This window comes from Mucilaginibacter mallensis, assembly GCF_900105165.1.
GTDB lineage: Bacteria > Bacteroidota > Bacteroidia > Sphingobacteriales > Sphingobacteriaceae > Mucilaginibacter > Mucilaginibacter mallensis.
In genome coordinates this window covers 4902077-4959747 of record NZ_LT629740.1, presented here as the reverse complement: position 1 = coordinate 4959747, position 57671 = coordinate 4902077, and the positions used below count along the sequence as shown (strand labels likewise).

The 57671-nt window shown below is 41.6% G+C and carries 44 protein-coding genes (2 of these 44 running past the window's edge); 21 read left to right on the top strand and 23 right to left on the bottom strand.

All coding sequences use genetic code 11. The features are described from left to right. From BLU33_RS20250 to BLU33_RS20235, 4 genes are all read left to right on the top strand, one after another. A protein-coding gene (locus tag BLU33_RS20250; protein WP_091377468.1) for a TonB-dependent receptor crosses the window boundary here: on the top strand, positions 1-579 show its 3' end. The gene continues 2142 nt to the left of window position 1, outside the view; only the last 579 of its 2721 coding nucleotides appear in the window; the start codon falls outside the window, past its left edge; its stop codon occupies positions 577-579. A gap of 21 nt (positions 580-600) precedes the next feature. Next, positions 601-1794: a right-handed parallel beta-helix repeat-containing protein gene (locus BLU33_RS20245; RefSeq protein WP_091377466.1), complete on the top strand. Its 1194-nt coding sequence runs from the start codon at positions 601-603 to the stop codon at positions 1792-1794. Positions 1795-1863: 69 nt separating this feature from the next. Further along, entirely contained in the window at positions 1864-2865 is a 1002-nt protein-coding gene (locus BLU33_RS20240; RefSeq protein ID WP_091377463.1) for a YncE family protein, read from the top strand. 5 nt (positions 2866-2870) lie between these two features. Next, positions 2871-3884: a metallophosphoesterase gene (locus tag BLU33_RS20235; protein ID WP_091377460.1), complete on the top strand. Its 1014-nt coding sequence runs from the start codon at positions 2871-2873 to the stop codon at positions 3882-3884. A 76-nt stretch (positions 3885-3960) separates the two neighbouring features. On the opposite strand, the gene BLU33_RS20230 is transcribed toward BLU33_RS20235, so the two are convergent. After that, positions 3961-4737, bottom strand: coding sequence for an alpha/beta fold hydrolase (locus BLU33_RS20230; protein WP_091377457.1), 777 nt, complete (start codon positions 4735-4737; stop codon positions 3961-3963). Positions 4738-4874: 137 nt separating this feature from the next. Between BLU33_RS20230 and BLU33_RS20225 the strand changes: the two genes are divergently transcribed. The 7 genes from BLU33_RS20225 (at position 4875) to BLU33_RS20195 (ending at position 15236) form a co-directional block, all read left to right on the top strand. Beyond that, the gene (locus BLU33_RS20225; RefSeq protein ID WP_091377454.1) at positions 4875-5798 is read left to right on the top strand and encodes an NADP-dependent oxidoreductase; all 924 of its coding nucleotides are present in this window, start codon (positions 4875-4877) and stop codon (positions 5796-5798) included. 220 nt (positions 5799-6018) lie between these two features. After that, positions 6019-6618: an RNA polymerase sigma factor gene (locus tag BLU33_RS20220; protein ID WP_091377450.1), complete on the top strand. Its 600-nt coding sequence runs from the start codon at positions 6019-6021 to the stop codon at positions 6616-6618. Positions 6619-6705: 87 nt separating this feature from the next. Next, a complete protein-coding gene (locus BLU33_RS20215; protein ID WP_091377447.1) occupies positions 6706-7671 on the top strand; it encodes a FecR family protein in 966 nt (321 codons plus the stop codon). Positions 7672-7779: 108 nt separating this feature from the next. Continuing rightward, complete coding sequence (locus tag BLU33_RS20210) at positions 7780-11442, top strand: SusC/RagA family TonB-linked outer membrane protein (RefSeq protein ID WP_091377444.1); 3663 nt, start codon at positions 7780-7782, stop codon at positions 11440-11442. 22 nt (positions 11443-11464) lie between these two features. Beyond that, positions 11465-12997 carry a RagB/SusD family nutrient uptake outer membrane protein gene (locus BLU33_RS20205; protein WP_091377441.1) on the top strand — a complete coding sequence of 511 codons (1533 nt, stop codon included), beginning with the start codon at positions 11465-11467 and terminating at the stop codon, positions 12995-12997. 60 nt (positions 12998-13057) lie between these two features. Next, entirely contained in the window at positions 13058-14320 is a 1263-nt protein-coding gene (locus tag BLU33_RS20200) for a YdcF family protein (protein WP_091377438.1), read from the top strand. 46 nt (positions 14321-14366) lie between these two features. After that, complete coding sequence (locus tag BLU33_RS20195; protein WP_091377435.1) at positions 14367-15236, top strand: hypothetical protein; 870 nt, start codon at positions 14367-14369, stop codon at positions 15234-15236. 108 nt (positions 15237-15344) lie between these two features. On the opposite strand, the gene BLU33_RS20190 is transcribed toward BLU33_RS20195, so the two are convergent. Continuing rightward, positions 15345-17813 carry an outer membrane beta-barrel family protein gene (locus tag BLU33_RS20190; RefSeq protein WP_091377431.1) on the bottom strand — a complete coding sequence of 823 codons (2469 nt, stop codon included), beginning with the start codon at positions 17811-17813 and terminating at the stop codon, positions 15345-15347. A gap of 299 nt (positions 17814-18112) precedes the next feature. Between BLU33_RS20190 and BLU33_RS20185 the strand changes: the two genes are divergently transcribed. The 3 genes from BLU33_RS20185 to BLU33_RS20175 are packed head-to-tail and all read left to right on the top strand — an operon-like array spanning position 18113 to position 21342. Continuing rightward, positions 18113-19129, top strand: coding sequence for a sensor histidine kinase (locus BLU33_RS20185; protein WP_091377428.1), 1017 nt, complete (start codon positions 18113-18115; stop codon positions 19127-19129). Beyond that, positions 19129-19839 carry a LytR/AlgR family response regulator transcription factor gene (locus BLU33_RS20180; protein ID WP_091377425.1) on the top strand — a complete coding sequence of 237 codons (711 nt, stop codon included), beginning with the start codon at positions 19129-19131 and terminating at the stop codon, positions 19837-19839. The genes BLU33_RS20185 and BLU33_RS20180 overlap by 1 nt, the downstream gene beginning before the upstream one ends. Before the next feature lie 60 nt (positions 19840-19899). Beyond that, the gene (locus BLU33_RS20175) at positions 19900-21342 is read left to right on the top strand and encodes an aminotransferase-like domain-containing protein (RefSeq protein ID WP_091377422.1); all 1443 of its coding nucleotides are present in this window, start codon (positions 19900-19902) and stop codon (positions 21340-21342) included. A 146-nt stretch (positions 21343-21488) separates the two neighbouring features. On the opposite strand, the gene BLU33_RS20170 is transcribed toward BLU33_RS20175, so the two are convergent. Further along, complete coding sequence (locus tag BLU33_RS20170) at positions 21489-22403, bottom strand: alpha/beta fold hydrolase (protein WP_091377419.1); 915 nt, start codon at positions 22401-22403, stop codon at positions 21489-21491. Between the two features lie 52 nt (positions 22404-22455). Further along, positions 22456-23016: a TetR/AcrR family transcriptional regulator gene (locus BLU33_RS20165; RefSeq protein WP_091377416.1), complete on the bottom strand. Its 561-nt coding sequence runs from the start codon at positions 23014-23016 to the stop codon at positions 22456-22458. Between the two features lie 201 nt (positions 23017-23217). On the opposite strand from BLU33_RS20165, the gene BLU33_RS20160 reads away from it, so the two are divergent. Then, positions 23218-24084, top strand: coding sequence for a Rid family detoxifying hydrolase (locus BLU33_RS20160; protein ID WP_091377414.1), 867 nt, complete (start codon positions 23218-23220; stop codon positions 24082-24084). Between the two features lie 258 nt (positions 24085-24342). On the opposite strand, the gene BLU33_RS20155 is transcribed toward BLU33_RS20160, so the two are convergent. The 7 genes from BLU33_RS20155 to BLU33_RS20125 all read right to left on the bottom strand — a co-directional run bounded on the left by BLU33_RS20155 (position 24343) and on the right by BLU33_RS20125 (position 38303). Further along, positions 24343-26997: an alpha-L-rhamnosidase gene (locus tag BLU33_RS20155; protein WP_091377411.1), complete on the bottom strand. Its 2655-nt coding sequence runs from the start codon at positions 26995-26997 to the stop codon at positions 24343-24345. Between the two features lie 3 nt (positions 26998-27000). Then, positions 27001-28698, bottom strand: coding sequence for a hypothetical protein (locus tag BLU33_RS20150; protein ID WP_091377408.1), 1698 nt, complete (start codon positions 28696-28698; stop codon positions 27001-27003). 129 nt (positions 28699-28827) lie between these two features. After that, positions 28828-29682, bottom strand: coding sequence for a helix-turn-helix domain-containing protein (locus BLU33_RS20145; protein WP_091377405.1), 855 nt, complete (start codon positions 29680-29682; stop codon positions 28828-28830). 16 nt (positions 29683-29698) lie between these two features. After that, positions 29699-30685: an amidohydrolase family protein gene (locus tag BLU33_RS20140; RefSeq protein ID WP_091377402.1), complete on the bottom strand. Its 987-nt coding sequence runs from the start codon at positions 30683-30685 to the stop codon at positions 29699-29701. A 262-nt stretch (positions 30686-30947) separates the two neighbouring features. Continuing rightward, positions 30948-33476 (bottom strand): glycoside hydrolase family 2 protein, encoded by a 2529-nt coding sequence (locus tag BLU33_RS20135; RefSeq protein WP_091377400.1) that lies wholly within the window; start codon positions 33474-33476, stop codon positions 30948-30950. Between the two features lie 118 nt (positions 33477-33594). Then, positions 33595-35241, bottom strand: coding sequence for a RagB/SusD family nutrient uptake outer membrane protein (locus BLU33_RS20130; protein ID WP_091377397.1), 1647 nt, complete (start codon positions 35239-35241; stop codon positions 33595-33597). Positions 35242-35261: 20 nt separating this feature from the next. Further along, a complete protein-coding gene (locus tag BLU33_RS20125; protein ID WP_091377394.1) occupies positions 35262-38303 on the bottom strand; it encodes a SusC/RagA family TonB-linked outer membrane protein in 3042 nt (1013 codons plus the stop codon). 474 nt (positions 38304-38777) lie between these two features. Between BLU33_RS20125 and BLU33_RS20120 the strand changes: the two genes are divergently transcribed. Beyond that, positions 38778-40649, top strand: coding sequence for a beta-galactosidase (locus tag BLU33_RS20120; RefSeq protein WP_091377392.1), 1872 nt, complete (start codon positions 38778-38780; stop codon positions 40647-40649). A 283-nt stretch (positions 40650-40932) separates the two neighbouring features. Here the strand turns inward: BLU33_RS20120 and BLU33_RS20115 are convergent, their stop codons facing one another. The 8 genes from BLU33_RS20115 to BLU33_RS20080 form a co-directional block, all read right to left on the bottom strand. Beyond that, positions 40933-41175 (bottom strand): hypothetical protein, encoded by a 243-nt coding sequence (locus tag BLU33_RS20115; RefSeq protein WP_157682272.1) that lies wholly within the window; start codon positions 41173-41175, stop codon positions 40933-40935. Between the two features lie 164 nt (positions 41176-41339). Then, the gene (locus tag BLU33_RS20110) at positions 41340-42890 is read right to left on the bottom strand and encodes an FAD-dependent monooxygenase (RefSeq protein WP_091377386.1); all 1551 of its coding nucleotides are present in this window, start codon (positions 42888-42890) and stop codon (positions 41340-41342) included. Positions 42891-42931: 41 nt separating this feature from the next. After that, positions 42932-43750, bottom strand: coding sequence for an AraC family transcriptional regulator (locus tag BLU33_RS20105; RefSeq protein ID WP_091377382.1), 819 nt, complete (start codon positions 43748-43750; stop codon positions 42932-42934). 207 nt (positions 43751-43957) lie between these two features. Then, positions 43958-44860, bottom strand: a complete 903-nt coding sequence (locus BLU33_RS20100; protein WP_091377379.1) for a helix-turn-helix domain-containing protein — start codon at positions 44858-44860, stop codon at positions 43958-43960. Between the two features lie 63 nt (positions 44861-44923). Further along, positions 44924-45736 (bottom strand): SDR family oxidoreductase, encoded by an 813-nt coding sequence (locus BLU33_RS20095; protein WP_091377376.1) that lies wholly within the window; start codon positions 45734-45736, stop codon positions 44924-44926. A gap of 244 nt (positions 45737-45980) precedes the next feature. Next, on the bottom strand, positions 45981-46547 hold the full coding sequence (locus BLU33_RS20090; RefSeq protein WP_091380826.1) for a dihydrofolate reductase family protein: 567 nt from the start codon (positions 46545-46547) through the stop codon (positions 45981-45983). Between the two features lie 197 nt (positions 46548-46744). After that, a complete protein-coding gene (locus tag BLU33_RS20085; protein ID WP_091377373.1) occupies positions 46745-48172 on the bottom strand; it encodes a BT_3987 domain-containing protein in 1428 nt (475 codons plus the stop codon). Continuing rightward, positions 48153-48482, bottom strand: a complete 330-nt coding sequence (locus tag BLU33_RS20080) for an RNA polymerase sigma factor (RefSeq protein ID WP_091377370.1) — start codon at positions 48480-48482, stop codon at positions 48153-48155. Before BLU33_RS20080 ends, BLU33_RS20085 begins: the two co-directional genes overlap by 20 nt. A gap of 158 nt (positions 48483-48640) precedes the next feature. On the opposite strand from BLU33_RS20080, the gene BLU33_RS20075 reads away from it, so the two are divergent. Next, a complete protein-coding gene (locus BLU33_RS20075) occupies positions 48641-48799 on the top strand; it encodes a hypothetical protein (protein WP_232009336.1) in 159 nt (52 codons plus the stop codon). Positions 48800-48998: 199 nt separating this feature from the next. Then, positions 48999-49292 (top strand): acyl carrier protein, encoded by a 294-nt coding sequence (acpP, locus tag BLU33_RS20070; RefSeq protein ID WP_091377363.1) that lies wholly within the window; start codon positions 48999-49001, stop codon positions 49290-49292. An 884-nt stretch (positions 49293-50176) separates the two neighbouring features. Here acpP and BLU33_RS20065 read toward each other — a convergent pair. From BLU33_RS20065 to cobA, 3 genes are all read right to left on the bottom strand, one after another. Continuing rightward, entirely contained in the window at positions 50177-51235 is a 1059-nt protein-coding gene (locus tag BLU33_RS20065; protein WP_091377360.1) for an IS110 family RNA-guided transposase, read from the bottom strand. 72 nt (positions 51236-51307) lie between these two features. Beyond that, positions 51308-51661, bottom strand: a complete 354-nt coding sequence (locus BLU33_RS20060; RefSeq protein WP_091377357.1) for a DUF7009 family protein — start codon at positions 51659-51661, stop codon at positions 51308-51310. Next, complete coding sequence (gene cobA, locus BLU33_RS20055; protein WP_091377354.1) at positions 51658-52404, bottom strand: uroporphyrinogen-III C-methyltransferase; 747 nt, start codon at positions 52402-52404, stop codon at positions 51658-51660. Before cobA ends, BLU33_RS20060 begins: the two co-directional genes overlap by 4 nt. Positions 52405-52716: 312 nt before the next feature. Between cobA and nirB the strand changes: the two genes are divergently transcribed. Both nirB and nirD read left to right on the top strand, forming a co-directional pair. Next, a complete protein-coding gene (gene nirB, locus BLU33_RS20050) occupies positions 52717-55206 on the top strand; it encodes a nitrite reductase large subunit NirB (protein ID WP_091377351.1) in 2490 nt (829 codons plus the stop codon). Between the two features lie 41 nt (positions 55207-55247). Further along, entirely contained in the window at positions 55248-55598 is a 351-nt protein-coding gene (gene nirD / locus BLU33_RS20045; RefSeq protein ID WP_091380823.1) for a nitrite reductase small subunit NirD, read from the top strand. 4 nt (positions 55599-55602) lie between these two features. Here the strand turns inward: nirD and BLU33_RS20040 are convergent, their stop codons facing one another. Beyond that, entirely contained in the window at positions 55603-56295 is a 693-nt protein-coding gene (locus BLU33_RS20040; protein WP_091377346.1) for a Crp/Fnr family transcriptional regulator, read from the bottom strand. A 452-nt stretch (positions 56296-56747) separates the two neighbouring features. Here BLU33_RS20040 and BLU33_RS20035 point away from each other — a divergent pair, with 452 nt between their 5' ends. After that, on the top strand, positions 56748-57671 hold the 5' portion of the coding sequence (locus BLU33_RS20035) for a hypothetical protein (protein ID WP_091377343.1). The gene runs 516 nt beyond the window's last position; the window shows 924 of its 1440 coding nt (coding positions 1-924); its start codon is at positions 56748-56750; the stop codon falls past the right edge of the window.

Here is a 57671-nt window from a genome sequence, read left to right as displayed (position 1 = left end):
GCATTTTACAAAAAACTATATAACCCCATTGAGCTTGCATTAACAGGTTTTGGCAGTGGCGATATTACCTACACGCCCGAAAACGTTGCGCCCCAGGCTACCATTGAGGGTATTGAATTGGTCTACACTAAATACTTCGGGCATTTCGGGGTGTCGGCAAATTATGCCTACATCTATTCAAATGTAAAATCATTAAAAGTGGTTCCTGATTCTGTAGGGCCCAATAATACTACAATAACCAAATTACAGAGCAGGCCATTGCAGGGGCAAACCAATAATTCATTAAATGCATCATTAATGTACCGCGATAAGCACCATGGCATATATGTTCAATTAGCTTACCAGTACCTGGGCAAAACGCTTTCGCAGGTTTATGCTAATTACGGGTACGATTATTACACGCAGCCCCAGTCATTCCTGGCACTATCGGGCGAAAAAGCATTGGACAGGCACTTCACCATATTCGGAAAGTTCAATAACCTTTTAAACACACCAACAACTATAAAGATCAACGATATAACGGTAGGTCAGAATATTTATAAGGCTAACTATAACATCGGTTTACGGTACACACACTAAAACAATTTTAATTAAATTAACATGAAAAACAGATTTTCCTTATTAGTAACCGGCCTGGCCTTTGTGGCGGCTTTGGCCTCATGCTCCAAAAATGAGAGCACAAAAAACGTTACCCCGGTTTTACCGCCTTCACATCCTATTACGGCGGGTAACATCAGCGGTTTTGTAAAAGGTACTTTGCTGGCTGGCAGTACTTATACTGTTACCTCAGATCTTACCGTTAAAAAAGGCGATACACTGGCCGCACAACCAGGTGCAATAGTTATTGTAAAAGGCGATGCTCAGATCACTGTTGATGGTGTTTTGCAGGTACTGGGTACACAAACAAAACCGGTATATTTTAACTCCGATGTACAAACACCGGGCTCATGGGGCGGCTTAGCCTGCGATAGCGCACAAGCGGTTACTATTAAATGGGCCCATATTGATAATGCAGGTGGCCCTGATCCAACCGGTAGCCCAAGAAAAACAGTATCTGTAGTATCACAGATTGCTGTTGATATAGAGGATTCATGGATCACGAACGGACAGGACGATGAGATTAGCATCAGGGGTGCTGCCAAAATCACCATTCTGCGCAATACTATTGTTTCATCCGGTAGCACAGATGGAGAAGCAATTAACATAAAAGATGGTGCAACTGGTGATATAGCTTATAATGTTGTATTTAGCCAGGCTGGTACAGGTGTTAAACTGGAAACAAATGCTACGGTACCTTTTCCGCAAACTATTGTAAATGTTTACAACAACACACTCGTATCCAATGGATGGAGAAGAGGTGCTGCTGAACCCGGCAGAGGTGTATCTATTGGCGTAAATGCAATTGGCCACGTGTATAACAACATTATGGTAAATGATTACCAGGGTTTTGAATTGTTTACGGATGGCGATGCCAAAAACACCACTTATGGTAATAACCTTTTCTTTGCTACAGCAGCTACATTTGTTGATAAAACAGTTACGCCAACAGTTACAGTTAACCTGGCAGCCAATTTTTACCCAAGCGATGGTGTTGGTAAAGCACAAGGAACTGACCTGATCAGTGTTGATCCGCAGTTCACATCATTCACTGGCTCATTTGTGTTGCCTAACGGGGCTGCAAATCCTAATGATTTTCACCTTAAAACAGGTTCACCTGCAATTGGCAAGGGTAATACAACTTACAATGCTGATTTAGGTGCTTACACATCTGATGGTAAAGGAAACAAACACTAATTATAAACTTATTTAAATTTTCACCGAAGTATTTGCCCCGGCAAATACTTCGGTATTTATACTATTTACATGAAAAGGATCTTATTATTTTTTTGCTGCTCTGCTGCATTATTTTTAAACACATTAACCTCATCGGCACAAAGCTATGTGCTTGATAAAACAATTGCCCTGCCCGGTAATGGTGGTTATGATTATGCTTTTATTGACCAGGTAAATCATCGTTTATATGCCTCACACGGTACTGCTGTAAACGTGGTTGACCTGCAAACAGAAAAAGTTATAGGCACCATAAGCGGCATGAAGGGCGTACACGGCATAGCTGTAGCTAACGACTTGAACAGGGGCTTTATAACTGATGGCAAGGCAAATGCTGTTGTTGCCTTTGACATCAATACCCTTAAAATTATTAAAACCATACCCTTAACAGGCAATGGTCCCGATGGTATTATTTATGACCCGTCATCAAAAAAAATATTTGCTTTTGAGGGCGATAGTAACAGCGCCGCAGTGATTGACCCTAAAGAATTAAAACAAACAGGCTCAGTAGCTTTAGGCGGAGGCCCTGAGTTTGCTGTGGCGGATGGCAAGGGCTTAATCTATAACAATCTTGAAGATAAAAACAGCCTGAACGTTATTGATACCAAAACCCTTAAAGTGATCCATAACTACCCGCTTGAACCTTGCGGCGGCCCTACAGGGATAGCTATGGATAAGGATAACCAGCGTTTATTTACCGTATGCCGCAAAAATACCGGCATGAGTGTTATTGATACAAAAACCGGTAAAGTGATACAAACCTTACCTATTGGCGCCGGTGTTGATGCCGTGGTTTATGATGCTGCCACCAAACTGATCATCGCATCAAATGGTGATGGAACGGCTACTGTATTCAAACAGAACTCAGCTGATAGCTATGAATTGGTGCAGACCTTAAAAACACAGTATCGTGCCAAAACAATGGCTTTAGATACTGCCACACATAAGTTATATTTACCCGTGGCCGATTATCAGCCTGGAACAAAAACCCAGATAGCCGACACATTTAAGTTGTTGGTGTTCACCTTAAAATAATTAATATGGAACGCAGAGATTTCGTAAAGAATACAGCCCTGGCAGCAATTGGAGCGTCTTTGATCGGAGGTCCGCTAAGTGCTTTGGCTGAAGCTAAAATAACCCATCTGGAAAGCGAAGACCTGTCGCCTTCGGCATTGAAAGATGATTACGCGCTGCACTTTATGGCTTTGGGCGATTGGGGCCGCAATGGTGAATATGACCAAACGCAGGTCGCCACGCAAATGGGATTGTGGGGTGCATCACACCCTAACAACTTTGTTATTTCTGTTGGCGATAACTTTTATCCGAAAGGGGTTATCAGCGAGGAAGATCCCTTATGGCATTATTCTTTTGAAAACATATACACCGCTCATTCACTGCAATGCGATTGGTACCCGGTTTTGGGTAACCACGACTGGCATTCGGATGTAGATGCGCAGATACGTTACAGCAAAGTAAGCCGCCGTTGGGATATGCCTGCGCGCTATTACTCAAAAGAAGTTGGTTTAAATAAGGATGCTGATAAGGAAATAAAAACTCCGGGAGCGCCTAAAAGCAAGGATAAAGTGCTTTTTGTAATGATGGATACCGATCCGTTTTTGCATGAGGATAAGGCTGATTATGTTGAAAAGCAAGTCGCCTGGTTAAAGGATACATTGGCAAATGCGTCAGCGGATGTCAAGTGGAAGATAGTTATAGGCCACCACCCATGCTATACCGTTGGCCCGCGTATCAATAACTATGATACGATAACGATGCGGAAAACCTTGCCGCAGATATTTGCAGATAACAAGGTGGATGTGTATTTATCGGGCCACGAGCATTCATTACAGCACCTTAAACCAGAGGGCTTTTGTCACCAGTTTATTTCGGGTGCAGGGTCGGAGTTAACACCGGTAACCACCGGTATCCCTTACAGCCGCTTTCAGGCTTCGGATCATGGCTTTATGTATTTTTCTGCAGATGCCAACAGGCTAAATGTTAAAGCGGTAAACTATAGCGGAAACATTTTATACGAAACAACCTTAACCAAATAACAATAAAGCCGCGCAAGCGGCTTTATTGTTATAAAACCGTTTATTATTGGACGGTTGGTTATAGCGTTCATTAGGACTATCCAATTAAAAACTCTTTAACAAATGCGGCCGTAAGCTCATATAACTTGTTGTCTTTTTCAATAGCGCCCGCCTCGCCAATAATTGAGCTGTGGAAGGCAGGTAATATGGCCAGGCGTGCACCGGGTATTAGTCGTGCCATTTTTAACGTGTGCTCAGCGGTTATTACATCCTGATCGGCTACCATAATCAATGCCGCTGCTTTTATCGATCGCAGATCATCATCATTCCAGTCTTTAAAGGTTAGCATCCGTTCCCTGTCCTTATTAAACATTACTTCCAGGTTATTCTGCGACGCCACTTTTAAATAAGCTGTTTTCAGGAATTCCGGCATATCATTTATTGTGGCATTTTGCAATCCATCAAAAAGACCGGGGATAAATCCGTCCCGTCTATAAGCGCCTGAAATAACAACTATTTTATTGACCATATGCTGATGCCTTATGGCAATTTGCATAACAGTGCTGCCGCCATTACTAAAGCCTAAGAAATTGGCTTTATCCACCTTCAGGTAATTAAGCAACCCGGCTACATCATCGGCATCCTGCATAAAAGATTCCGGGGCATCCCTGTCGCTTGTGCGGCCATGGGCCTGCAGCTCAACGGCGATTATTTTGTTATAAGTTGAGAATATCGGCAAAAGGTTACCAAAAGTAGTTTCGATAGTTGAACCACCACCATGTACGAGTACCAAAGGTATATCTCCATTGCCATGTATTTCATAATACATATTTAGCCCGTTTACCGGGGCATAGCCTGCTTTTGAATTTTCCATAATATTATTGCTATATGCAGTGTTTAATTGGTATTTTAAAGCGATGCTAATCTACCAAAATTAATAAAAAGGAAAAAGACGGGGCTTAACAAACAAAGTCGGCTTTTCAGCATTGTAACAAATATAAATCGATAAAAATGAATGTAATAGAATATACGGCATATGGAAATTCCGATGTTATAAAATCAGGGCAGGTTGATAAGCCGGAGCCAAAGGAAAACGAGATTTTAATAAAGGTAGATGCCACCACGGTAAACCCAATGGATATGAAGCTGCGGACCGGTGTGCTGCAAGAACAAATACCGCTAACTTTTCCTTACATCCCAGGGCTGGATGTTGCCGGTACAATAGAGGCTGTTGGCGATAAGGTTAACCGTTTAAAAGTTGGTGATGTAGTATTTGCAACCACTTTTGGCGGTACTTATGCAGATTATGTGGTGATAAAAGAGGAGCAGGCTACCAAAATACCAAACAATGTAAGTACAGATGAAGCCGCCTCTCTGGCTGTGCCTTTGGTTACCGCTTACACTTTTTTGGTTGAGAACGGCAAGGTGAAAGCCGGGGAAAAAGTATTGATACATGGCGCTGCCGGTGGGGTAGGTGTGGTAATGGTGCAACTGGCCAAAGCCCTTGGCGCTTATATAATAGGCACCGCATCGGGTAAAGGTTTGGAGCTCGCGAAATCATACGGGGCCGATGAAGTTATTGATTATAAAGAGCAGGATTTTACCACACTGGTAAAAGATGTTGACCTGGTTATTGACCTTGCAGGCGGTGAAACGCAGCTCAAATCATTCGGTGTAATTAAATCAGGCGGCCTGTTGCTAAGCGCTGTAATGCCGCCATCAGAAGATCTAGCCAAACAGCACAATATTACCGCTAAGTTTATTTCGTCGGGCCCCGGTTATCATAAACTGGAGTTCGGTACAAAGCTGGTTGAAGAGGGAAAAATAAAACCACAGATAGCTCAAATCCTGGATTTAAAAGATGCAGCCCGTGCGCAGGATATGGTTTCGGTAGGTGGGTTAAATGGCAAGGTTGTGCTGAAGGTTGGTGCTTGAATTGTTTTAGATATTGGTTTGATACTATTCATTTTTAAGCTTTTTTCAAAGTTTACCAACGCTACTTTCGAAACATAATGCTGCAATTCTGCAGTAGAAAAAAATCCTGTTGATGTGTTTGTGAATTTATAGGATTCATTATCCGTTTGTTAACCTAAATTTAAAACACCAGCAATAAGATATCTTTAGGTTTGCATCAAACTTTGATTGAAGCAACACCATGGTTTATCAGGATCTGACGGAGCAAGTATTGTTGAATAAGTGCAGCACTAATGATACGGCAGCGTTCCAGGTGATTTATGATGATTTTAAAACATTCGTATTTGGTATTGTGAATGCCAGGATCGACGACCGGGACGATGCGCTGGATGTAACACAGGATATTTTTATCAGTCTGTGGGAAAACAGGAAGCAACTGGCGGGTATAAGGGACTTCAAAACCTACCTATATGTTTATAGCCGTAACAAGGTAATATCGGCCTACCGGAAAAAGAATATCCGGCTTAAGGGCGAAACTTATTTATTGGAAAAGCTTGATCGGGTAGAGCATTCGTCAGAGCAGAATCTGTTTGCCAGGGAGCTCACTACCTCCATTGATAACGCTGTTGGGTTGCTGCCCGAGACCATGCGCAACTGCTATACTTTAAGTAAAAGTGAGGGCAAAACCAATAACGAGATCGCCGATATCTTACAAATTTCAGAAAAAACGGTCAGGAATAATGTTTCAGAAGCCTTAAAGCGCCTGCGTTTCTATCTTCAACGCAACAATCCTGAAATCTTTATGCTGTTGCTCTCACTATCTCTTTTATTCCGTTATTAATTAGCGGTGCGAATTAGTAACAAATTCTTAACATATTCTTAAAGGACAAAATCGCTTTTCGTTCGAGCTATATACAAAGCATAATAAATGTATAGCAAGATTAAGCAACTCTTTCAGCGGTATCAATCAGGAAAAGCCAGCCCTGCGGAACATAAAATAGTAGAGGATTGGTTCGAGGAGTTTAATGACAGGCAGCAAGAGCCAATAGATGAAGAGCAAAAAACCATGCTTTTCGGCCCGATGGACAGGAAGATACAGGCTATGCTGTATCCCCGTAAATCATATGTATGGTTAAAAGCCGCCGCCGCTGTATTACTTGCTTTAAGTGCAACCTTAGTTATTCACCATATCAATTCAGCAAGTTCGCCGCTTATTGCTTACCAGGTTATAAAGGTACCGAATGGCATAAAAGAGGAAATAACATTACCCGATAGCAGTGTCATCTATTTAAATTCAGGATCCAGCGTTAGTATACCATCAGATTTTGGCAACAAAAAAAGGGAAATATCTTTTACGGGTGAGGCTTTTTTTATTATCAAGCATAACCCTAATAAGCCATTTACCCTGCATGCCGGCAAATTACTGATAGCTGATATAGGAACTTCATTTGATGTTAAGGCTTATCCTGAAGACAGGCAGATCAGCGTAGCTGTTGAAACCGGGAGCGTAGCTGTTGAAAAGAAGACAGCGGCAGGAAAATCGACAGTTTTAACCGGTTCAATGACTCAGAACCAGCAACTCATCTATAATAAAGCTAACGATACCCATACACTTGGCAAAATACCATCGGCAAATATTGCCTCGTGGCACAATAATCAGCTTCGTTTTGATAATGCTTCGTTTGCGGAAATAGCCAGTCAGCTGGAGCGATGGTATAATGTTTCTGTAAAATTAAGTGATCCTGAAGTGCAGGGCAGGCGCTATACCATCAGCTTTGATGATGAACCTGTAGACCATGTGTTGGATGTGCTGGCCAGACTAAGCGGAGCTACCTATCAAATTAATCATCAAAATATAGTTATCCATCTTAAAAACGCTAAAAACATGAAGTAACTATCAAGGGGAATAAAGCAGGAGATGTACGACCATCCCCTGCCTGGCCGGGCGCTATAGTAGTGCCGGTAATTATAACGATCATCTCATCATTAAAATTCATCAAAAATGCAAAAATTTTATCGAACAAAGCTTTATAAGTATTTGAAATATAGCTTTCGGCCGTCAATAATCTGTTACATACTTGCCTTTATTTTTTTAACATACAGCAGTATAACAGCTTCAGCAGCCGAAGGGCAAAGTATTAACACGGTTCACATTTCATTAAACGTTACCAATACCCGTATTAAAGAGGTGTTTAACCTTATAGAACAGAAAACCAATTTTTCTATCGGATATGACAATGCCCTTGATATTAACCAGCGGGTATCGGTACATATTGATAACCTAACCGTTAACCAAACCCTGCAGGCGGTACTGAAAAATTATAACGGTACCATAAGCCAGGTGGATAACTACCATATCTTAATAAAAGTTGAAAAGAAGGCGTCGCCAAATCCTTCATCAAAGCAAAAAAGAAAAGTTATCGGAAAAATACTGGATGAGACTAACAGCCCGCTTCCGGGTGTGAGTGTTCGCGAAAAAGGAACCGGCAATGGTGTATTAACAGACGTGGGGGGTAATTATTCCATCGCGGTTGACGAGGGTGCTACATTAGTTTTTTCGTTTGTAGGTTACACTTCGCAAGAAGTAATTACAGGTACCAGGGAACAAATCAATATTGCACTAAAACCTAACAGCAATATTTTGAATGAGGTGGTAGCTGTTGGTTACCAAACTGTGCGCAAAAGCGATTTTACAGGATCAATATCGAGTGTAAAGGCGTCTGAAATTAATACCTCAGCGCCAACATTGGGCCAGGGCCTGGTAGGTAAGATAGCTGGTGTGCAGGTATTGCAGGTATCAGGTGCACCATATGAAACGCCTAAGATAACCGTAAGGGGCGTTGGCTCATTATACGCCAGTTCTGATCCATTATATGTAATTGATGGTTACCCTGCCGGGAATGATTTGTTCATCAACCCACAGGATGTTGAATCAGTAGATATATTAAAGGATGCGGCATCAGCGGCCATATATGGCTCAAGAGCAGCGGGCGGTGTGGTTTTAATTACCACCAAACATGGCCCTAAAAAGGATTCACCGGGGAAATTTGAATATGATCTGGATATCGGTATGGATCAATTAGCTAAAAAAGTTAAACTTTTGGATGCCGACCAGTTTGCACAACTGGCTATCGACGGTCGTAATAATACTTACAGGGATTTATGGGTAGCCAAGGGTAATACCTGGAACAACTCCATGTATTCCGACGATAATGCTACCCGTATAGCTAATGTGGGTAACGCGGCATCGGTAAGTATCCAGCCCAGTACCTATGATTTTGCCACCCAAACATTAATTCACCAAACCACCAATACCGATTGGCAGAATGAGTTGTACCGGAACGCGTTAACGACTAATAATAATCTTTCGTTTTCAGGCAATTCAGGTGATACACGTTATTATTTCAGCACCGGTTATCAAAATCAGAACGGCATCATGCTGGGTACTGGTCAGCAAAAAATAAATCTGCGTGCGAATGTTGACGGAAAGATCGGCAAAAAATTAACCATAATGGCTAACATAGCCTTTACACAAAATACCAACCAGGAAACCCAGGATGGTCGTTGGGATCATAGTCCGGCGCTTGGTGCCTTAATTTATCTGCCTAACTTCCCGGCTTATAATCCTGATGGTAGCATAGCAACAAACCTTGTTGCGGCACTTTCGCCGTTATATGGTTATCAATCAATAGAGAATCCGATCGCGACAGCAACAGAAATAAAAATAACAAGGGTAGGTAACAGGGCTACATACAATACACAGGCTACTTATGAAATCTTAAAAGACTTTACTTTTAAAGCTAACCTGGGCATGCAAACTTATGGTGAAAACTATAATTATTACCTGCCAACCAGTCTGAGTAATGGTTCATTCGCGCCTTATTCGGCTGCTTCGATAGCCGCTGCAAAAGCTGTACAGCAAACTATTGACTACCGCGATGAATTAGGCGAGTTTACACTGAATTACAGTAAACAGATCAAAAAAAATCATTTTGATGCGCTTGCAGGTTATTCGGCCCAAAAAACCATCAACAATGTTTTAGAGGTTCAGGGTACAGGTTTTCAGAACGATAACATCCCCAACATAACAGGTGCAGCGCCAAGCAGCATCACATTAATTACCCCAACCAGTGGCAGTATCCCTGAGGGTACGCAACCTACAGGTAATGCTGTGTATACCCTGGTATCTTATTTTAGCAGGATAAACTATAATTACGATGGTAAGTATTTCTTATCAGGCTCTATACGTACAGATGGATCTTCCCGTTTTGGCCCGGATAACCGTTACGCGGTGTTCCCGTCGGTATCGGCTGGTTATAATCTATCTGATGAATCCTTTTACCACAACTGGCTTGGTGAACAATCCAGTATTAAACTGCGTGCCAGTTGGGGGTTAAGCGGTAATAACAACATTGGTAATTATAACACACAGCAAACTGTAAACTCACCAATAAGTACTGTTTTTGGCAATGGTACAGCTTTAACCACTGCCATTACACCGGGTTCTATAAAAGATCAGAAATTGGGCTGGGAAACTACTTCGCAGTATAATTTTGGGGTCGATGTAGGTTTGCTAAAAGGCCGGTTATTTATCATCGGAAATTATTACCTGAGCGATTCTTATAACCTGTTGTTCAACCAGCCGGTATCGGCGCTTTCAGGTAGCCAGAGTATCTTAACCAACTTAAATAACTCAAAAGTAAGTAACAAAGGTTTTGATCTGCAATTGGATGGAAAACCGGTTGTGGGTAAGGATTTCAACCTTGATATCAGCGGCAACATCTCCTTCAACCGTAATAAGGTATTGGCGCTTGGTAATGGCAATACCATTATCACTAACGGTGCTGAGCGTTCTTATTTAACCAACATAACTGAAACCGGTGAGCCTATAGGTATGTTTTACGGTTATAAAGTTGGCGGTATTGTTCAGCAATCAGATATGGCTAATATAGCTGCCGATCAGGCGGTATACAAGGCAAACGGAAATAAATACCCTGCCGGTTATGTATTAAAGGGCCATGCACAATCATCGTTTTCAACTACACCGTTGGAGCCGGGCGATCTTTGGTTTGTTGATACCAATCATGATGGTATTATCAACAGTAAGGATGCCGGCGTTATTGGTAACCCTTACCCTAAATTTACTTATGGGTTTGCAGTAAATGCCACGTATAAAAATTTCTACTTCAGCACTTCATTTAATGGTTCATACGGTAATCAGGTATTGGATGGGCAGGATTATTACCTGTATAATATGGAAGGGTCAGGCAATCAGTATGAAGATGTTGCCAACCGTTACATCAATGCAGCCAATCCGGGTGCAGGTACGGTATACCGTGCATCACGCGGTGGCGACCAAAGTAACAGCACCCGTTTATCTACCTTTTATCTGCAAAGCGGTTCTTATTTAAGATGTACCAATGCAACAATAGGGTACGATATTAAGTCTCCATTTGTGCTGAAAAACTTAGGGCTTAGCAGTCTGAAGGTATTTGGCTCAACAAACAACCTGTTTACTATCACCAAATACAAAGGTTATAACCCCGATGTTGACTATGACTATTCATTTAGCGGATCGCAGGGTACCAATATCACGCCTGGTGTAGATTACGGTGTTTATCCGCTGGTTCGGTCATATAACTTAGGTATAAAAGCAATTTTTTAATAAAGCGATAAATTCTGAAAAGATGAAGAATATAAAAATCAAATCATTTAGCCTGTTGCTTTTATTAGCATTGGGCTCATGCAAAAAAGACTTTTTGCAGCAAAGTGATCCTAACTCAGTAGCTATAACTAGTTACTTTAAAACGGAGAACGATGTTCTGTTGGCCGTTAACGGTTGCTATTCAGCGCTACGCAATACCAATACAATTGGTGAAACCAGTGATCTGTGGACCGACCAACGTTCAGACGATACTGGTACTAACGACAGTCAGTCTAACTCCGGCGAACCATTTCAGTTCAATAACTTTTCATTGGTTCCGGGCAATAGTTATTTGTATGCGCATTGGCTGGCTATGTACAATGTAATTTCGGATTGTAATATCATACTTGGGAATATTGATAAGGCAACATTCACCAATGCGAACAATAAACTGATCTATAAAGCCGAAACAGAAACCATCCGAGCGCTTATCTATTTTCATATGGTACGGGAGTTTGGTGCCATTCCATTGGTAACTGTTCAGCCTACAACAACAGATCAGATTACCGCGCTTACTTTCCGTGCTTCCGAAGCCGCAGTTTACGCTCAGATAGTTAGTGATTTGAAGGATGCCGTAAACAGCCCACTGCCAACTACACAAGCAACAGGCACTATAGGCAGGTTATCACTAGCGGCGGTTAATACTTTGCTGGGGCAGGTGTATTTAACCATGGCCACCACAGAGGATCAGACAAACCGCACCGCTAATTTAAACAATGCCCTAACCTATCTTACAGCGGCTTATAACTACAAAACCTTTAGCAGCTTGTCGTCAATTCCTTATACGGATGTTTTTGATGTTACCAAGAAATCAACCTGTCCGGAGCTGATCTGGCAAATTGTATATAAACAGGGCGATCCTATTTACAGTTCCGTTATTGCGGCAAACAGCCAGGCCAGCGGCGAAACCATCGACTCGCAGAAGCCATCCTCGTCAGTAGGGGATAACGTTACCCATGACCTGGTGAATGAATACGAAACCGGTGACCCGCGTATGGCGTTTTCTATCGCCTATGCTAATGCGCCCAGCGTTAAAGACTGGTATGTTACTAAATTCAGGGACGTGAGCAGTGCCGCAGGTGTAAACGGCTATGGTGGTAACGACTGGATATTAATGCGCTACGCCGACGTAATATTAATGCTTGCCGAAGTAAATAATTATTTGGGCAATACCGCTACGGCTATACAATACGTGGATATGATACGTGCAAGGGCCGGTATGCCATCTTACGAAGTATCATCACAAACAGCGCCATACAGTACTAATTTCCCAACCCTTAAACTGGCTATTTTACATGAAAGGCGTGTAGAGCTGGCGTTTGAACACCATCGCTGGTTTGACCTGCTGCGTACTTTTAGTACGACAGAGCTGGTAAGTTATTTCCAGGCAAAAAGCCAGGCTAACTTTGGGTCGGCAGTATTGGCTAACTTTTCAACCAAAGACCGGTATTACCCTATACCGTTTAAAGAATACAACCTTGATCCGGTAAAAATGTACCAAAATCCGGGGTATTAACAGGTAATATTAACAACATAAAGGGATGAAATATTCCCTTTATGCTTTAATCAAAAAATTATGAAGAGAATTATTTTAACGCTCATCCTGGGCGTACTTATAAGGGTTGCTTTGGGGCAGGCGCCCGGCTATAACCCATCTTATCATTTTCTCCATTCAGGTAATTTAGTGGCCGATAAAGACTTCTATTTACTTACCGTTATAGAACATGATCCGGCTACTTCTGCTCTTTTGCGTAAGAATGAGGTATTATCATCCATATTAACCAGCAGGGTAACCTTACTAAAACAGCACGTAACAGATACCTGCAGTTATCCTGTAACTCTGTTAACCGATTTTAAATATACTTCAGACGATTCGATCAAGATTAATGCAGCGGTTAAAGCCATATATGCAGCTAACACAGCTGTTTTTAACCGTGTTATAGACAGTGATCTAAGGGCGAGCGGGTACTATCAACGCTTTGCACCTCTAAGTAACGAGGAGCTATTGCTTAAAGCCTGGGGACAATACATTTATGGTATCAATTATATCATAGATCAGTTCGGCATGGGCAAAAAAATGCGTTACCCGCGGATTGATAGCGCCAGCTATGTGGTTACCAGCCGTTATTACCGCATGGTGCTAAAAGATATTTTCGGCCAGTTGGATGAGCAGACAGATCAGATGCAATTGTTTTATCAACCGTCTTTAGCTATAGCGATGCAACTAATGCAGGCGAATGACCGCGATGAGCCTGCACGTTTTGAGCCCATGGAACAAAAGGAAAATAAAAAGGCTTTTGATAGGGTAAAACAAGTGCAATGGGCTAAATATGCTTATGCGGCCATAGTTATACCGGGCAATGGTCCTGAGTTGTATACCACGCCGATCAGTCCGGATAATAAGATCCATTGCGATGCTGCTGCTGCACGTTATCTAAAAGGATTGGCACCATATATTATTACCAGTGGTGGTTATTGCTATCCTTTCAGGGGCCCATACTGCGAAGCCATTGAAATGAAAAAATACCTGATGGGTAAATACAACATTCCTGAAGATGCGATCATTATTGATCCGCACGCGCGCCACACCACCACAAATATCAGGAACGCTAACCGCCTGATGATCCGTTATGGTATACCAATAAGCAAACCATCGTTATTTGTTACCAGTAAAAGTCAGCACGATTATGCCATGAATGCCGCCTTCGACAGGCGTAACCAGCATGAATTAGGTTATGTGCCGTATCGCGATAAAAAGAGCATTTCAAATCAGGATATAGTATACTACCCGGTATTTGAATCCCTGCACATGGACCCGCTTGATCCGCTTGACCCATAGGCAATGCGAAATTCAACTTTATCATAACTCATTAATAATAAATTAAATGAAGACGATAGCTATTTTATTATTTACAGGTCTGCTTTCTTTTCTGTTTACGGGCGATGTTAGCATGAGCCTGGTAAAGGAAACAACTATTGATTCACTGGGTGCCTGCCAGGGCGTATCCATTCAGCATGGAAAAGCTTTATTATATGGCGATAGGGAAGTAGGCATGATCAGGCAATTCTCATTTGATCATGATACTTTAACTTACGACCATAAAGAATGCAAGCTTACCGTTGATGGCAAAAATGTGATCAATCATCCTACCGGGGTCGCCTATCACGGTAACCTGCCTGTGTTTATGGGGAACTCTGTTAAACCTGCCCCGGGAGAAAAAGCATGGAAAGCGATGATCTATTGTATTAACTGGGCCGGCCTCTGGAAAACAGGAACGCTGGACGGTGGCAATCTGCTGAAAACCATTAGCGATGATGCCTGTATACAAGGCACCCGCCCGGAATATGTTGAATATCAACATAAATGGTATGTGGCAACGGCTGATTATGGCAATCATGGCAATGAAGTCCGTTTGTACGATCCTGAACGTTTAAGCCAGTGCTCAAAAACAAGCGAACCGGGTGTGCTCTACAAAAAATTCACGTGTACACCATGGGTACAAAACCTTTACTGGATTGCAGATAAAGGAATAATTGTATTGATACAAAACCAAATAGAGGGCCGCAAATGGCGCTTTACTTATGTTGATCTGGAGAAGTCTATTGAAAAAGGCGAGCAACAGGTAATTAAAGTAGTTGATATAGACCAACGTGCTGATGAACTGGAAGGTTTTGCTTTTAACGGTAAGGATAAGGGCGTAGCTGTCACCTCATCACGTAAAAGGAACGTTAATTTTATGGATATTAGCTGGTAACAGCCCGTCCCATTTGATAGCAAATACAATAAATCAGGCCTTCCTTCCGAGGCCTGATTTATAATTAACTGATCTTAAGAACGATTGAAGATTCTTGTGCTTGTTAATCTATGAAGCATCGTCGATCCGTTTATCCGGCCTCACTTCCTTTTTTCTGGGCTGTTTTGAGGAGCCGGCACCAGTGCCAAAGCGATAGGAAAAAGTTAATGTAGCCCTTGAGCCCACTGTGCGTCGTTCAAAATCGAGTAACAGATCATCGCTACTTCTTAAAAATGCCCACTTCCTGCTGTTAAAAATATCATTAGCGTTGAAAGTCAGCGAAGCCCTGTTCCCCGGCAAATCATACTTTGCAGCGGCATCCATGCCAAAAGCCGCCCGGTTTTTGTCCTGTACAATCATGTCCGGTGCCCGGTAATCCGCGCGGATTTGCAGCGATATTCTTTCCGGAAGAGATACATTACTGGTCACGTTTGCATTCCAGCTAACGCCTGTGTTACGGGCAATGCCAAATTGAGGAGCCGCGTCATTATCCCGCTCGTAAATATTGGTATTGGCGGTAAAGTCCCATCCTTTAACCACATCAAAATGACCAATCAGTTCAAGCCCGGTAGTAGTTGAGCGCTTTAAATTTTGAGCAGTTGTTATCACCACGCCGTCAACCGGGTCGCTCTCTATATGCTTAATTACATTATTAATCTGGTTGTAATAGATGCCGGATGTAAATGATATGTTTTCCCAGCTTTTGTTGTAATCCAGTTCTAAGGCATTGATGCTTTCGGGCCTTAAAGCCGGATTGCCCCTTTCGTAATTTACCGGATCGGAGAAATCGGTGGCGGAGTTCAGCTCCCTTGCAGTCGGCCGTGAAACCCGGTTCGTAAATGTGAACTGCAACTGGCTATTGTTCTCAAGTTTTTCCGTTAGCAGTACACTCGGGTATAACCCCTTACTTGGAACTTTTACAGGATCAGCAAATAATGAGTTGTTTGCGTCATAACTCCTGAAGGTAGCATTCAGGTGGCTATCTTCGGCTCTTAAACCTAACTGGTAGCTGAAATCAGCGATCTGATCCTTATAGTTCAAATAAACAGCATGCACCTGGTTATTACTGCTGAAAAAGCTGGTAAAATCATAAACCGGAACCACGCCGGTACCGGTAACACCATAGGCATACTGGTTGTTATTACCCAGCGTGATCTGACTGCGATAACCGGCTGCGAATTGGCCGGTTTTGCCCACCGGCAAAACGTAATCTGCCTGTATGTTATAATTAGTAGCATTATTTCTTATATCGCTTATTAATGGCGTATCCAGGGGAAGTGATTTTTGCCCGTTAACGTTTATAAGATGCGTTTGATATTCCTGGAAATTACGAAAATTGCCATAGGCATAAGAAAAGTTGAAAGTAAGTTCCTCCTTAGGCTTTTTGAAATGCTGGCTGTAATCCACATCCAGCTCATAACTATTGCCATTGTTATTTGTGGTGTTATTGCGTGTACTTGACTGTACAGGGAGGCTGTTGGCAGCCAGGTTATCAATACTTAAAACCTCATCACGATGAGTATTGCGTAAGTTGAGGCTGCCCGAAATACCCAATATGCTTTTCGGTGTTAATGAATAATCAATCCCGGCTTTTAAAAACTGGATCTTGTTCCTGGTAACAGAGGGAAATGTTTCATTGGAATAACGAACGGAGTCGGTAGGTTTCAGGAATGTCATGTATTGAAAGCCATTGCTATAGGTATTCCCATTTTTAACACTATAGTTTCCGTACAGGTTTCCCTTGCCGCTTTGGTAGCTCAGATTTGCACTGCCGTTATAGTTATCGCGGGTGCCGCCACCAAGTTCCACTGAGCCGTTAAATCCGGGTTTGCTGTTCTTTTTAAGGATGATATTGATAATGCCCTCGCCATTGGCATCATATTTAGCTGATGGGTTGGCAATTACCTCTATGCTTTCAATTGAGCTGGCCGGTATGGATTGAAGAATCTGGGTAATATCGCCATTTGCAATAACTGAAGGTTTGCCATCAACCAGTACTTTAACGCCGGTCGACCCGCGCAGGCTTACATTGCCATTGCCATCAATTTGCAGGGTGGGGACGTTTTGTAACAGATCTGCCGCGCTGCCCCCTTTGCTCACCAGGCTTTGATTAACTGAGAATATCTTTTTGCCATCGATATTTTGCAGTGCTGCTCTTTTGCCCGTAACCATTACTTCCTTTAGCGAGGTGTTTTTTGAGGGTTCCATCAGCAGGTTGCCTAAATTAAAATTACCGGTTGCCGGGCCTATGATAATGTTCTCTTTCAACAGGTACTCGTAGCCAACATAAACTATCCGCAGCGTAAATGTCCCGGCAGGTAAATTTTCAAGTACGAAATTGCCGTTTATGTCAGTTTGAACCCCTTTAATTGTGGTTTTTGTATGCTGATCGACTAAAGAAGCGGTTGCGAACGGGATGTTTTCATGGGTGAATGAATCCTTGACAGTCCCGGTTATTTTTGTGCTATTCTGACCATATGCAGCGACAGTTATCATTAGTATTAGCGCCGCTGTAATTTTCATTTTAAGTAATTTCATGAATTGACTTTTGATACTCAAAGCTGTCTTTTACAAACAGGTTTCAATAATCAATTCGATACTGTTCGTTCTATTTTCAACCAGGAGAGCGATTTATCCGGTAACTTGAGTTTCCCCATCGTTTTGGTGTTTATCTGAATTTTGCAGGTAATTACAGGGAATAATGGGCTAACTGTATAAACGAGTGCCTGAAAATAGAAAAGGTTGGTATTTTTGAAGATTAACAGCTGATAAACAGTAATGAATAAATAATTCGTGCCATAGCGGACTGATTCTTTATCTTAAAACAAAAAACTCTGATGGAAATATCGAGGTACAGACCGGGTATCATTCAGCTCCAGGTGCTGATTTGGGCGGCTGTGCTATTGTTAATCTTTTTTTCGCTGTTGCCGATGGATGGCCTGCTGAAATCAGTCATATATACGATAGTCAACACAGCATCGTACGCCATCATTATTTATGGGAATATTCTGGTCTTATATCCGGTGTTTTATCAAAAAAGAAGGTTTGTTTGGTACGGCATAACGGTAACGCTTTTTTTGATCGCCACTGGTGTTTTAAGGGGATATGCATCTATAATACTTTATCAGCATTTTTTATTGATAAAAGCAAACCCTGTAAATTTGCTTGCACTGCTCGGTTATGTCCCGGGCGGCGTGCTGATCTATATCCTGAGCCTGGTTTTTCGTATTGCTATCGCCTACTTCACCTTAAAGCAGCAAACCGAGGAAATCCTTTTGCAGAAAAGCCAGGCTGAGCTCAACTTACTCAAATCACAGGTACAGCCACACTTCCTCTTTAATGTGCTGAATAACATTTACTACCGGGTTTATAAAGTTGATCCGCTATCGGCCGGTTTAATAGAGCGCCTGTCGGACATTATGCGTTATTTTGTTGATGAAAGCCCAAAAGAAGAAGTACCGGTAGCCATCGAAGTGGCATTCATTGAAAACTATATGGAGCTTGAAAAAATCCGCATCAGGCATGGTGCCACTATTAATTTTGAGAAGGTATATAACCCGGAGCTCCGCATTCCGCCCATGTTGCTGATGACCTTTGTAGAAAATATTTTCAAACACGGGATCGATAAATCGCGAAGGCAAAATCAGGTAACTATTTCACTGGTGCAGCAAGATGGCTACCTGGTTTTTAAGACTAGTAATCGTAAGGTGCTTTCGGTGGCAACTAATCAACCTAGCGGATTTGGGATAGTTAACTTAACCAAAAGGCTCAGGATGTTATACGGATCGAAATTTGAACTTAGTATTGATCAGGATGGAGAATTATATACTGCATTTTTAAAAATCCCGCTTTAATGAATTTAAACTGCATAATCATTGATGATGAGCCCGACGCAATTGATCTTGTGGAGCTATTGATAAGGCAAAGTACAACATGGACCCTGAAAGCGAAGTGCTATGATGCACTGGAAGCATTAGCGTTTTTAAAAAACAACCAGGTTGATTTTATTTTTCTGGATATTAATATGCCGAAGCTAACGGGTATGGAACTGGCTAGCTTATTGCCACCCCAAACCAAAATTGTTTTCACCACGGCTTATTCTGAATATGCTGTGGAAAGCTATGCTTTTCAAACTATCGATTACTTGCTGAAACCAATCACCTTAAAACGCTTTTTGGCATCAGTGCAAAAAATAGAACAGTATTTTTTAAAACCCGCACCGGAACATCTGCCAAATGACGAACAGAGTCAAGAGTTTTTTTTCGTAAAATCAGGGAAAGTATTAAGGAAAATAGTACTGAAGGATATTCTGTATTTTGAAGGGGAGAAAGATTATGTAAGACTGGCGACAGGTCAGGAACAATTGCTGATATACCGCCGGTTAAAGGATATTGAAGAGCAACTTAAGTCGCCATTTATCAGGGTACACAATTCTTATATCATCAATTATGAACAGCTAAGTAAAATTGAGGATAATCATATTTATATCGCTGATAAACGTATTCCCATAAGTGAAAAATTCAGAGAGCGATTTATGGAGGTCATCCATAAAAATAAGTTTTGATCTCTCTGTAAAACAGATTTTATTTTTGTTTTTATAGCTGTAACAGTTTACCTTTAACTTATGAAAGAACCTGTTTACATAGGCTTCGCAAATAAAATTGCCGCTATGATTGATAGCGAAATTTATAAGGCTGAAGACAAATTACCCTCATTACGCAGTTTACATAAGGAAAACGGCCTGAGTATAGGTACTGTTTTGCAGGCTTTCAATTATTTGATTGATAAAGGTTTAATCACCTCGCGGGAGAAATCAGGGTATTTTGTTAATCATCGCCCCGGTAAAAAGTTGCCTTTGCCGCAGGCATTGCCCGTATCTTTATCCGAAAGAAGTGTACATATTGACAAGCTGCTGCAAAAGCTGCGGAACGACGAAACCGGCAGAAATTTTGTTTCATTTGCCAATGCCCTGCCCGACCATCGGTTGCTGCCTTTTAACAGTATAAAACGGGCCATACAGCAAACTTCAAGGGATATCAGCGGCAATTATTTAATGCTGGAAAGCCGGTATGGTAACAGGCAGTTGCGGGAAGAGATTGCCAAAAGATCGTTTCTTTGGAAGGGTTCAACGCATGCCGACGAATTGATTATCACCAATGGAGCAACGGAAGCAATCCTATGCTGCCTTCAAACTGTAACGAAACCCGGCGATACCGTTTTAGTACAGGATCCCTGCTATTATGGTGTTATGCAGGTGTTAGAATGCCTGGATCTGAAAATCGCCACGATACCATCACATCCGGAAACAGGTATAGCAGTAAATGATCTGAAAGCTGCCTGTAAAAAATTAAATATTAAAGCCTGTGTACTGGTTAGTAATTTTAATAATCCGGATGGCGCGAGTATAAGTACAGAAGGGAAAAAACAGATTGCCGAATTTGCGAACACCCATCACATTCCGGTTATTGAAGATGACCTTTATGGTGAGTTATTTTTTAGAGGGAGCAGGCCCGATACGATCAAGGCGTATGATACTGATGGTTGGGTGATGTATTGTAACTCCTTTACCAAAACACTGGTCCCCGGGTTTAGAATAGGATGGTGTGCAGCGGGCCGGTTTGCCTACGAAGTAGCCAGGATCAAATCAATGCATAACGGTTCAACCTCCAATTTTAATCAGCGGGTTGTGCTGCAATTGCTCAGCTCGGGCTCTTATGAACGGCATTTACAGAAATTCAGGCTTGAACTGAACAAGAACCTGATCCGTACCACTAACCTTATTGAGCAACATTTTCCGGAGGGAACCAAAGTAACGAGGCCTAACGGCGGGCTGGTTATCTGGGTAGAGGTACCCGAAAATATCAATGTAGTAGCTTTTCAGGAAAAGGCTTTTCAGCACGAGGTGTCATATGCTCCGGGCGAGATTTTTTCTGCTAAAGGTGATTATCAGCACTACATGCGTATCAGTTATTGCAATCTATGGGAAAATAAAGTGCAAAAAGCGCTTATTGAACTTGGGCGAATACTGAGCGAGGTTTATGAGAGCTCAGTTGGGCGAGCTGGATAAATTGTCATTAATAAAAGTACGAAGTCATGGCTATCATTCATTTCCACCATAGCTTTTTATATTATATGGGTATTACACCAGGTAAATTCTTAAACAATAATTATTGACAGGCTTCAACGATTAATACTGTCGCCCTGAATCTGTCACTAAGTGAGCTGTATGAACTGGCGAATTAATAAACCAATCACTTCAGGAGCATCCTCTAAACTATAATGACCGGCCTTTTCCAGTTCGTATATCAACCCTTCGGGAAATACTGATTGAAAGAGTGGAAGAAAATAACGGGATTGCAACGTTCTATCGGCTTTGCCCCAGATAGCCATTGCCGGTAGTTTGCCGATCTGCACTTTAACCTGCTGAGTAGGTTCTTCAAACTGATGTTTTCCACCTGCCAATCCTTTTGCCCATCCAATCGCACCAAGGCACTCCCCGGAGCTGGTAAAAGGCGACCGGTATGCTTTAAGCCATTCGTCAGTTATTAAATCATTTTGCTCAAAGCCGTTCAATTTTAATGTGCTCAGTATATTATAATGCAGTTCATTCAAAACAGATTCAAGATTGCCATTTTTTTCTGCCTGCAAAATCCATTGAAACCAGGGAGACACCTTCATATTTGCTTCAAAAAGCTGGCCTAAATCTGGCTGGCCAAACGGGGTAGGACCATTCACGCTAATGATCCGGACAACCCGTTCGGGGTGTCTGGCTGCAAAACCCATCCCCACAGGTCCGCCAAAATCATTTATAATGAGTGTGATGTCATGAAGATTGAGATCAAGGATGAATTTTTCCAGGTTGTTGATATGGTCCTGAAGCCAATAGGTTCTGTCGGCTGGCGTTTCGCTTTTTCCGAAACCCATATGATCCGGTACAATTACCCGGTGGGTACCCGAAAGCTGATGGATCAGGTGCCGGAACAGATATCCCCAGGTTGGTTCTCCATGCAGGCAGACAATCACCGGGCCTTTGCCCTCATCTACATAATGCATTTTAAATCCCGGTGCAATTGAAAAATTAGGTGTAAATGGAAAGCTTCCATTGAAAGTTTCGTTAGCTGATATCATTGTGTTTTGTATATTTATATAGATCTATCTATTTATTTTTAATTAAATTTTTTTAGATTATTATTTTCATCAGAAAATTTCTGACATTTTCGATTGGTGCGAAATTTCTGCTGACTGTAGAATTTACGGTTGCCCCCTCAATCATTAGAAATAAGCTGTCAGAGAGCACCCGTTTGTCTAATAGGTCAGTGCATTCAATTTGCATAAGTAATTCGTACAGATGCTTTCTTTGTTTGTCCTTGTGCTGTTCAACAATCCGGTGCACTTTAGAATCTGCCGTTCCTATTTCAGCAATGATTTTTGTAAAAGGGCAGCCCAGAAAATCAGGCTTTTGTAGTTCAACCCTGTAATCAATTAATTTAAATAGTTTTTCCTTCGGTTTGCTGATACCCTTGCTGAAACTATCAAACCTATCAAAAAAATCAACTGACTGTTTTTCCAGATAGGCTATTAGCAAATCATTTTTGGATGAAAAATTATTGTAAAGGGAAGCATAAGCAATGTCAGCTTCGGCTATAATCTGATTAACACCCGTCTGGTTGTATCCCTGGCGGTGAAAGAGGTCGCTTGCAACACCAATTATTCTGTCCCTTAATTTGATCTTGTTTTGCATGATGCTGATTGGCTACAAATATAGAATATTTTATTAAAAAATAGATAGGTCTATATAATTTAATCGTGTAATGACTGGTCGGAATGGCTAACCCGCTATATGTGAGGTTTTAATCTGTTACTATTAAATATATAGAAACTGTATCTGTTATATTTTAAGGTATTTGATCAAATTTGTGGTGTTCATTTAACCCCCTATATCATGAAAAATTACACCATTGCTCTCTTGTTTTTATTGGTGATATCAGTAAGCAGTAACGCACAAAATACAACTATGAATACTACACAATTAGCAGAAAACACGGTAAGGAATTTCCTTGAAATTGTTCGTTCCGGGAAATCGCCCGAAAGAGCTTCAGAATTTATGGCAGATTCGGTAAAAGCGCACCAGCTTAATGCGGAGCATCCGGAAACCATTACCAGAACACCGGAAAATTATACCCAGCATGTCAATGAATTCCTGCAAGGTTATGGCCATTACCAGTTTGAGGTAACTGAACTCATCGCCAGCAATGACAAGGTTTATGCCCGCTGGAAACAAACCGGGAATCAGACAGGTGATGTTGATGGATTTAAACCCACGGGATTACCGGTAACTGAGATAGGGAGCGCGGTTTATAGGGTGGCTGGCGGAAAGATAGTTGAATACTGGGTACAGATTGACCGGAAAGGTACAGAAATCCAGCAGCAGAATAATAGCAGCGTTAAGTCCGGTTCAAGCAAAGCCGGTTTACCTTTCCCGGATGCTTACATTTCCGGAGATGTATTATATATATCCGGCCAGATAGGAATAGACCATACCGGTGAACTGGTAAACACAGGGTTTGAAGCCGAAGCAACGCAGGTGATGGAAAATCTTGGCAATGTGTTGCGGAAAAACAGGCTTCATTACAAAGACCTGGTTAATGTAACGATATACCTTACAAGTATGGATAACTACGCTGCACTCAATAAAGTTTACAGCAACTATTTCGGCAAGAAATTCCCGGCGAGGGTATGTATTGCTGTTAAGGAGTTACCACGCCAGGCACATGTTGAAATTGCGGCAGTAGCAGATTTTAATAACTGATCCCGGCAATTCAATTGGCATATATGAAATCGTCTTTTTATTTCCCATCTATAGGTGTTCGGAAGATTAAAAAAGGGTGTCATGCTGAGGCCCTCGAAGCATGCGGGCAAAGGCCTTTACGCTTACCCTTCGAGTGCCTCAGGGTGACCCCACACTCTATATTCGTAAGAAAAATAAATCTTCCGAACACCTATGATTTCCCATCTGAGCGTGCTGACTTTATCCTGGTCAACACGCTCAGTCATTAACCGATAAAACCTACTTTATCTCAAACTCATAACTACCTGCCTGCAGTTGGTAATTATTTTGTATAGACAGTTCTTTACCATTAGCATACACCTTTTTACCATCATTAGTTGGGAAAACAATACTTGCCGTAGAATTTGCAGGGACGGTAACAGCATAATTAATGCCCTTGCCAACACGTTTCCATGAAGATATTATTTTACCATAAGGCCCGGTATGCGTAGCTTCAAAATGATCAAGGCCTGTTACAAAATTGGGCGACAATAATATATTTTTAAAGCCGGGCTGGGTTTCATCCGGCTTTATGCCGCCCAGGGCCTTGTACAACCAGGCATCAATTTCACCGAACATAATGTGGTTTAATGACAAGTCTCTTGGTGCGTTAATGTTCCAGTTTTCATACAATGTAGTAGCCCCATTTACAATCCACCATCCCCATGATGGGTAGGTATCCTGCGAAGCTAATCTATAAGCCGTTTGTGCCTGTCCGTTTTCACTCAGGGCATTTAATATGGCTTTAGCACCCAATATACCAACATCCAGATGGAAATTGTTGGCAGCTACTGAATCAGCAAGATGGGCTGCGGCTTGAGCCTTTAAACTATCGGGCACTATGCCCCAGCAAAGCGGTACACTTTGCTCCGTTTGATGGCCTTCGGCATAAATACCTGTTTTGGGGTTCAGGTATTTGGCATTAATTGCATCTTTAATTTTAGTGGCTAAGGTCGAATACTTTGCATAATCACCGGCTTTGCCTAATATTTTAGCCGCTTTTGCCAGTATGTTTACATCTACATAATAATAAGCCGATGAGGTAAGTTCAACCGGGGTTTTTGATTTTACTGGCGCCCAATCTCCCAGTCCCCAGGTGGTTAAGCCTGTTGGGTAAAGTTCATTGATGTGATTCACATAGCGCTGGATATTACCATAGCAATCGCTCAGTAACTTAGGATCGCCATAAAACAGATAAACGTTCCAGGGGATAATGGCGATGGTACTCGTCCAGTCCGGCCCATTACCCCATTCGTAACCCCAGCCATCAGTTGGAATTATAGATGGTAATACGCCGTTAGGCTGCTGCTCATCGCGGTGATCGGCCATCCATTTTTCATAAATAGTGATGCCATCAAAATTATATAAACCTGTTTCGCTGGCAATATGCGCATCACCTGTCCATCCGTTTTTTTCGCGCTGTGGGCAATCGGTTGGATAGCCAAACAGGTTTGATAAATAAGACGCGTTTGAAGCCGCCCATAATTTGTTGATCAGTTCACTTGAAGAGCTGATGCTGCCTGTTGGTTCAACATCGCTGTGCATAAAATAAGCCACCAAGCTTTCTTTAGTTAAGCTGATAGGCTTGTTGCTGGTCACCTCTACATATTGAAAGCCCTTATAATTAAAACGGGGCATAAAGGTTTCCTGGCCTTTGCCGCTCAGTTTATAAATATCTGTTGAAAACGGATCGCTTTTGCGGGTGGGGGTGGATAGAAAATAATCAACATTTGATTGATCAGGATAGCCATTTTTATATAAGCGTTCTGCGTGGGTAAGCCTCACGATGGTACCCGAATCGCCATTTAAAGTGATCTGGCTTACGCCTGCAATGTTCCTGCCCATATCAAAAATATAGGTGGTGTCGTTTATCTTACTCATGCTTTTGCAGATGATCTTCTCCACATTACGGATGGGCTGCATAGCCTGTGACACAATATTTAGCGATGGTGCCTGGCGGTTAGCAATGCCGTTCCATTTGGTATCATCAAAATTTGCGGTATCCCAGCCCGGTTGCTCTAAACGGGCGTCGTATTGTTCGCCTGTATAAATGCTGTTATAAATGATGGGGCCGAATGATGTTTTCCAGCTTTTGTCGGATGTAATGGTTTCTACCGAGCCATCATCATAGGTAACATGCAGATCGAGGCAAAATGCAGGGCGGTTTCGCCATGGTGCCCTTTCAAAATCCCATACGCCAACAGACTGGAAGTTATACCAGCCATTGCCTAAAATTACGCCAATAGCATTTTTTCCGGTTTGCAGATCGGCCGTTACATCGTAGCTTACATACAGATTACGCCTGTCGAACCGGGTATACATCGGATCGAGGCGGTGGTCGCCTACTTTTTTGCCGTTGATATACAGCTCATATAAACCAGCCGCAGCAATATAAGCCCGTGCTGATACAATCTTTTTACCGGTTTCAAAGGTTTTTCTGAAATAGGATGCAGGCTTTGTGTTGATGTCATGATCATCACTTATCCAATAGCCTTTCCAGTTTTTGATGCCCATAAGCCCGGTTTCAAAACTGGCTATGGTTGGTGCTGCTATCTTCTTACCGTCTTTATCCCACAAGCTTATACTCCAAAAATATTTGGTGTAAGGTTGCAGGGCTTTGCCGGCATAAGCTATTAAATTGGTTGATGAGTTAACTTTATCAGTTTGCCAAGCGATGCCCTGGCCATTGCTAACAGCGAGTGAGTCTGTACCTACTGTAATTTGATAGACTGTTTGCTTTGCGCCTTGCTTGTCATCACTCAATTGCCATGTTAAACGCGGATTGGGCGCATCAATGCCTATTGGATTGCTGAGGTATTCGCATTTGAGGGCAACAGCTTTTACCGGCGCATGTATCCCGAAAAGAAACAAAAGTTGAAAAATAGCACAAAGCATAAGTTATAAATTTAGTACGATCTGATTTTGAGTTGGCTTAAGCCTGAATTGAACATTGTTACCAGGTGTGGAGAATGTGCCCTTGGTGGCATTAACGGAATAAGCCATACCTTCAAACCGGGCGTTCAGGTGGTTTCCGGTGACAGTAGTAAATGGCAATGTAATTTGAGCATTACTGGTCAGGTCTAAAAACCAATCGAGATGTTTATTGCCTGCTACTGATATTTGGATTTGTTTTTCCGTAAATTCAATTTTCAATGTGCCGTTATCACCCTTTAATGGCCAGCTTACCAATAGTTTTCCTGCTGTGCCATCGGTTATTACCGGGATGCCTCCTTCTAATAGTGTCTCCTGTCCGTTAACAATAGCCTTGAATTTAAGGCCAGCCGGCTCATCTGGTGTGCTCCATAAATAGCCATCAACAACGGGCAGTGTAAAAAATGAACATTCATTAGATGTAGCTACCTGGGTTTCATACTTTGAACGGAATTTTTCATTAAACAGGTGAATATCCCGGAACCGTAAATTTTCATTTTCCCATAACAGGTTAGCACGGTAATAGCGGCTATCAAACCAAACGGTTTTGTCATTACTGCCTGGCAGGTCGTTATTAATAGTAACTGAAGTTGGCGGGGTAACTTTAAAATGTTCTTTGAACCACCTGCCGGATGCTTCCAGTGTTTCTACCCTGACCTTTTTTTCATCTCTCAATTTTTCAATCAGCGGAAATTGCAGGGTTAATCCTTTTTCCATTGCATCCCAGGTGAAAGAGTTTTCCTGCCCGGCTTGCGTATAGGCGAAGTTGGTTGATGCGCCATTTACAAATTCATTAAAGAACCAGGCAACCCATGTTGAGTCGCCGCCTGCATGAGGATAAACTGGTTCTAAAGTAATCACGCCTTGTCTTTGTTTGCCTGGCGCATCGCCATATTGACGAATCGGATCACTGCCAAGCATCCTGAAAATGGGTACAGGTATTTGGTTAACCGCATTTTGGGCAGGCATATATGAATTCAGCTTGCTCGGGTAATAGGCCTGGTTCCAGTAGCCGCCCCATAGGGTATAGCCATCTGTACCGTATTGATCTTTGCAATTGCAGGATGCTACGATATGATATTTCTGATACATATAGTTTAAACTGTATGCATCAATAAACCATGACCCTACGGATTTTGGATAATAGCCAAATATTTTTTTAAAATCCTTCATATAAACATCTATCAGTTTTATCCGCTCCTGTTGCGTATAACCTGTAGAAAAACCGATGTTAGCCCGCCAGTCCCATGGATATCTTCCGCGCCACTTTAGTCCGGCATTTTCCACTAGGGGTTGGGGTATTTCCCACCAGGCCCCTATCTCGAAAGAGCCTTTGGGCAAGCCGGCCAAAAGTGTTTGGTACCTTTTATCCATGAGTGCATCGTATTGTAAAAGAAATGTGCCACCCAGGTGATATTTCTTCATTAAAGCAACCTGCTTTACTACTGTTTGATATAAAACGTCTTCCGTAATATTAGGATCCCGGGGTTCGAGCAGGCGGATAAAATTTACGATGTTGACTATTTTGGGTTTGTCGGCCGTTGAGTTAGTCCCCGGATCTTTGCTCCTGAAAGCTGTGGTGGTAATCAATACTCCAATGCAAATAAGGCTGTTGGAAAGGCATATGCGCAAAATTTTGCTTTTGTTATTTTTATTTGAAATCATAGGATGTGTAAAATTATAAAATATACACAGGCAGCTGTACTGAGCTATGCTGCCTGTGTAACAACTGTGGGTTTTTATAACAGTAAAAACAATTATTTTCTTCAGTTATGAAGACAAGATATTTGAAGATTACTTACGGCCAAGCATCCTAAATTTTAAAGGCGACATGCCAGATGCTTTGTGAAAAGAGCGAATAAAATAAGCGTAGTCAGTATATCCCAATTCATGAGCAATTTGTTTTACATCAACATCGCTATGATATAGCAGGCGCTTAGCTTCACTGAATATTTCCTGCTGAATCCAATAACTTACTGTTGAGCCCGTAACTTTTTTTATAGCCTCATTTAAATAACCCGGTGAAACATTAAGTTTTGAGGCATATGCTGACGGGCTTTTGATGGTATGGCTATACGTTGTGAGCAAGCTTTTAAATTGACGGGCAAGTTCCGCTGACCGGGTATGTTTATTTTCTGTAGTTTCTATAGAACTAAAGGTGCTGACCGCCATCGACAAAAATGACTGGACAAGGGTATGGATGATAGGTAAGTAATATTTATCACCTTGCCGTTCAATAAATTCAGTATGTAAAAGGATGAGCAGGTTTGAATACTGCTTTAATTCGTAATCCGTTAGCCTGCACGGCAGCTGTGAATTTAGCCGGTGTTCAAAAATATCCCTGAAATCCGGTGGAATTAATGAAGTATCCACTGCCAGAAACCACCCTGCAGCGCTGTCTGTTTTTATCCGGTAATGAACTTGTGATGGCAATATATAGTAAAGTTGACCGGCGGTAAGAACGACATCCTGCAAGTCGACCTTTAAAGTTCCTGAACCGTTTGTAAGCAGGAAGAAGATATAATGATCGTCGCGGTGAGCAGCAGCGCTTTTCGTTTCATTTTGCTGATTATCGCTGGCCCGGAAAGCTTTGATCTGTAGACCAACACTTGTCTTGTCCCGTAACTGATCTACCGGAATGCTTTTCATCAATACAAAAATACCTTTATATCTTTAAATTCAGTAGTTTGTCTGCATTGCCATGGGCAATTTTTGCTACTTGCTCATTAGGAAGGTCAATCGCATTTAAAAATTCAATACCCATTTCGTTTGTACTGAACGGATAATCAACAGAAAACATAATATTATCAATGCCAAAGGTATCCAAAGCAATTTTTAACGGCGGCTGCGTGAAAAAGCCGCTGGTAGTAATATGAACCTGCTGATGAAAAGTATCGGTAAGGGTACGCTGATTGGCACCCCCGTTTCCGGGTTTGAATGCTTTCTCTGACCTTGCCATCATCATCGGCAACATTTCGCCCATGTGGCCAATAATTAGTTTTAGTTTGGGATACTTATCGAAAATTCCTGAGAAAAGCAGGCGTAAAACATGCAGCGCGGTTTCTGAGTGCCATCCCCAGCCGTAACAAGCTAAAGCTTCTGCCATACCCGAATGATTTGGTAGCCCGCTATAGTAAATATCGGCTATTCCCTTTGGCGGCAGGCCTGGGTGGAGATAAATGGGCACGTCAAGTTTTTCAGCGCGTTCAAATATCGGTGCAAATTCGGGTTGATCTAAGAATTTATCCTGTGTCAGCCCCCGGATCATTGCTCCGCGAAAATGGTATTCTTTTACTGCCCGTTCCAATTCATCGGCCGCGGCGAGGGGAGCTGTCATGGGTAGATGGGCAAAAGCCGTAAAGCGATGCTCAAAACCCGCAATTCTTTCGGCAATCAGATCATTATATTGCGTAGCAAAAGCAGGGCCTTGTTCTGGGTTCAACAAATTAGCGCCTGAACTGTCCACAGAAAGTACCTGCATAGAAATGCCGTTTTCATCCATTGATTTTAGACGCTCCCCGGTAATATCAGCCAGTTTTGGAGCTATCCGCTGCATAGCTGCTGATTGACCGAAGCCACCCAAAGCCTCTTTGGGTATTTTATCAGCCATTTCCGGAAAGGAAATGTGTTCTTCAAGTGTAACTATTCGCATGTTAAAGTGCTAAAGAAATGTCTGTTACGTACTCATGAACAGTTCATAAATACCACAATGCAAAGAAACGTACTCAGCTTTTAAACCGCAATGTGCAATTGGTGGTAGTTATAGGAGTATTCGTGGATTAATTATGTGGTCCAAATTCTGCCCGGCCTGTAAAAGCAAAGCCCCGCAGATCTGCGGGGCTTTGTTAATAGCGCATATTTTTGATTTTTACAATCAAGATGTTGTTCTTTTAATCAACCTCGTTCATGCCTGTTTATTGTTGTACTAATTGCATCGTTGCGCTTTTTAGGTTTTTTGATGTAGCGGTGATGGTCAGTATGCCTGCTTTGTTACCCGACCGCACCAAAATAGTAGCGATACCACCTCTTGCCTTTGCCGTAGCCGGGCTGATGATCTTGCCATTGCCAGTTATGGTAAAATGAACAACGGTTGTATTATCAAGGCAGCTGATGGTGCCCTTGCTGTCGGTTACACGTGCATGCACAAAAACGGCATCAGCGCCATCGGCTTTTAGCGGTATGCCTTCAGTTTCTTCTACCAGTTTAAGCCCGGTTGCGGCACCCGGTGAGTTGATGGTTTGCTGCGTTGCTATTTTGCCTTTGATATAACCGATCACTTTTAACTCACCGGCCTGCCAGTTGATGTTATTAAAGGTATAAGGTGGATGGAGAAGGTTATTGCCGTTGCCGCCATCAAAGGCGTTGCCGCCGTGGTCGTAGTCGCCATAGTCTGTATCAGGGCCTGCATCAGGGTGCTGTTTTTTGATGAACTTGCCATTTATATATAAAGCCACCTCGTCACAATTAGAATACACGATAACTTTCTCCGGTTTATCAGTTGGTGTCCACCAATTAGCAATGTAAACCATTGGCTTGTTATCGGCAGCAAAAACAGGTTTGGTGGCACTAAGCTGGCTCCTGAAAAAGTAATAGCTGAATTTTGGAAGCCTGAATATATCTACCGATCCCCAGTTTGATGTGGTTTTATTGGTAGCCTCAAAGCCATCATAAAATGCCCATGTAGCGTCGCCTATTGTCCAGGGGTAATATTTAGGGCCCATTAATAGGTTGTGCTCCCACTGAAAATTCCAGGCATTTTGCAGTAGGGGTTTTTCACCATCGGCCCGGTTTACACGGGTGGTTGATTTATCGCCGCCAAATTCATAATCGCCATATTCGCGTACAAAGCCGGGTTGTTCCGGCTGTACATCCTGGGGCCTGCCGAAGGGGTCGTCCCAGCTATTATAAGGTACATCCCATTCTGTATGTTTGGCTGCATAGGTATCGCCAGAGGTGAAAAAATTATCACCGGGATATTCCTCATGCGCTATTTTTGAGGATTTTACCCTGAAGCTATCAGTAGGATAGGTTTCATTCAAACTTACCTCCCACATAACAACCGAGGGATGGTTCCTGTCGCGGCGGACCATTTGCCTTATATCTGAAAAAACGCGTTGCGAAAAGATCTCATTGCTGTTAAAAAATTGCCAACCCGGTATCGGGTCACCAAGCATCAGGCCAATGGAATCGCAGTATTTATAAACCGAAGGATCTTGTGGGTAATGGGAGAGGCGCACGAAGTTAAAACCGGCTTCCTTTATCCGTTTCATATCACGGCATTGCATCGCATCAGACATGGCATTACCCACAAAAGGGAAATCCTGGTGACGGTTGGTGCCAACGATCTTTAAAGGTTTGTCATTCAATGTAAAACCTGCTGAACGGGTGTAAGCTAATTTACGTATACCTATTTTTTGTGTAAGATCATCCATCAATTTACCATCTTTCCATAACTGGGTGGTAAGTGAGTAAAGATTGGGTTCATCAGTCGACCAAAGATCGGGGTTGGGGACCTTTATAGTTTGGTCAATGTCGTTTGTGCCTCCGCCATCTATTCTAATTTGGGTAGAGGTGCTTAGCTGCGCCTTTGTTTTGGTGTTTACCAGAATTTGCTTTACAGTAACCGGTGATAAGTCGGGGGCCGAATTCTTAATCTGTGTTTTAATAAGCACATCGGCATTACTGGCCGATATATTTTCAGGCCGCACAAAAACGCCCCCTCCTGCAACGGTATTTGCATCGGTAGGGTCGGTTATAAATAATTTATGAGTGATAATAAGCCATGCTTCACGGTAAATGCCGCTCCAATATAAAAAGCCCATGCGGGCCAGTGGCTTGCCAGGTGGCAGGTTGATGTTATCGCGATTATCCAGCCTTACAACGATCTCGTTATTGCCGGCATTAATATTGCCATCAAGCGGAACAATAAACGGCAGGTAGCCACCAGCGTGCTGGGTTATAAATTTGCCGTTTATCCAAACTGAGGCCGTGTGCATAGCGCCCTCAAACCGGATATAGAGGTGTTTATCCTTATAATCGGCAGGAACCTGGAATGGTCTGCGGTAATAGCAGATGCCGGTAAACTGATTTACGTTAGGGTTGAGTTCCTCTTCATATCTGGCCGGATGGGGTATAGAGATACTTTCCCATTTTAATGATCGGATAGCAGGGTATTCTATGGAGAATGCATTCAGCGCTTCCTGCACTTCGCGGTTGCGGATAGTATCTGCCGGCCACGATCTTTTTTTAATATTTTCCTGGTTAAACTGGGATTTAAAGGAAGTGCTGTTCCTGATATTGACGGCATTCTTCAATTGGCGGGCCGAATCTATCCGGTACATTTCCCAGCCGAAATTGAATTTAATGGTCTGCCGGGCAGTTTGTGCATTAGCTAAATGAAAAGTGGCCAAATATATTATTATCAGTACAAAAAGTCTTTTCATAATGTGCTTTTAAATTATGCAGTAAATAAATTGGGATAGTAAAATAGGAGGGGGCTATAATAAAAAATGATTTTGATGCACGGGGCACCAAAATCATTTTTTTATTTAATGGGCAGAACTAATAGCCCGGGTTTTGTTTTATGTTTTTGTCGAGGTCAATTTCTGATTGTGGTATAGGCCACAGGTAATTTTTAGCAGCAAATGTCCTGGTTTCCAGCTTTAATGGGGCACCAGTTATGGTGTACTTACCTGTTGTGGCATCAACGGTACCTGTTTTGGCGCCATAAACGATTCCGGTCATCACCTGGCTTGCTGTTTGCCAGCGTTGCAGATCAAACCAGCGTAAGCCTTCAAAAGCAAATTCAACCCTGCGCTCGTTGCGTACCAATGTGCGTAACGATGCCTGGGTATTATATACAGTTTGATTAACCGATGGCATGCCGGCCCTGTTACGAACAAGGTTAATATCTGCATAAACACTTCCATCAATCTGGTTCGATTCTATTTTAGCTTCAGCATCAGTAAGCAATACTTCTGCATAACGTATAACGGTCATATTCAGGCCGCTTTGAAACAGGTTATCAAAGTCACTTAAGTTTGATGTGAACTTTTTAACTATATAACCACTTGGCGATGTGTTGTTACCGCTCGCATAGTAATCAGGCGAAGAAGCATCCAGCGGATCAAAATAAGAAACAGTTTTTGCTAATTGGCCAACTACGCCGCTTGCCTGGTAAAAGGGTGCACCGGGGTATAAAATGGTAGCAGCAAGGCGCGGGTCGCGGTTTGCATATGGGTTTGTTGGGTCATAGCCTGATGCCGGATCGGTTATCGGTTTGCCGTTATCCATCTCATAAGAATCAACAAGTGATTGCACCGGATCAATTGATGACCATCCGCCCATTGAGTTTGATGGCATAACGCCTAATACACCATTTGAGTTAGCAGATGGGTTTTCTACATATTGTACCGAGGCAATTATTTCAGTGTTGTTAGCCTGCGCTACCATACGGAAAAGATCGGTGTAGCTTGGATATAATGCATAACCTAATTTCATTACTGCCTGGCAGTCGGTAATACAATCTTTATAATCAGCAGTATATAGCTCAACTCTCGCCTTTAATGCAAGCGCTGCTCCCCTGGTAATATGGCCATCGCCTGAATTATTGGCTGCCGTAAGATCAGGAGCTGCTGCTGCAAGTTCACTTAATATAAATTTAACTACATCAGCACTTGGCGTTCTTGTTAGTACAAGTGATTGCTCTGGGGTAAGTAAAGTTGTTACCAATGGTACATCACCATACAGCTGATTCATTAAGAAATATTGATAGGCACGTATAAAACGTACCTGTGCAATCATATTTGCTTTGTCTGTTGCAGACATAGGGGTTTTATCAATGTTGGCCAAAAAGAAGTTACACCTGGTTATACCGGTGTAGATATAGGCTGATGCATCACCGGTTGATGGATTGACAGTGCCATTACCATACGCCTGGAAACCTTCCCAGGGATATTGACTATAAGCGTTGTCTGATACGCAATCAAGATAAGCGATCCAAAGGCCATCGGCCCAACCGTTTCCATTACCATAAGTAACAGATGTACCATTATAAACGCCTGCTAAAGCTGCGGCGGCATCACTTTCGGAGGTCCACAAACTTGAATTGGTATAGGCATCCTGTGGCTGCCTGTCAAGAAAGTCCTTTTTGCAGGACGTAAATAGCAGTGATATCGCTAATATATTTAAAACAAGGTTCTTTTTCATGATTCTAATTTTTTTAAGTCTTAAAAGGTTACATTTAAGCCCAATGAATTAATTTTTACCTGAGGGAAATCATATCCGCTTTCTCCTGCCGGAGCTTCAGGATCTATCCATTTGTAGAAGCTGGTAAACGTTAAGATATTTTGTCCGCTGTAATAAACCCTAAGTTTTTTTACACCTATTTTGGTAGCCCATGCAGCTGGCAGCGAATAGCCTAACTGAACATTTTTTAAGCGCACGTAGCTTGCATTTCTTATCCAGAATGAAGAATATGTACTGGATGGGTTATCTTGTGTATAATTTAACCACAGACGAGGGAAGGTAGCATTGGTATTGGTGGGTGACCAGCTATCCAGCATAGCTGAAGTAGGTTTACCTGTTGCAATACCATTTTGACCCAATGCTATGCCTGAGATATAGTTTTTAACACCAGCTGCACCCTGGAAGAATGCGGTAAAATCAAATTGTTTCCAATTGGCATTCAAATTTAAACCGAAGGTTACCTTAGGGAAATTAGAACCTAATACTACACGGTCTGAAGCATCGATCTTTCCGTCGCCGTTAACATCTTTATAGATCAAATCGCCGGGAGCAGTGTTCGGGCTTATACCACTTTGGTCGGCATGTGCTTTAACCTGTGCTTCGTTTTGGAATATGCCTTGTGCTACGTATCCGTAAAATGAGCCTTGTGGTTGTCCAACTTCAGTAATGTAAGGGCCGCTGATCTGAGGCGCATTGCTGGTTCCCAGCTGGGTTACCTTATTAGTTATAAAAGATGCATTACCTGTTACGTTCCAGCTAAAATCACCTGCTCTATCGTGATAAGTTAAAGCAACTTCCCAGCCTTTATTCTGATAACTTGAACCATTTACATAAGGAGCGGTTAAACCATAATATGCAGGTAAGTTTACCTGGTATAAAACATCGCTGGTCTTTTTGATGAAGTAATCAGCGGTAAGGGTAAATACCTTTAAGAAATCTGCATCCAAACCAAGATCTGTTTGAGTAGTTTTTTCCCATACTATACTTTGGTCAACACCTGCAGTAGGGGCTACACCACCAACAACAGTACCACCATAAGGATAGTTTTGACCAGCGCTTACTGTTGCAATAGTAGGATAATAACCTGCTATGTCCTGGTTACCCAGCTTGCCCCATGATGCACGCAGTTTTAAATTAGAGATGCTATTTTTTAGATTTTTAAAGAAATCTTCTTCGGATACACGCCATCCGGCAGAAGCACCCGGGAAAACACCCCAACGGTTTGCAGGAGCAAAACGGGATGAACCATCATCACGAATATCACCCTCTAAAAGGTATTTTCCTTTATAATCATAATTAATCCTGCCAAAGAATGAACGCTGTGCCACATCATAAGTATCATTTGATGTAGTTTGGCCTGTGGTAGGCGCCACGTTAAGGTCACTTAACGAGTTATTCAGGAAACCCTGTCTGTAACCAGATAAAGTATAATAGCTGTTATACTCCTGCGAAGCACCGGCTAATATCTTAATATCATGGTATCCTAATTTCTTATCATATTCTAATAACGCCTGTGGTGCAATGTAGGTATGGCTGCTATAGCTATCTGTGGCATTGCTAATGTTTGGCACACCACTTAAAGAGCCGTCGGCATTATAATATTGAATTGATGAAACGAAATTATTGCTCTGGTTGGTATTAAATTTATAGTTTAAGGAAGGCTTAAAGTGCAGGCCTTTAATTATTTCCCAATCGCCGCCAACACTACCCTGGAAATTGTAAGCATTTTGCTTATCAAAAGATGGTGAGTTGAGCCATGCAAGCGGGCTACCATCTGCTATATGCCCGTATTGGCCGTTCGCGTAATAGGCGGGAATTATAGGCGATATACGGTTAAACTGGCGAATAACCTGGTCAAAGCCCTGATCGGCAGATAATGAACTTTGCGGTTGAGTAAGCGGTTGATAAGTATAAGATAAGTACCCGAATACAGATAAATTATCTTTTATCTGTGTATTCAGGTTTAAGCGAGCGGTATAACGCTGTGTATTGGTTTTTGGGGTAATACCATTTTCATCAAAGTAGCCTATTGATAATGCGTAAGTGGTTTTATCGCTGCCGCCATTAACACCTAAGTAATGGTTTTGCTGGAAACCGTTTCCGCTATAAAATAGTTTTAACCAATCTGTATTCGGGTAGTTATACGGGTCCGAACCATCTTTGAAAGTTTGTATCTGCGCGGCTGTATAAACAGGTGTTTGGCCCTCATTAACCCTTGCCTCATCATACAATGTAGCTGCCTGCCATGATGGAAGATAATCAGGTAATGCTACCGCTTTATTTTTACCAAAATAATCGCTGTAAGTAATTTGCGCGGTTCCTTTTTTACCTTTTTTGGTAGTTATTACTATAACACCGCCTGCAGCCCTGTTACCATAAATTGACGCTGACGCTGCATCTTTTAGTATGGAAATGTTATCAATATCATCAGCGTTGATAGCATTCATGTCACCTGTACTTGAGATAACACCATCAATAACGACTAATGCAGAGGTGCTGTTTAGCGACTGCCCCCTTATATTAATGCTACCTGCATCAAAACCAGGCTGCCCGTTGTTGGATGAAATGGTAACACCGGGTACCGTTCCCTCTAAGGCATTGGTAACGCCGGTAACCGGCCGGTTTTCTAATTGGGCGGCACTAACAACTGATACGGCTCCGGTAAGGTTTACCTTTTTCTGTGTGCCATAGCCTACTACCACCACTTCATTTAAGCCTTTAGCGCTCGATGGTAGTGTTACATTGATCACTGTTTTGCCGTCTACATTAATTTCCTGTGTTGTGTAGCCAATAAACGAAAATGTTAAAACACCGTCTTTAGGTACGGTAATGGAGTATTTTCCGTTAGCATCGGTCATTGATCCAACGCTGGTGCCTTTTACGGCTACTGATGCGCCGGGCAGACTTTCGTCATTGTCTGCTCCTTTAACAACACCCGTAACTTTTACTTGCGCAAAGCCAAATACTGTAAACAGCAATAAGAGGCATGTCAAATAAAATTCTTTTTGATAGAATTTGCTCATGTGAATTGATCTTTTGATTAATAATTAGATTAGTTAATTGAGTTTAGTTGTCATCTGTACATTTATCGGATAGGACAGCATAACCTACTTGAGATTTTTACTGCAAAATGATTAATGTGGCAAATAATAGTTTCTAAAGTTGGGATATAAGTATTGTAGAAACAAGAAATCAAGGGCTGAACCTTAACGCAAACGTTTGTTTATATATGTAGTAAAACGATCAAGCCTTTTCTGAAATTTGCTAAAAATCAGCCGTTTGCAATAGCATTTGTCGTTTATATTGCTCTTTACAGATTGTTAACTAAGGTTTTGACGGGATTACAGGATAAATGCAGATAGCCAAAAACAATTTTCGAAGGCGTAACCGGGATATTATTACTTGGTGGAGAAATTTTAAGCAAACGTTTGCTCACATTTTTGGGCTTTTAATTATTTAGGTTTGATTTACACTATATCATACTACAAGTAATAAAAATGAAAAACAGATCAATCGGTATCCTTATTCTCTTTCTTTTAGTTAATTATACTGCGTTTTCACAAGCAAAGCACACTTTTGAAGTAAAAGACGGCAATTTTGTTTATGACGGTAAACCAATCCAGATCCACTCCGGCGAAATGCATTTTGCCCGTGTGCCAAAACCATATTGGCGCCATAGGTTAAAAATGATGAAAGCAATGGGGCTTAATACTGTAGCCACCTATGTGTTTTGGAATAACCAGGAAACCGCGCCGGGCGTATGGGATTTTAAAACAGATAGCCGCGATATTGCGGAATTTGTTAGAACAGCGCAGCAGGAAGGCTTGATGGTAATTCTTCGGCCGGGCCCATATGCCTGTGCTGAGTGGGAATTTGGAGGCTATCCGTGGTGGTTGCAAAAAAACAAGGATCTGGTAATCAGAAATAACAATAAAGCATTCCTTGATTCATGCAGGATATATATTAACCATTTAGCAGAGCAAGTTAAAAACCTGCAAATTACCCATGGCGGCCCAATCATTATGGTACAGGCTGAAAACGAGTTTGGCTCATATGTAGCACAAAGAAAAGATATTCCCCTTGAACAGCATAAGGCATACAGCATGGCCATTAAACAGGAGCTGATTGATGCAGGCTTTGATGTGCCATTGTTTACCTCTGATGGTAGCTGGCTTTTGGAAGGTGGCAGCATAAAGGGCACTTTACCAACAGTAAACGGCGAGGATAACATCAACAAAATACATGAAACCGTTAATAAATATCATGATAACATGGGCCCTTATATGGTTGCCGAGTTTTACCCTGGCTGGCTTGATCATTGGGGAGAGGATTTTGTAAAGGTTAGTACCAAGGAAGTTGTTGACCAAACAGATAAGTACCTTAAAGCAGGTATATCATTTAATTATTATATGATACATGGTGGTACAAATTTTGGATTCACCTCTGGGGCCAATTACGATGAAAATCATGATATACAGCCGGATATTACCAGTTATGATTATGATGCCCCTATATCAGAAGCTGGCTGGGAAACGCCTAAATATGACTCGCTGAGGAAGGAGATACAGGCTTATACCCATGAGAAATTACCGCCGGTACCGGCACCAATAAAAACTATTGAGATACCTGCTGCATCGTTCGATGACTCTGCTGATCTTTTTAGCCTGGTAAGCAAAATGACACCTGTAGAGAATGATAACCCAATGACCTTTGAAGACCTGAACCAGGGCCATGGTTATGTATTATACCGCCGCAAGTTTAATCAGCCCATTAGCGGCAAACTGGTATTAAATGGTTTAAGGGATTATGCGCTTATATATGTAAACGGTAAAAAAGTTGGCGAGCTTAACCGCAATACCAAAACTTATACCATGGATATTAATATACCTTTTAATAGTACGCTTGACATATTGGTTGAAAACATGGGCCGGATAAATTATGGTTCACAGATCACTCAGAATTTTAAGGGGATTATTAGCCCGGTTATAATAGCCGATCAGGAGATTACCGGTAACTGGAAAATGTACAAACTGCCAATGTCATCAACTCCGGATCTTGAAAAAGGTAAAAAAGGAGCAGTTGCAGATCATCCGGCTATTTACCATGCGCAGTTTAATTTAACTGAAGCAGGGGATACTTTTGTAGATATGAGCAAATGGGGTAAGGGTATTGTATTTGTGAACGGACATAACCTGGGCAGATACTGGAAAGTTGGCCCGCAGCAAACGTTGTACCTGCCGGGTTGCTGGTTGAAAAAAGGAGAGAACGATATAACCGTATTTGAGCAATTAAATGATGTTGTTCATGCTGATGTTAACGCTGTAAAAGTACCGGTGCTTGACCGGCTTAATACAAACCAGGGTAAATAATTAAGCGGGCTGACAATTGCTAAATTTCTGGCCCGCATTTGGAAAATGAGAAAACCGCTTTTTGATTACAAAAAGCGGTTTTTTTATGAAATATATGCCTCGATTATTTGAATGATGATGTTAAGGAATGCAAGATGTCATCGATCTCTACATTCATAAAACTGATATTCAGAAGCAGGCAGGGGCTTGAAAAATTCAATCCATAGGCAACGAAAAAAATTAAGCGAATAAACAGGATCTATTAAATTTCGACGTGATTTTATTAAAAATCACTTTTCTTTATTTAACGGATACTGACTACTCTTTTCCTTGCTGAAATTATTTTGTCAATAAGATTTCCCAAAGAACGTAAAACATGCTCCTCTAAATAGTCCTCGTTTCGCTGCATCCAGTCACTCCCCAGTTTGAATAACATAATTGCCTTTCCATCCTCGAACTTAACATTCCATACATGCCATGCCTTAAAATAGGCGCTGCTGATCTCCACCAATTGCGCCCTGCCTGCTAATTTGATTTTGTATTTCATAATAAATGGACGCTTAAATATTTCCAATATTGTCTCCTTAACATAAATTAACATTCTCTAAAGCCACCCGTTTTACAGCAGATGAGATCGTTAATTCGATTATCTCAAACACTATTGAAAGTGTTATTTATTGATAGTCAGCTTGATAATTGACTAAGCGTTTTTCATTTAGAATTAAAAAACCAGCGAGCGGCAGCCTTTTGGAGTTCGCTGTAATCAGGGTTGTTGTCACAGGCCCAGGCGATAAACCCATCAGGGCGTATCAGTACAGCGCTCAGGCCTAATTGCTCTTTCGCCCGGGCCGCAACATATTTCATTTGGTCGCCATATTTATCAGCCAAAGTTTTAAGTGAAGCATTCCTGTCAAAATCAAGCAGTATCCCATGGCCATCGTGCATTAACTCGCCAATTGCCGTGCCGTTCTCCAACTCAAAGTGAGGAACACTATAGCCTGTCAGAGGATGGTCGCCGCCGAGGTTGTAGTGTGTGAAAATGCCCCACACTCTTCCTGCAAAGTAGGTGGCACCATCGCGCGTACTTATAAGGTCGCGGATGATCGCGTTCAGCGCGCGGGCTTCCGGGCTTAGTCCCATAATGGCAACCTGCGCGCGCGACCAATCCAACACCTGTGCACCAATTGGATGTCGTTCGGTATAATAACTGTCCAGCAAGTCTTCCGGTGCTTTCTCATGGATGGTTGCGGCAAGTTTCCAGCCCAGGTTCATGGCATCGCCCAGCCCCAGGTTAAGCCCCTGGCCGCCTAACGGTGCGTGAATGTGCGCTGCATCACCTGCTAAAAGTACCCGTCCGTTGCGGTAAGTTGTGGCCTGCCGTGCCCGGTCGGTCCACGTAGTTGCGATATGCAGGGCGCTGATAGTAACGTCGGTGTTTGATACGCGGCGTAGCACCTCCTGCACATGTTCAAGTGTGATTGGTTTTTCTGAACAATGAAATGCCCCGCCATCAAAATCCTGTATCACCACGTAACCCGGCTGCGATTGCATGTACATCCCACTTGGTGTCACAACTCGGCCCGGGCTGAGCTTCTCCGGGTCGGCGATGTCAACCTTAGTAGAGTAGCCGGTAAATTCCGGCTCCGTACCAGCGAATTCAAAACCGCCTGCCTTGCGAACAATACTACGGGCGCCATCGCAACCCACCAGCCATTCACCTTGAAAAGATTGGTCACCCGATTGAACAGTTATCCCGTCCGCAGTTTGATGGAAGCCGGTAATGGCAAGCCCGCGCCTGATCTCTACACCCAGGGTTTCCGCGCGACGGGCCAGCACCGTTTCAAGTTCCTGCATTTCAGAAATTAAACTGGTTTCGGTAGAGCCTGGCAGGCGGTACTTCCACTGTGATGTATCAATATCACCCTCAAGGAATGGAATGCCGGCGAAGTGCCCTACCTGGCGCTGTGCACCCTGTTTGGCATTTTGGTGAGGGTTTTTAAGGTGTTTATGTATCTCCAATTCGTTTAGCAAATTACGGCGATAAAGCGCTTCAATAGTAGGTGCTGAAAGTCCCCGTATGCCGAAAGGCATTTGCTTTAATGGCGAGTGCGGATCCTCCGTCTTTTCCAGTATCAGGACTGAACATTTGGCCAGCGCCAGTTCACAGGCGAGGAACAGGCCTACGGGCCCTGCGCCGGAAATGATCACATCGTAAATAGTATTATTTTGTGTGGATTTATTGTTTTTAAGTGCGTCGTTCATATTAGTATGATTATGACACAAAGGTCTGGAACGCTACTGGATCAGGCTTGTATAAATGCGACAAAATCGTTGCTTACAGCCTGTTTTCTTTTCTTTGCCTTTCGCGCGAATGCCGCCGGAGTAGTGCCGCTGTAGCGCTTGAATTCCTTACTTAGGTGGGATTGATCCGTATAGCCTAGTTCATGAGCTAAGCTGGCAATGTTGGAATCGGGATAATGCCATAAGCGGTTTCGTACCTGCTCAAAGCGTATCAGGCCCGACACATCTTTAATAGAATAGCCGGAAGATTGCTTGAAGTTTCTTTCCAGTGTACGAACCGTGGCATGGGCCGCCGCCGCTACCTGGCTTACCGGCAAGGTGCCCTTTGCTTCCCTCATAGCAAACCCTGCTTTAAATAGCATATTGCTGGTAGCAATTCCAGACCGTGCATCCAGAAAATACTGTTTTACCTGAGCAAGCGCTTCATCTATCCTGCCGGCTTCAATTAATTTATTCAATGCAGGCTGAAGCTGGGCGATAGGATGCTCAAATATGCGCACTCCGCCTTTACCTGACGGCAGTCCGAGCAAATCGAACACGGTCCATGGAAAGCACCTGATACCAATGATCTCCAAACGATTTTCGGTGTGAAAAATAACAGGCTGATTGAGCAGCCCCATCATAAACGGTGATGGTAATGGCTGCAGGCTTCCATTGGATGAAATACTACGGAGGCTTCCGAAATGAAAAATAATTTCAGCGTAGCCATCAGGTTGTACCTCAAAACTCGATTGTTGTTCATCAGCGTCTCTTTTGTTGTACCAAAAGCACTTTATGGTATCCTGTAGCTCTTCAGGAGGGGCGAATTCATGGTGCAGCATTTTTAAAGATAGGATATTTGAGGTGCATGAAAAACAACCTAGTGCCAAGTCAACAGTCTTTAGTCGTAAGTCTAAAGCCATATTTCGTTCTTTTGGATTTTTGACTCAAGACTTTAGGCTTACGACTAGCGACATTTTATGATTGACACGACACTAGGTCCCTGGCCAATGCCAGGGGCACTATCAGCCGAAGAATTATTCCTCCATCTAATTCAGGTGCCGGTATTCGCTCGGCGATTTTCCTGTTTTTGATTTGAAGATCTTTGTAAAGTGCGAAGGGTGTTCAAAACCAAGGCCGTATGCAATCTCACTGATAGAGTTATTCGTACCCCACAACAATGATTTAGCTTTATCTATCAGTTCCAGGTGGATATGTTCCTGAGTGGTTTTACCCGTAAATTTGTTTAACAGATCAGATAAATAATTGGGTGAAAGGTTGAGGCGGGAAGCAAAATATTTAACATTTGGCAGCCCGGTTTCGATCAGGTTGTCCTGCGAGAAGTAATCTTTTAGCAATTTCTCAAATTGTTGTACCACGTCTGAATTAACTTTTGCCCTGGTGTAAAATTGCCTGTCGTAAAAACGATTACAATAATTCAGCAGAAGTTCAATATTGCTGACGATGAGGCCCTGCGAGTGCTTATCTATATTTTGTGAATACTCTCTTTCAATCTTTGCCACACAATCCTTAATGGTCAGTTTCTCCTCTTCTGAAATGTGGAGGGCCTCGTTAGCTTCGTAATTAAAAAAGGAATACTGGTGTATCTTCTTACCTAAATCGGTACCATGGATCAAATCAGGATGAATGAATAGTGCCCACCCTTCATCAACAATAACATCCGGCCCGGGGGCAATGACCTGCCCGGGTGCCGTGAACATCAGGGAACCTTCATTAAAGTCGTAATATCCTTTACCATATTTTAATACGCCTTCAAATTTTTTGCAGGAAATGGTATAAAAGCCAAAACGGTAAAAAGCATCCTCCCTGGGGCGCTTTTCATAAAAATCTGCATGGTCTATCACGCTTATCAGGGGATGCTTGGGCGGCGAGTATTTTACCAGCTTATGCAGGTCGCTGATAGATTGAAGATCAATGTATTTATCCGGCATGTTTTTAATTATTATAAAGTTACCATAAAAAATCTGGCTGCCCGCTTGGGGCAGCCGGATTTTTTAGATGCCTGTTTGGACAGTCATCATTTTTTTAAAATCCACATCATCCATTTGTTGCCTGGCTTCTATCAATTGAACAGCATCATGCCCTACGGGGTAACGCAATTTTTCAGTACCGTCGGTTGCGGCTTCATAAATAGCATCGGCCACTTCACCAATATTTTCAGACATATCCCAATTATCTAATATGGCTATGAATTTATCAAATGAGGGTTTATAATCTTCTAAACCCTCGGTTCCGAAAAGGTCCATCGAACGCCCGGCAAATTCGGTTTTATAGCCGCCTGGTTCAACTATTTTTAAATGGATGCCCAGCGGATTTAATTCATATTGCATAGATTCTGTCAAACCTTCAACCGCAAATTTAGTTGCATGATAAAGCGACGAGAACGGGAAGGTAATTCTTCCACCTACTGAAGAAACATTGATGATGGTGCCTGATTTTTGTTGCCGCATACCTGGCAATACAGCTTTTGTTACTGCTATCAACCCAAAGAAATTTACGTCGAACTGCTGTTTAACCTGTTCTTCGGTAGCGGCTTCCAATGCACCCAGCGCACCGTAGCCTGCGTTGTTTACCAGTACATCAATTTTGCCAAATTTTTCGATGCCGGCTGCTACCGCATTTTGTATGCTTAGGTTATCAGTTACATCCAGTTTGCTGATAAAAATATTGCCAAGTGTAGCTAGTTCTGTTTCTTTTTCGGGCGAACGCATGGTGGCGATCACGTTCCAGCCATTGGTATGAAATAGTTTAGCGGCTTCTTTTCCAAACCCTGACGAAGCACCTGTGATTAATACTGTCTTTTTCATTGCTTTATATTTTTAATTTCTAAAGCAAAGGTCAGGTTAAGGGTACTCCCTGATTTATACGTTTCAACTGATCTCTTATACATTTCAAGTATACAATAAACCATAAGCCGAATTTTCAATACCCTTACCAATTGCCATGATTAAGTGCTTCTCTTCCGTTTGTGTAAGGCAAAGACCGGATTTTCACCCTTAGCATTCAGTACAATCGTAATAATAGCGTTGAGCGGTGCAAATAGACCCCGGCCTATACAGGTAAGTATTTATTAAGTAGTTTTCCATTTTTGTAAACGGTTGAACTATCTAATTTTAGCATTTTTTTCTCTTTGAAAATTGAAAGTCCGCTCCCGATTGCAACCGGGTTCCTGAAAATAAAATATTCATCAATAAGGTTCTGGCTGATCAACGAACTTACAAAGTTGGCACCGCCATAAACAATAATATCCTTGCCCGGTTCTTCTTTCAGTGCCTGTACTGCAGTAGCCAGGTCTCCGTTTTCCACTTCTAAGTTCCTGCCGCTGATGGCGGTTTGTGTGCGGCTGAAAACAATTTTGCGCATATTTACCATTCGTTGCGCCAAAGGTTGTTCCGGGCTGTCAGGCTGGTTGTCGACCACATTTTCCCAGTGATCAATGAATTCGCGGGTCATATTGCGTCCAAGCAAAATGGTATCGCAGCTGTCGGCCAGTTCAATTATGCGTTTGTAAATGGATTCATCCCGTTCGCCGGGTATCCACATCCAGTCCAACTGGCCATCCGGCCCGGCTACAAAACCATCAATGGTCATTTGTACCTGTAATTTTAGTTTTCGCATAGAAATCATTTTTAAAGGTGATTGTATTTCCTTCTATCACAAATATCTGCAAACGGTACATGATATTGTGGGTATAATTACGACAAAACAGGAGGGGATTTGCGCCACTTAAAACTAAAAAGCCGGTCAACTTTCGTTAACCGGCTTCGTAACCCTTTTATTTACTCTTGATTTTGTCTTTGTTATTTTTATATCGTCTACTTCACGCCATTTATTTCTGAAAAGCCAACCCACGAATCAGTCAGGGCATATGTGCTGGTACATATCAGTCTTAAATACCTTGCCGTAACCGGTGTGTAAAATGATATGCCGTTTACTATTGTTTCAGGAGAATCAGGCCCTGAGTAAACCCCCTGTTTTTTCCAGGTTATTCCATCGGTACTTGTTAATATGGTTATCTGTCTGGGAGCAAAATCATATTGCCCAAAATAACTGCCTGTGGCATAAGTTAGCCCCTTTAGGATATCGGTTTCCCCCATTGGAATAGTAATAGATTGTGGAAGTCCTGCTCCATAAGGATCGTCGACCCAATAGGTTGTATAATCGCCATCGCGCACGTTATAAGCCTCAAAATTGGTAAGGACAGAATGACTGCCTGTTGAGGTTGCGTATGGTTCCCAGCTTGACCTGTCAACGTTTGTACCCACGGGTATTAAGTTACCCGGTTTTACATTTGTAACAACGGGGGTAATTCTTATATACATTAAATTACCTGCGCTATTATCCCCTCCTTTTATGGCTAATGGCAATAGGTATGTTTTTGTAGAATCGGTAGAGAACATAGCCGCATTCAAGTCTACTTCAAAATTATTGGATTTAGCGGTACCTGCGTTTATGGTAGCAGCGCCCCCGTTTACTATGCTGTAGGAATTTGAGGGCATGCTACTAAATGATGTGTTGTTTTGTTTGTTATAAGCTGCTACAAGCCCATCGTTTGCCTCAATATTAAGTGTTACATTGGCCGGCAAACTAACATTTGTATAGGCTGCGAATGTTACAGCCGTATTGGGAAGTACGTTACCAGATGGTGTAATATTAAGGCTTTGATCAGTTACCCCCGCTGTTGCCGCGCTGTCGGTTTTTAGCTGGAGGGTAGCAGTAGTACTTGTTACCTTTGCAAAAAAGGTATTGGAGGTACTGCTTATCATGTTATCCTGGCCGTTGGTGGATTTTATGGTTAAAGGGATGAGATACCCCTTGGGATTTGTGAGCTGTTTAGGGTTTACTAAGGTTAGCGATATGGAGTCGGATACTGTAGCGCCTTTTTTTATAGTAAACAGGCCACCGTTAGCTAATGTAAAGGCTGATGCGGGTATGGCAACATATGTGGTCTTGTTTTTTGTATTGTATGTTGAAACCATATTGGTGTCCAGTACAAATCTGGCTTGTATGTCAGCGGGCGCCGGCCCGGTTAGTGAAGCTGCCATTTTAACACCGGTGCTCCCGAAAACCTGTGCCCCTACAAAAATTAACTGCATACTGAATTCTTTATGAGCAGTATCGGTATTATTGATGTATATCAAAGGCTCTTTAGTGTTGTTCCTGTCCTTTTTACAGGAGAACATTGCGATGCAGCATAATGACGCAATAGCAATAAGCCTTGTTTTAGTAAATTTTTTTTTCATGACTTTTACGTTTTAATGTCTTTAAATCAGGTAGAGCGGTTTGGGTGATAAATTTGAACACCCAGTTGAACACCGTAGTAAAAATATAGCCCGATAAATGAAATTTCAGTTCCAGTGTTTGGTGGTTGTCCCAAAGCGTTGCAAATAGTTGCAGTATGAGGTACTTAGTTTCTTCCTGGTCGCGAAGACGATGAAAAGCATGAATATAAAGCACCCCTTTGTAACGTTCGTGAATTTCATCGAAAGCACTACAGTCATCCTGTTGTATAAGTAGATCTAATTTATAAATAGAAAAATCGTCTAACCCCAATATGGGCTAAATAACTGATAATCAAATTTAAATAAAAAATATATCGTTTTAATAATTTATTGAAATTATTCCAGGCATCGGTATGAATAATGGGCAATCCGGATAAGTTAACGGGGCGTTTTGTCCCGATAATTGGCGGTTTTATGATCATAGGACTGATGCGAAAATATATATATATACCTGCATTTTTAGGAGCCTTACAGACAGATTTGGCCTTATTCGATGTGTTTTTGTACACCGTCATCATTATTCTATCCGTATTATCTCTTTTCGTGATTTTAATGGGCGACCCTATTGCCGGACATTACCTGCTTTAGGCAACTTTTTCAATTTGGAAATTTCCTTTTCATTTTGATATTGGCAATCCAATTTTTATCGATAAGTATTTTATTTGCTTTTATAATAATTATCTGATTTTCAAATATATATAATTTATTGAGGTTAATTATAGAATGTTGGCATCCTTTAGGCTACCTCTGCTTGATGAATCGGTCTTATGCCGGTCGAGTTTCAAAAATGGATGATATAAATGTAAAAATATACCAATTTATCAAGGATAGATTAGGTATAGACGAATCTGCTATAACAAACAGTGCTTCATTTTATGATGATCTTAATGTGGATTCCTTAGATTTTTGTGAACTTATTGTTGATATTGAAAAGGAATTTGACATGACTATCCCGGATGATATGTATGAAAAGTTTACAACGGTAGGTTCATTGATTAATTACGTATTTAAGCAAACAAACTTAAAAACATCAAAAGAGCCCGAAATGAGTACCGATTTAGAAGAACGGATAGCTTCTTAGAGCTCAAAATCCAATTATGACCAAAGACTCCAGTCTTATATACTGCTAGAACGAAATAATCCGCCTGGGGACGCTGTTTCCATTATTTGCCAAGGCCGGAAATCGATTAAAATCAAAAAGCCCCTCTACGATAGTAAGGCGGCTTTTTAACCCGTAGGGGAATCGAATTCGGTCAATTATTCGCTGATTTACAATACTTTATATGGTTGTTGCGTATGCTACGCACCGGATTACTAACCATTTTTTGATGCAGAGTAATTACAAATCTTACGATATAAAGCTGCAAAATATTGCATTATTATACAATTTTAATGGAAACATTAGTGTTAATCGCCCATTAGCGCATCATCCCATTTTCACCATGTAAGCGGCCAACAGCGCGAGTCGGGTAAGATGTCGGGCCCCGTCCCTAAAAAGCAAACATAGGGGTCCGCTCTGTATAGCCTCCTATGAAAAGCTTTATACGTAAAAATGGTTATTTTCTATGTTTTATTGATGATTAAATACTTTTTTTTCTTTTGCCAGCCTTCAGTAAAGGCAATAAAAATCACTGGCAGTAAAAACTGCCTTATTTAAGATCATCCCCGGTTTCTCAGCCTCCTATTTGCGATCATCCTAAAAAGGAGCCGCCAGCATTCATTATGGGTTTATATAAAAGGTGCTGCCTACTTGACTTTGCAGACTATTACAGCCGCAGGCTATACATTGCAGTCACCTTTATATTTTGGTCTGCAACAGCCTGCTTGTAACACTGCCGGGTATATATTGCAGTCACCTTTTTTCTTTTGAGAGCAAAGAGGAAAATCCTTTATTGTTATTGTTTGTCGTGTTAGTATGTGTGTAAACTCGGAGAGTTTTCCATATACTAACACGTATCAGCCATGCTAACCAGGCTCAGCAGCGCTATCGTTAAGGCATGTTTTATAACCGTCTTCTGTTTTGATCACATGCCACATCCTACGCAAAAGTTTATGTGCTACTTTAATAATTATCTTGTTCGGTTGTTTTCCAGTATGGGTTCTGTAATATGCCTGCATCGTAGGGTCTCGTCTAACAGATACCCAAGCGCTTTCTATTAGATAACTTCGCACCAGGCTTTTAGTACGATAAGTTAATCCTCTGATCTGTACGGTTTCTCCGGTACTGTAGACGCTGGGGATCAGGCCTACGTAACTTGACAATTGATCGAACTTGCTAAATCTTCTAATATCCCCTAACTCTGATAATATACCAATGGCGATAACAGGTCCCACACCAGGAATGGTCATTAATAATTGATAGTCATCGTTGAAACACGCTGTAACATACTGCCGCAGATCTTTGTTTATAGTAAGCCATTCCTGACGGACAAATGCCAAGTGCCTTAACTTACTTTGTAAGCTGGTATGACCTGTAATATATTTCCACTCAAGATCCTGTATCCACGTTGTCATTTCCTTGGTCCAGTTGGCATTCTCAAATTGTGATGGGAATTTAATGCCGTAGTATAGTAGTTCAGCCTTGATTTGACTCTTAAGTTTCCGCATAACTTTAGTCAGATTATTTTTTTGTCGGAATAAACTTCTCAGCTGTTCTCTCTGCTCATCAGGCACGTGTATTCCAGTAAGGTGCCCTGATTGTAGTTGTTTGGCCAAGTTTCGACAATCCATCTTATCATTCTTTTGATCCTTATTCTTTGCACTTTGTGGTATATCAGATGGATTGAGAACTTTGACTTTCCATCCAGCCTGTGCTAACTTCCGGTAAGGAATAAAACCACAACAAGACGCTTCGTAACAACATTCAACAGGATAATCTTTGAAATGCTGATTAACATAGGTAATAAGTTTATCAGGTTCTGAAGGCATGTTGAACGTTTTATGCTCGAACAGGTCAGTCCTGATACTTACTGACCAGCTCTTCTTATGAACGTCTATACCGATGAATAACTGTGGTGTTTGCATATGCTTAATGTTTGTTTTTAAACAAAGCTTTTACATATATGCTTTACTTTTTAATCTGATGGCAGGCTGTTTTCATAAGGTACTCAATAATGGATTTGGGTAATTATCACTTTGATCTTCTCCCACATTATCGAGGCATTTAAAATCCTTTTCAATTAATAGGTATAACGCGCCATTGCTGTTTTCAAAACCCACACGATCTGTGATTGTCCATTCATTAGCCATATAGTCAGGTACGTATAATATAATTTTCTGATCGTTAAAATCAGCTGTTAGTTCGTCCTGCTGATAGCGTTGTAGCGCATATATTAGTTTTTGAGTTCCAAAATAAATTGTTTCTTCAATATAACCATCTTTTGAAAAGCGTTCAATATCTGATTTGGTGAGGCGGTAACGTAATGAATTACCTTTAATTCGAATTTTCATAAATCTGTTGTGTTTTTTGAATGAAAATTCACCACCTCGCCAATAATTATTAGAGCAGGGTAGGTTAAGTTGCCTGCTGCCGCCATTTCCGGCAGGTTCTCAACAAAGCCTGTAACTATTTTTTTCTGGGGCAATGAGGCATGCTGAATTATGGCTGCCGGTGTTGTGCCTTTGCCTTGTTCTATATAGGTTGCTGCAATTACCGCCAGTTGTTTCATCCCCATGTAAATAACAACTGTGGCATTACTTTGCATGGCAAGTTTTAGGTCAGATGAAAGTGTGCCATCCTTTTTTGTGCCGGTTATCATCCATATCCCTTCACTTACTGCACGATGGGTTAAGGGGATATCTTCAAAACCTGATGCCTGCATGCTGGTTATGCCCGGTATAAAGTGAGTTTTAATACCATGTTCCCTTGCATAAATAATCTCTTCAAACCCTCTGCCGAAAATAAACGGATCGCCGCCTTTTAACCTTACCACTTTGCCTTTTGTAAATGCAAAATGTTTTATCATTTCGTGAATGGTTTCCTGTGGAGTGTAACTGCCATAAGGCTGTTTGCCAACATATATCGTCTCGCAATTAGCCCTTGCAAGGGCCAGAAGTTCTTTATTGGCTAAATTATCATATAATATAACATCAGCTTCCTTCAAAACCCGGTGTCCTTTCATCGTAATCAGCTCAGGATCGCCCGGGCCGGCGCCTAAAACAAATAATTCAGGAAATATTTTGCTGTTCTCCATTATTTTATCAGTTATTTTTCATTAAAAAGCGGTTTAGGCTTTGCTGATTTTGTTCGAAATCAATTATTGTATTCATTTTATCAAATTTAAGTCTTATAAAATGATTTGCATCATGAAATTTTGATAAAAATTAATTATAAAACAATTAAAATATTGTTAAAATCATAAAAATTACTAAAAATAACAAAAAAATAGCCTCGAAATATTGATATATATTATATAATTGAGTACTATTGTTATGTAAATGCATTTTGGTCGCAACAGAAATGCATTTATCGTGATTAATTGCTTTAACATCTAAATAAACTGCATATGTCTCAACCAACAATTGTCGTAGTTGGAAATGGAATGGTGGGGTATAAGTTTTGTGAAAAACTGGTATCCAGATCAAATCAGTTCAACATCATCGTTTTCGGCGAAGAGCCCCGGATTGCTTATGACAGGGTACACTTAAGTGAGTATTTTAATGGCAAGTCTGCCGATGATCTGTCGCTTTCCTCTTCATCCTGGTATACTGATAATGGCATCTCTCTGCATCTGGATGATCCCATACAAGAAATTAACCGTGTTGATAAAACAGTACACTCTTTAAAAGGAGCCGTAATAAAATATGATTACCTGGTGTTGGCAACGGGTTCGTCTCCGTTTGTGCCCAATATAGAAGGTGTTGAAAAGAATGGTGTATTTGTTTACCGCACCATTGAAGATCTCGAACTGATTAAAGAATATGCAGTTAATGCCAAAGTTGGCGCGGTAATGGGTGGTGGATTGTTAGGGCTTGAGGCTGCTAAAGCGTTAATAGATCTTGGCATTAAAGAAACCCATGTTATTGAATTCGCCCCGCGCCTTATGCCAAGGCAGATCGACTCTGCGGGCAGCGCCATGTTGCAATCAAAATTAAAGCAATTTGGGTTAACCATCCATTTAAATAAAAGCACATCTGAAATTGCCGGTGATGATAAAGTAGAATCGCTTAAATTTAATGATGACACTTCCTTAGCGGTTGATATGCTGGTTATATCAGCAGGTATACGCCCGCGTGATGAGCTGGCAAAACTTGCAGGCTTGCAAACAAGCAGTCGCGGAGGTATTATAGTTAACGAAAAAATGCAAACCAGTGATGAGTGCATATTCGCGATAGGCGAATGCGCGCTTTATAACAGTATGATATATGGCCTGGTTGCTCCAGGCTACGAAATGGCCGACATTGTAGTAACGTATTTAACCGGGGGAGATAAATCCTTCTACGGTTATGATATGAGCACAAAGCTAAAGCTCATCGGCGTAGATGTAGCAAGTTTTGGTGATGCATTTATTACTGAGCCCGATTGCCGTACTATTGTGTTTGAGGATACCCATAAGGGCGTATACAAACGCATTAATATCAGTAACGATGGTAAGTATTTGTTGGGCGGTATTTTGGTTGGAGAAGCTGAGGCTTACAATATATTGTTGCAAACGGTTAACAATAAGATCCTGCTCCCGCCTAATCCCGAAGATTTGATATTGGGGTCAAGAGGTGGCGAGGCTGTTGAAGGTGCCGGGGTTATGAGTTTACCTGATGATGCGCTGATATGCTCATGCGAGGCGGTAAGCAAACTGGCAATATGCTCGGCAGTTAATGACGGGGCTTCTGGTATTGATGATATAAAGAAATGTACCAAAGCAGGGACAGGTTGCGGTGGTTGTGTTCCGTTAGTTAAAGATTTGATAGCCGGTACCATGAAGGCTAATGGTCAGTATGTTAAAAATGTAATCTGTGAGCATTTCGACTACTCGCGCCAGGAACTGTTTGATATGGTAAAGATCAATAAGCTAAAAAATTACGATCTGGTGCTGGATCATTTTGGTAAAGGTGATGGCTGCGAAGTGTGTAAGCCTGCAGTTGCAAGTATTCTTTCCAGTTTATGGAATGATGTAATTGTAAAACAGGATACTATACAAGATAGTAATGATCGCTATCTGGCTAATATTCAAAAAGGAGGTACTTATTCGGTTGTTCCCCGTATTCCGGGTGGAGAAATTACGCCGGATAAACTGATTGTTATTGGGCAGGTTGCAAAAAAATATGGCCTTTATACCAAAATAACGGGTGGTCAGCGTATTGATATGTTTGGCGCCCATGTAAATGATTTGCCTGCAATTTGGGAAGAATTAATTGATGCGGGTTTTGAAAGCGGGCATGCATATGGCAAATCATTGCGCACGGTTAAAAGCTGCGTGGGTAGTACCTGGTGCAGGTATGGTTTGCATGATAGTGTATCCTTTGCTATTGAAATTGAGGAACGTTATAAAGGTGTAAGATCGCCGCATAAGCTAAAAGGAGGTGTTAGTGGCTGTGTTCGTGAATGTGCCGAGGCCCAGGCAAAAGACTTTGGTATTATAGCTACCGAAAAAGGGTGGAACTTATATGTATGTGGTAATGGTGGTTCAAAACCGCAACATGCGCAATTGTTGGCTACAGATATTGATAGTACTACCTGTATAAAATATTTAGACAGGTTCCTGATGTTCTACATTAAAACAGCTGATCCGCTTACGCGTACTGCAACCTGGTTGAATAAAATGGATGGTGGTATCGCTTATCTAAAAAACGTAATCATCAATAATAGTTTGGATATAAATGAGCAGTTGGAGGAAGAAATGCAGGAGTTGGTTAATACCTATCACTGTGAATGGAAAGAAGTAGTGGAAAATGATGAATTGCGTAAGCGCTTTGTTCATTTTGTTAATGCGCCCGAAGAAAAAGATCCGGCAATTAAGTTTGAACCGATGCGTGAGCAGATCAAAGCTAAATGGTAATTGCAGTTTTAGATTAGTTAATGATATTAAACGAAATTCAAATGGAAACTTTAACAGATATTAGATGGGTTTTGGCTTGCTACGCAGATGACGTGCCTGCCAATGGTGGGGCATGTGTAAAGCATGGTGATGAACAAATAGCAATATATAACTTTGCCCGTCGCGGCGAATGGTATGCAACACAAAATCTTTGTCCGCATAAGCAGCAGATGGTTTTATCGCGCGGAATGATAGGTAGTGAAGGCGATAGCTGCGAACCTAAGGTTGCCTGTCCTTTTCATAAAAAAACTTTTTCGCTATTGAGTGGCGAATGTTTGAGCGGGGATGAATTTCAAATAAAAACTTACCCTGTACGGGTTTTGGATGGCAGGGTGTATATTGGGATAGAATAGATGTTTAAGCTTCGTCGTCGGTAGTTAACAATACCAGCTTCTGTTCATTTATAACTTTTATGTATTTATCATGAACGGCTACTATTTTTTCATTAAGCAATTCATTTATTACCCTGAATACGGTTTCATAGGTGGCGCCGATAAAGGATGCCAGGTCCTGCCGGGATAAACGGATATTAATAAAGCCATCATCTCTCAGTCCAAATTGCTTCTCTAAATATATTAAAGCTTGGGCAACGCGGCCCTTAACCGGCATGTGGGCAAGGTTGCGCATCTTGGTTTCAGATTCCTGCAGGTCCTTTACAAAAAACATCATCAACCGATATGTAAATTCATTGTTGACCTTTAAGGTGGCCTCGAAAAAGTCCAGATCGAAATAGCAAACTATTCCATCTTCAAGTGCGGTAGCTGATATGGGGTATATTTTAGTGTCGAGGCCGCGGTGGCCGAATATCGCACCATTGGATGCGAATCTTAAGATCACTTCTTTGTCCTGTCCCCACTTTTTATGTACTTTAACATTGCCGCTCAGTACAAAATATATTCCCTTTACAGGATCGCCTTCCTGGAAGATTACCTCATTTTTTTTCACGAAAAAATTCTTTTTGTTGGCAGCAATCGCTCCTTTCCATTCAGGAAGAACGTTTCTGCACAAAAAACAGCTATTCATGTCGCATGTAATTAGCTTTTTTTTCATATAGAGGTCTGTTTTTTTACTTTTTTAAAATTTGGTGCTAAATAATTCGTGCAATATAGGTCATTTGATGTTATTGTATTAAATTATTCATTTAAAATGATGTAAATAATACAATTTTTGAATTATATATCAATTTTAATTAATTATTTATCACTTATAATCATCTTGATATCCTAAAACATGATTTTTTTATTATAATTTTTTCATTTTTACCAACTATTTTATATTGATTATTGCTTTTATCATAAAAATGATTGTTTTGTAATCAAAAAATTGCTTAAAAATATTAAATGAATTATATTTATCACAGTAAATATAAAATTAGGGCCAAAATTTCGTTGCTTATGGATAAAATAAAAATATAATGCATAAAAAAAGCCCTGCCGGGAGGTCGCATTCCCAGACAGGGTTAAACAGTTTTCATTGCTTTAACAAATAAAAAACTTACTCAAATGTACAAAAATGTATTAAATCAGCGCATGATTGCGCTATTTCTATTGTTTTCGTCGTGTTTTCTTGCCGTCACGGGCAGGGCACAATCAATAGAATCAAATTCTCCTCAATTTTTGGCCAATGCTGCTGTAAAATCAGGCAATAATCAGGGCAGCACCGATAATCAACAAATAGTTACATCAAAAGCAGCCGAACCAGATACTTCCTGGCATCCCCAGCGGAGATTGTGGGGTTATGCATTTGGCGATGCATATTATGATGCACATTCACCAGCATTAACATCAACACTTGGTAAAGAGAATAACTATTATCAAACGCCAACGTACCGCAATGCATTTCAGTTTCGCCGTATCTATTTAGGTTACGATTACGATATAAACCCAAAATTCAGGGCCGAGGTTTTGTTGGCTTCTGAACCGAACGAAAATACAACACCTACCAGCGCAACTTCATCCGTTGTAGGAGGCGATAACCTTGCCGATGGCAGAATGGCATTTTATATCAAAAACTTTAACCTGCGGGTACGTGAAGTTTGGGCCGGTACTGATTTTGTTATTGGCGAAATGAGTACACCGGGGTTCTCACTTAATGAGCCAGGTACTAATGCACCAACCACACTTTCTGAAGTCACCTGGTCTTACAGATCAGTTGAAAGGACTCTTTCCGATTTTCATAGAAACAATGCCTATGATGTTGGTGCTGCATTACAGGGAACTTTCGACCCTAAAACAAAAAACTTTGGCTATGTATTTATGGTTGGCGACAATACAACCTCAAGTTTAACAACTGTTTATAATCCCAATAGCACTTTAAGCGCCATTAACCCCAATCCTAATACCGGCTTTTTTAAGATATTTTATGGCGATTTATGGGCAAAGTTCCTCAATCAACACCTATATGTTGATCTATATGCCGATTATTTA

Bases quoted from the DNA above. Each gene is read 5' to 3' on its own strand.
- BLU33_RS20245 (WP_091377466.1), top strand. From the start codon at position 601: ATGAAAAACAGATTTTCCTTATTAGTAACCGGCCTGGCCTTTGTGGCG.
- BLU33_RS20240 (WP_091377463.1), top strand. From the start codon at position 1,864: ATGAAAAGGATCTTATTATTTTTTTGCTGCTCTGCTGCATTATTTTTA.
- BLU33_RS20235 (WP_091377460.1), top strand. From the start codon at position 2,871: ATGGAACGCAGAGATTTCGTAAAGAATACAGCCCTGGCAGCAATTGGA.
- BLU33_RS20230 (WP_091377457.1), bottom strand. From the start codon at position 4,737: ATGGAAAATTCAAAAGCAGGCTATGCCCCGGTAAACGGGCTAAATATG.
- BLU33_RS20225 (WP_091377454.1), top strand. From the start codon at position 4,875: ATGAATGTAATAGAATATACGGCATATGGAAATTCCGATGTTATAAAA.
- BLU33_RS20220 (WP_091377450.1), top strand. From the start codon at position 6,019: ATGGTTTATCAGGATCTGACGGAGCAAGTATTGTTGAATAAGTGCAGC.
- BLU33_RS20215 (WP_091377447.1), top strand. From the start codon at position 6,706: ATGTATAGCAAGATTAAGCAACTCTTTCAGCGGTATCAATCAGGAAAA.
- BLU33_RS20210 (WP_091377444.1), top strand. From the start codon at position 7,780: ATGCAAAAATTTTATCGAACAAAGCTTTATAAGTATTTGAAATATAGC.
- BLU33_RS20205 (WP_091377441.1), top strand. From the start codon at position 11,465: ATGAAGAATATAAAAATCAAATCATTTAGCCTGTTGCTTTTATTAGCA.
- BLU33_RS20200 (WP_091377438.1), top strand. From the start codon at position 13,058: ATGAAGAGAATTATTTTAACGCTCATCCTGGGCGTACTTATAAGGGTT.
- BLU33_RS20195 (WP_091377435.1), top strand. From the start codon at position 14,367: ATGAAGACGATAGCTATTTTATTATTTACAGGTCTGCTTTCTTTTCTG.
- BLU33_RS20190 (WP_091377431.1), bottom strand. From the start codon at position 17,813: ATGAAATTACTTAAAATGAAAATTACAGCGGCGCTAATACTAATGATA.
- BLU33_RS20185 (WP_091377428.1), top strand. From the start codon at position 18,113: ATGGAAATATCGAGGTACAGACCGGGTATCATTCAGCTCCAGGTGCTG.
- BLU33_RS20180 (WP_091377425.1), top strand. From the start codon at position 19,129: ATGAATTTAAACTGCATAATCATTGATGATGAGCCCGACGCAATTGAT.
- BLU33_RS20175 (WP_091377422.1), top strand. From the start codon at position 19,900: ATGAAAGAACCTGTTTACATAGGCTTCGCAAATAAAATTGCCGCTATG.
- BLU33_RS20170 (WP_091377419.1), bottom strand. From the start codon at position 22,403: ATGATATCAGCTAACGAAACTTTCAATGGAAGCTTTCCATTTACACCT.
- BLU33_RS20165 (WP_091377416.1), bottom strand. From the start codon at position 23,016: ATGCAAAACAAGATCAAATTAAGGGACAGAATAATTGGTGTTGCAAGC.
- BLU33_RS20160 (WP_091377414.1), top strand. From the start codon at position 23,218: ATGAAAAATTACACCATTGCTCTCTTGTTTTTATTGGTGATATCAGTA.
- BLU33_RS20155 (WP_091377411.1), bottom strand. From the start codon at position 26,997: ATGCTTTGTGCTATTTTTCAACTTTTGTTTCTTTTCGGGATACATGCG.
- BLU33_RS20150 (WP_091377408.1), bottom strand. From the start codon at position 28,698: ATGATTTCAAATAAAAATAACAAAAGCAAAATTTTGCGCATATGCCTT.
- BLU33_RS20145 (WP_091377405.1), bottom strand. From the start codon at position 29,682: ATGAAAAGCATTCCGGTAGATCAGTTACGGGACAAGACAAGTGTTGGT.
- BLU33_RS20140 (WP_091377402.1), bottom strand. From the start codon at position 30,685: ATGCGAATAGTTACACTTGAAGAACACATTTCCTTTCCGGAAATGGCT.
- BLU33_RS20135 (WP_091377400.1), bottom strand. From the start codon at position 33,476: ATGAAAAGACTTTTTGTACTGATAATAATATATTTGGCCACTTTTCAT.
- BLU33_RS20130 (WP_091377397.1), bottom strand. From the start codon at position 35,241: ATGAAAAAGAACCTTGTTTTAAATATATTAGCGATATCACTGCTATTT.
- BLU33_RS20125 (WP_091377394.1), bottom strand. From the start codon at position 38,303: ATGAGCAAATTCTATCAAAAAGAATTTTATTTGACATGCCTCTTATTG.
- BLU33_RS20120 (WP_091377392.1), top strand. From the start codon at position 38,778: ATGAAAAACAGATCAATCGGTATCCTTATTCTCTTTCTTTTAGTTAAT.
- BLU33_RS20115 (WP_157682272.1), bottom strand. From the start codon at position 41,175: ATGAAATACAAAATCAAATTAGCAGGCAGGGCGCAATTGGTGGAGATC.
- BLU33_RS20110 (WP_091377386.1), bottom strand. From the start codon at position 42,890: ATGAACGACGCACTTAAAAACAATAAATCCACACAAAATAATACTATT.
- BLU33_RS20105 (WP_091377382.1), bottom strand. From the start codon at position 43,750: ATGCTGCACCATGAATTCGCCCCTCCTGAAGAGCTACAGGATACCATA.
- BLU33_RS20100 (WP_091377379.1), bottom strand. From the start codon at position 44,860: ATGCCGGATAAATACATTGATCTTCAATCTATCAGCGACCTGCATAAG.
- BLU33_RS20095 (WP_091377376.1), bottom strand. From the start codon at position 45,736: ATGAAAAAGACAGTATTAATCACAGGTGCTTCGTCAGGGTTTGGAAAA.
- BLU33_RS20090 (WP_091380826.1), bottom strand. From the start codon at position 46,547: ATGCGAAAACTAAAATTACAGGTACAAATGACCATTGATGGTTTTGTA.
- BLU33_RS20085 (WP_091377373.1), bottom strand. From the start codon at position 48,172: ATGAAAAAAAAATTTACTAAAACAAGGCTTATTGCTATTGCGTCATTA.
- BLU33_RS20075 (WP_232009336.1), top strand. From the start codon at position 48,641: ATGCGAAAATATATATATATACCTGCATTTTTAGGAGCCTTACAGACA.
- acpP (WP_091377363.1), top strand. From the start codon at position 48,999: ATGGATGATATAAATGTAAAAATATACCAATTTATCAAGGATAGATTA.
- BLU33_RS20065 (WP_091377360.1), bottom strand. From the start codon at position 51,235: ATGCAAACACCACAGTTATTCATCGGTATAGACGTTCATAAGAAGAGC.
- BLU33_RS20060 (WP_091377357.1), bottom strand. From the start codon at position 51,661: ATGAAAATTCGAATTAAAGGTAATTCATTACGTTACCGCCTCACCAAA.
- cobA (WP_091377354.1), bottom strand. From the start codon at position 52,404: ATGGAGAACAGCAAAATATTTCCTGAATTATTTGTTTTAGGCGCCGGC.
- nirB (WP_091377351.1), top strand. From the start codon at position 52,717: ATGTCTCAACCAACAATTGTCGTAGTTGGAAATGGAATGGTGGGGTAT.
- nirD (WP_091380823.1), top strand. From the start codon at position 55,248: ATGGAAACTTTAACAGATATTAGATGGGTTTTGGCTTGCTACGCAGAT.
- BLU33_RS20040 (WP_091377346.1), bottom strand. From the start codon at position 56,295: ATGAAAAAAAAGCTAATTACATGCGACATGAATAGCTGTTTTTTGTGC.